Annotated in this window: 47 protein-coding genes (2 of these 47 running past the window's edge); 22 read left to right on the top strand and 25 right to left on the bottom strand. The window is 47.8% G+C overall.

Annotation, left to right across the window (positions count from 1 at the left end; genetic code table 11):
• The 6 genes from KTO58_RS01810 to KTO58_RS01785 form a co-directional block, all read right to left on the bottom strand.
• Window positions 1–1,432 carry the 5' portion of a L,D-transpeptidase family protein gene (locus KTO58_RS01810; protein ID WP_198315054.1) on the bottom strand. The gene continues 233 nt to the left of window position 1, outside the view, so the window shows 1,432 of its 1,665 coding nt (coding positions 1–1,432); the start codon lies at window positions 1,430–1,432; its stop codon lies beyond the left edge, outside the window.
• 293 nt (window positions 1,433–1,725) lie between these two features.
• The gene (locus tag KTO58_RS01805) at window positions 1,726–2,298 is read right to left on the bottom strand and encodes a helix-turn-helix domain-containing protein (RefSeq protein WP_095841019.1); all 573 of its coding nucleotides are present in this window, start codon (window positions 2,296–2,298) and stop codon (window positions 1,726–1,728) included.
• Window positions 2,299–2,303: 5 nt separating this feature from the next.
• The gene (locus KTO58_RS01800) at window positions 2,304–3,164 is read right to left on the bottom strand and encodes a hypothetical protein (RefSeq protein WP_095841020.1); all 861 of its coding nucleotides are present in this window, start codon (window positions 3,162–3,164) and stop codon (window positions 2,304–2,306) included.
• A 12-nt stretch (window positions 3,165–3,176) separates the two neighbouring features.
• The gene (locus tag KTO58_RS01795) at window positions 3,177–3,722 is read right to left on the bottom strand and encodes a heavy-metal-associated domain-containing protein (RefSeq protein WP_157753254.1); all 546 of its coding nucleotides are present in this window, start codon (window positions 3,720–3,722) and stop codon (window positions 3,177–3,179) included.
• 106 nt (window positions 3,723–3,828) lie between these two features.
• Window positions 3,829–4,218 carry an HYC_CC_PP family protein gene (locus KTO58_RS01790; RefSeq protein WP_095841022.1) on the bottom strand — a complete coding sequence of 130 codons (390 nt, stop codon included), beginning with the start codon at window positions 4,216–4,218 and terminating at the stop codon, window positions 3,829–3,831.
• A gap of 46 nt (window positions 4,219–4,264) precedes the next feature.
• Window positions 4,265–4,477: a hypothetical protein gene (locus KTO58_RS01785; protein ID WP_095841023.1), complete on the bottom strand. Its 213-nt coding sequence runs from the start codon at window positions 4,475–4,477 to the stop codon at window positions 4,265–4,267.
• Window positions 4,478–5,190: 713 nt separating this feature from the next.
• Here KTO58_RS01785 and KTO58_RS01780 point away from each other — a divergent pair.
• The 4 genes from KTO58_RS01780 to KTO58_RS01765 all read left to right on the top strand — a co-directional run bounded on the left by KTO58_RS01780 (window position 5,191) and on the right by KTO58_RS01765 (window position 12,160).
• Entirely contained in the window at window positions 5,191–8,499 is a 3,309-nt protein-coding gene (locus KTO58_RS01780) for a SusC/RagA family TonB-linked outer membrane protein (RefSeq protein ID WP_095841024.1), read from the top strand.
• 22 nt (window positions 8,500–8,521) lie between these two features.
• Entirely contained in the window at window positions 8,522–10,234 is a 1,713-nt protein-coding gene (locus KTO58_RS01775; RefSeq protein ID WP_095841025.1) for a SusD/RagB family nutrient-binding outer membrane lipoprotein, read from the top strand.
• 62 nt (window positions 10,235–10,296) lie between these two features.
• The gene (locus KTO58_RS01770; RefSeq protein WP_157753258.1) at window positions 10,297–10,860 is read left to right on the top strand and encodes a redoxin domain-containing protein; all 564 of its coding nucleotides are present in this window, start codon (window positions 10,297–10,299) and stop codon (window positions 10,858–10,860) included.
• Between the two features lies 1 nt (window position 10,861).
• Complete coding sequence (locus KTO58_RS01765) at window positions 10,862–12,160, top strand: calcium-binding protein (RefSeq protein WP_095841027.1); 1,299 nt, start codon at window positions 10,862–10,864, stop codon at window positions 12,158–12,160.
• Here KTO58_RS01765 and KTO58_RS01760 read toward each other — a convergent pair.
• Window positions 12,157–14,136 (bottom strand): putative porin, encoded by a 1,980-nt coding sequence (locus KTO58_RS01760; RefSeq protein ID WP_095841028.1) that lies wholly within the window; start codon window positions 14,134–14,136, stop codon window positions 12,157–12,159. The two genes, KTO58_RS01765 and KTO58_RS01760, sit on opposite strands and share 4 nt — an antisense overlap.
• A gap of 101 nt (window positions 14,137–14,237) precedes the next feature.
• On the bottom strand, window positions 14,238–15,059 hold the full coding sequence (locus KTO58_RS01755) for a purine-nucleoside phosphorylase (RefSeq protein WP_095841029.1): 822 nt from the start codon (window positions 15,057–15,059) through the stop codon (window positions 14,238–14,240).
• A gap of 195 nt (window positions 15,060–15,254) precedes the next feature.
• On the opposite strand from KTO58_RS01755, the gene sucC reads away from it, so the two are divergent.
• Complete coding sequence (gene sucC, locus KTO58_RS01750) at window positions 15,255–16,469, top strand: ADP-forming succinate--CoA ligase subunit beta (RefSeq protein WP_095841030.1); 1,215 nt, start codon at window positions 15,255–15,257, stop codon at window positions 16,467–16,469.
• A gap of 106 nt (window positions 16,470–16,575) precedes the next feature.
• Here the strand turns inward: sucC and KTO58_RS01745 are convergent, their stop codons facing one another.
• The 4 genes from KTO58_RS01745 to KTO58_RS01730 form a co-directional block, all read right to left on the bottom strand.
• On the bottom strand, window positions 16,576–16,773 hold the full coding sequence (locus tag KTO58_RS01745) for a hypothetical protein (RefSeq protein WP_157753260.1): 198 nt from the start codon (window positions 16,771–16,773) through the stop codon (window positions 16,576–16,578).
• A gap of 81 nt (window positions 16,774–16,854) precedes the next feature.
• A complete protein-coding gene (locus KTO58_RS01740; protein WP_095841031.1) occupies window positions 16,855–17,061 on the bottom strand; it encodes a hypothetical protein in 207 nt (68 codons plus the stop codon).
• A gap of 86 nt (window positions 17,062–17,147) precedes the next feature.
• Window positions 17,148–17,348: a hypothetical protein gene (locus KTO58_RS01735; protein ID WP_157753262.1), complete on the bottom strand. Its 201-nt coding sequence runs from the start codon at window positions 17,346–17,348 to the stop codon at window positions 17,148–17,150.
• Window positions 17,349–17,559: 211 nt separating this feature from the next.
• Complete coding sequence (locus KTO58_RS01730; RefSeq protein WP_198315055.1) at window positions 17,560–17,979, bottom strand: helix-turn-helix domain-containing protein; 420 nt, start codon at window positions 17,977–17,979, stop codon at window positions 17,560–17,562.
• Between the two features lie 629 nt (window positions 17,980–18,608).
• Here KTO58_RS01730 and KTO58_RS01725 point away from each other — a divergent pair.
• The 5 genes from KTO58_RS01725 to KTO58_RS01705 all read left to right on the top strand — a co-directional run bounded on the left by KTO58_RS01725 (window position 18,609) and on the right by KTO58_RS01705 (window position 22,843).
• Window positions 18,609–18,968, top strand: a complete 360-nt coding sequence (locus KTO58_RS01725) for a hypothetical protein (RefSeq protein WP_095841033.1) — start codon at window positions 18,609–18,611, stop codon at window positions 18,966–18,968.
• A 76-nt stretch (window positions 18,969–19,044) separates the two neighbouring features.
• The gene (locus KTO58_RS01720) at window positions 19,045–19,671 is read left to right on the top strand and encodes a hypothetical protein (protein ID WP_095841034.1); all 627 of its coding nucleotides are present in this window, start codon (window positions 19,045–19,047) and stop codon (window positions 19,669–19,671) included.
• Window positions 19,672–19,681: 10 nt separating this feature from the next.
• Complete coding sequence (locus KTO58_RS01715; RefSeq protein ID WP_157753264.1) at window positions 19,682–20,605, top strand: HTTM domain-containing protein; 924 nt, start codon at window positions 19,682–19,684, stop codon at window positions 20,603–20,605.
• Window positions 20,606–20,763: 158 nt separating this feature from the next.
• Window positions 20,764–21,612: a hypothetical protein gene (locus KTO58_RS01710; RefSeq protein WP_095841036.1), complete on the top strand. Its 849-nt coding sequence runs from the start codon at window positions 20,764–20,766 to the stop codon at window positions 21,610–21,612.
• Window positions 21,613–21,709: 97 nt separating this feature from the next.
• A complete protein-coding gene (locus KTO58_RS01705) occupies window positions 21,710–22,843 on the top strand; it encodes a DUF4407 domain-containing protein (protein WP_095841037.1) in 1,134 nt (377 codons plus the stop codon).
• A gap of 774 nt (window positions 22,844–23,617) precedes the next feature.
• Here KTO58_RS01705 and KTO58_RS01700 read toward each other — a convergent pair.
• Together KTO58_RS01700 and KTO58_RS01695 are read right to left on the bottom strand one after the other, a co-directional pair.
• The gene (locus KTO58_RS01700; protein WP_095841039.1) at window positions 23,618–24,139 is read right to left on the bottom strand and encodes a hypothetical protein; all 522 of its coding nucleotides are present in this window, start codon (window positions 24,137–24,139) and stop codon (window positions 23,618–23,620) included.
• Window positions 24,140–24,196: 57 nt separating this feature from the next.
• The gene (locus KTO58_RS01695; protein WP_225860013.1) at window positions 24,197–27,853 is read right to left on the bottom strand and encodes a hypothetical protein; all 3,657 of its coding nucleotides are present in this window, start codon (window positions 27,851–27,853) and stop codon (window positions 24,197–24,199) included.
• 303 nt (window positions 27,854–28,156) lie between these two features.
• On the opposite strand from KTO58_RS01695, the gene KTO58_RS01690 reads away from it, so the two are divergent.
• Window positions 28,157–28,588: an OsmC family protein gene (locus KTO58_RS01690; protein WP_095841041.1), complete on the top strand. Its 432-nt coding sequence runs from the start codon at window positions 28,157–28,159 to the stop codon at window positions 28,586–28,588.
• Here KTO58_RS01690 and KTO58_RS01685 read toward each other — a convergent pair.
• The 5 genes from KTO58_RS01685 to KTO58_RS01665 form a co-directional block, all read right to left on the bottom strand.
• Complete coding sequence (locus KTO58_RS01685) at window positions 28,585–29,202, bottom strand: SprT-like domain-containing protein (protein ID WP_095841042.1); 618 nt, start codon at window positions 29,200–29,202, stop codon at window positions 28,585–28,587. The genes KTO58_RS01690 and KTO58_RS01685 overlap by 4 nt on opposite strands.
• A gap of 7 nt (window positions 29,203–29,209) precedes the next feature.
• Entirely contained in the window at window positions 29,210–29,536 is a 327-nt protein-coding gene (locus KTO58_RS01680) for a hypothetical protein (RefSeq protein ID WP_157753266.1), read from the bottom strand.
• Window positions 29,537–29,588: 52 nt separating this feature from the next.
• Complete coding sequence (locus tag KTO58_RS28865) at window positions 29,589–29,828, bottom strand: AtpZ/AtpI family protein (RefSeq protein ID WP_095841044.1); 240 nt, start codon at window positions 29,826–29,828, stop codon at window positions 29,589–29,591.
• On the bottom strand, window positions 29,782–30,228 hold the full coding sequence (locus KTO58_RS01670; protein ID WP_095841045.1) for a bactofilin family protein: 447 nt from the start codon (window positions 30,226–30,228) through the stop codon (window positions 29,782–29,784). The genes KTO58_RS28865 and KTO58_RS01670 overlap by 47 nt, the downstream gene beginning before the upstream one ends.
• A 227-nt stretch (window positions 30,229–30,455) precedes the next feature.
• Window positions 30,456–30,857 carry a hypothetical protein gene (locus KTO58_RS01665; protein ID WP_225860012.1) on the bottom strand — a complete coding sequence of 134 codons (402 nt, stop codon included), beginning with the start codon at window positions 30,855–30,857 and terminating at the stop codon, window positions 30,456–30,458.
• Between the two features lie 302 nt (window positions 30,858–31,159).
• On the opposite strand from KTO58_RS01665, the gene porW reads away from it, so the two are divergent.
• From porW to KTO58_RS01635, 6 genes are all read left to right on the top strand, one after another.
• A complete protein-coding gene (gene porW, locus KTO58_RS01660; protein WP_225860011.1) occupies window positions 31,160–34,183 on the top strand; it encodes a type IX secretion system periplasmic lipoprotein PorW/SprE in 3,024 nt (1,007 codons plus the stop codon).
• A gap of 201 nt (window positions 34,184–34,384) precedes the next feature.
• Window positions 34,385–36,799, top strand: a complete 2,415-nt coding sequence (locus KTO58_RS01655) for a transglycosylase domain-containing protein (RefSeq protein WP_095841048.1) — start codon at window positions 34,385–34,387, stop codon at window positions 36,797–36,799.
• Window positions 36,800–37,225: 426 nt separating this feature from the next.
• Window positions 37,226–38,476, top strand: coding sequence for a TolC family protein (locus KTO58_RS01650; RefSeq protein WP_095841049.1), 1,251 nt, complete (start codon window positions 37,226–37,228; stop codon window positions 38,474–38,476).
• Window positions 38,476–39,546 carry an efflux RND transporter periplasmic adaptor subunit gene (locus KTO58_RS01645; protein WP_095841050.1) on the top strand — a complete coding sequence of 357 codons (1,071 nt, stop codon included), beginning with the start codon at window positions 38,476–38,478 and terminating at the stop codon, window positions 39,544–39,546. Before KTO58_RS01650 ends, KTO58_RS01645 begins: the two co-directional genes overlap by 1 nt.
• Before the next feature lie 14 nt (window positions 39,547–39,560).
• Window positions 39,561–39,866 (top strand): DUF190 domain-containing protein, encoded by a 306-nt coding sequence (locus KTO58_RS01640; RefSeq protein ID WP_095841051.1) that lies wholly within the window; start codon window positions 39,561–39,563, stop codon window positions 39,864–39,866.
• Window positions 39,863–43,012 carry an efflux RND transporter permease subunit gene (locus tag KTO58_RS01635; protein ID WP_095841052.1) on the top strand — a complete coding sequence of 1,050 codons (3,150 nt, stop codon included), beginning with the start codon at window positions 39,863–39,865 and terminating at the stop codon, window positions 43,010–43,012. The genes KTO58_RS01640 and KTO58_RS01635 overlap by 4 nt, the downstream gene beginning before the upstream one ends.
• Window positions 43,013–43,051: 39 nt before the next feature.
• Here KTO58_RS01635 and KTO58_RS01630 read toward each other — a convergent pair whose 3' ends face one another.
• Window positions 43,052–45,118 (bottom strand): S8 family serine peptidase, encoded by a 2,067-nt coding sequence (locus KTO58_RS01630; protein ID WP_095841053.1) that lies wholly within the window; start codon window positions 45,116–45,118, stop codon window positions 43,052–43,054.
• A gap of 441 nt (window positions 45,119–45,559) precedes the next feature.
• Between KTO58_RS01630 and KTO58_RS01625 the strand changes: the two genes are divergently transcribed.
• The gene (locus KTO58_RS01625) at window positions 45,560–46,261 is read left to right on the top strand and encodes a methyltransferase family protein (protein ID WP_095841054.1); all 702 of its coding nucleotides are present in this window, start codon (window positions 45,560–45,562) and stop codon (window positions 46,259–46,261) included.
• Between the two features lie 16 nt (window positions 46,262–46,277).
• On the opposite strand, the gene KTO58_RS01620 is transcribed toward KTO58_RS01625, so the two are convergent.
• Together KTO58_RS01620 and KTO58_RS01615 are read right to left on the bottom strand one after the other, a co-directional pair.
• On the bottom strand, window positions 46,278–47,210 hold the full coding sequence (locus KTO58_RS01620; protein ID WP_095841055.1) for a M20/M25/M40 family metallo-hydrolase: 933 nt from the start codon (window positions 47,208–47,210) through the stop codon (window positions 46,278–46,280).
• Between the two features lie 122 nt (window positions 47,211–47,332).
• Window positions 47,333–47,608 carry a hypothetical protein gene (locus tag KTO58_RS01615; RefSeq protein ID WP_095841056.1) on the bottom strand — a complete coding sequence of 92 codons (276 nt, stop codon included), beginning with the start codon at window positions 47,606–47,608 and terminating at the stop codon, window positions 47,333–47,335.
• 230 nt (window positions 47,609–47,838) lie between these two features.
• Between KTO58_RS01615 and KTO58_RS01610 the strand changes: the two genes are divergently transcribed.
• Complete coding sequence (locus tag KTO58_RS01610; protein WP_198315056.1) at window positions 47,839–49,359, top strand: glycoside hydrolase; 1,521 nt, start codon at window positions 47,839–47,841, stop codon at window positions 49,357–49,359.
• Between the two features lie 94 nt (window positions 49,360–49,453).
• On the opposite strand, the gene yidC is transcribed toward KTO58_RS01610, so the two are convergent.
• From yidC to pyrG, 3 genes are all read right to left on the bottom strand, one after another.
• Entirely contained in the window at window positions 49,454–51,298 is a 1,845-nt protein-coding gene (yidC, locus tag KTO58_RS01605; RefSeq protein WP_095841057.1) for a membrane protein insertase YidC, read from the bottom strand.
• Window positions 51,299–51,349: 51 nt separating this feature from the next.
• Window positions 51,350–52,429 (bottom strand): DUF3089 domain-containing protein, encoded by a 1,080-nt coding sequence (locus tag KTO58_RS01600; protein WP_095841058.1) that lies wholly within the window; start codon window positions 52,427–52,429, stop codon window positions 51,350–51,352.
• 246 nt (window positions 52,430–52,675) lie between these two features.
• Complete coding sequence (gene pyrG / locus KTO58_RS01595; RefSeq protein WP_095841059.1) at window positions 52,676–54,328, bottom strand: CTP synthase; 1,653 nt, start codon at window positions 54,326–54,328, stop codon at window positions 52,676–52,678.
• A gap of 291 nt (window positions 54,329–54,619) precedes the next feature.
• On the opposite strand from pyrG, the gene KTO58_RS01590 reads away from it, so the two are divergent.
• From KTO58_RS01590 to KTO58_RS01580, 3 genes are all read left to right on the top strand, one after another.
• On the top strand, window positions 54,620–55,147 hold the full coding sequence (locus KTO58_RS01590; RefSeq protein ID WP_225860010.1) for an acyl-CoA thioesterase: 528 nt from the start codon (window positions 54,620–54,622) through the stop codon (window positions 55,145–55,147).
• A 331-nt stretch (window positions 55,148–55,478) separates the two neighbouring features.
• The gene (locus KTO58_RS01585; RefSeq protein WP_095841060.1) at window positions 55,479–56,828 is read left to right on the top strand and encodes a glycosyltransferase; all 1,350 of its coding nucleotides are present in this window, start codon (window positions 55,479–55,481) and stop codon (window positions 56,826–56,828) included.
• 107 nt (window positions 56,829–56,935) lie between these two features.
• Window positions 56,936–57,671 carry the 5' portion of a glycosyltransferase gene (locus KTO58_RS01580; RefSeq protein ID WP_157753270.1) on the top strand. 608 nt of this gene lie beyond the right edge of the window, so 736 of the gene's 1,344 nt are visible here — the first part of the coding sequence; the start codon lies at window positions 56,936–56,938; its stop codon lies beyond the right edge, outside the window.

Here is a 57,671-nt window from a genome sequence, read left to right as displayed (position 1 = left end):
GCACACGCACACAACCATGGCTCAGCGCCCGGTATGCATTCTTAAATAATCCACGGCTGTTAGTATCATGCAGGTATACACTGTAGGCATTCATGAAGTTGAACTTCATCACCCCCAGCGAGTTCTCCACACCGTCCATCTGCCGCAACACATAAGGGAAGTGCCCCTTATCCAGCTTACTCCAGTCTATCGTATGAGGATCTACCGCATCACCGTGATGATCGATCACCTCCAGGTTCCTGCTCGCCAGGTAACCCACATTCCTTTTAATGGCCGGCAGCATCTCCTTGAATACAATACTGTAGGGTACTCGCCAGTAAGGGAAAAGTACGAAGTTGGTCATCACGGAATTCAGCAACGGTGTACGGTTACGCGGCGATCCTACAATCACCCGCGACTCCAGCACCACCGCGCCACTATCCGACACCATCAGCTTGAATGCTGGCACGTTCACCATTATATAACGGGATGGCAGACTGTCCGGCAGCTTACGCCACCTGTCAAAATTAACAGCGACCTGTGCTTCCCAATCGGCAACAGACCGGTTCATCATCGCGATCGTTTTCTTACCGGCCTTCCCATCCGCGTACATGTTAAAGGCTTCCTGGAACGCTTTCACTCCCTGCTTTAATATCGATGTATCTGCCGCACGCCCCGCCGTATCCAGGTACCCTCCTTGCACCAGCCGGTTGCGCAACAGGTATTTGAACGCCAGCGTATCTGTATACTGCTGTGGCAACGTATCCCAGCTACGACCGGCATATGCCCGCTTAAAGGCTGCCAGCCCCTCTTTGAGCGCCGTATAACCGGCATACTTCGGCTCCAGATCGTGCAATACCGCCGTTACATTATGCTGCTGTAACGCCTGATCCAGCATCTGCGTCAATGCCGTATCAGAAAACAAAGAATCTTTCCGCAACGTCACACTATCCCTCGGCCCCATCCCATAATGCAGGTGCGTCGCCATCTTCATAAAAGCATCCGTCATCATCACATCTATCTTGGCCCACAATGCCGCATTCTTGCGCGCAGAAGTATCCGCCGATACCTGCTCCATCGCCTTGCTCAATCCCCGCAAATGATATTGCCCGGGCAACAACCCTGCTTCATCCGCCCGCTCTATACAAGACAGCATCTGCGTAGCTGCATCACTGGCCCTCCCGTCGGCAGACCATTGCGCCGTATTATCATGCTGCCGGTAATAATATTCCAGCGCCGACATACGCAATACCCCCACAGTATCTTCCATCCGCTGCTTGTTGTCTGCAATAAATTGTAAACGGTCCGCAATATTCTCCGGTATCACTTCCGGTAGCTCTTCTACCCGTTGTACGATCTCCTCTTCTTTTGGCGCTGATTGCCGGTGTCCGCAGGAAGTGATAATAACGGCGAACAGGCTTAGTGTAACAATGCTTAATTTTTTTGTCCCCATTTGTAATGAATCATGGCAGTAAAGGTATCCATTTGCAAATACTGTGCTGGGTTTTGGAGTACTACAAAACATCTACAGACACAAATTTACGGACAACTCCGTAACTACAGATCCGCGTATTTCTACGTCCTTGCCGGGCAACAAAAAAGCCGGCGTAACTGCTACCCGGCTTCTTTATCGTTCAGTGCCACTGGCACCCCTGCTATTTACAGCAGTTCTTTTTTACAAACAGTGATTGCAAAACTTTCAATATTCCTGTTAATACCTTCTTCATCTGTCTTGTTTTTAGATCATCATATTTTGTCCAGCGGCCGGCGTTTATGCTCCTGCAACTGTTTGAACTGGCTCGGCGTCATCCCCGTCACCTTTTTGAACTGCCCCGACAAATGTGCTACACTACTATAACCCAGCTTATAAGAGATCTGGCTCAGCGTCAGCTCGTCGTATTCCAGCAACTCCTTTACCCGCTCTATCTTCTGCTGGATAATATACTGCTCTATGGTCGTGCCTTCCTGTTCGGAAAACAGGTTACTCAGGTAATGATAATCTTTATTCAGCCGTTGGGCCAACAGGCTGGAGAAATTCTCCTTCATCTCCTCCAGGTCACCATAATGCACCGTCTCTACAATGATATTTTTAATGGCCTCCGCGACCTGTTGCTTACGGTCGTCCATCAGCTCAAACCCTTCCGCCTGTAGCTTCACATCCAGCTGCCGGCGTTGCTCTTCACTGATGCTGCCCGTAACATGCACTTTCCCTAACTGAGCATCCTGCACCGTAAGCCCCGCCTCTTCTATCACAGATCGCACCGCCTTGATACAACGGGGACATACCATATTTTTAACGTGTAAAACGGTTGTCTGCATGCAAATCACTTTTTTAAGTTGAAGATATTGTGCTCCAGGCGCACCAGGAAGGTGTTGAATATATTCCGCTGCATATCGCCGGCCAACTGGGTACGGTACGACACGTCCAACCGGGTGGTGCTATTAAAGATAAACTGGATCGCCGGTGCGATATCCACATAATGCCCTCTTCCTATGCGGTCGGTATTAGCCTTGCCCAGGAACTCCACATAAAGGTTGAGGTTCGTTTGGTCATAGCTTTTGTATTTGAACGGCAGCAGCAGGTAACCGGCAGACAAGCTGTAATTTACAGCATTCCTGGATAGCTCATCCGGCAGGTTATGACGGGTATTGTTGAGGAAACGGTTATATCCTACCGTACCAGACAACGCCAGTTTATGTATCAGCTGCGTAGCGATCACACCGCCGGCTACACCGGAACTCATCCCCTCCAGGTCGATGTCCTCATTTTTATACCCTGCCGGGCTATGCCCGTTGATAGCCGCCGGCACATAAGGATTGTCTATCACCGCTCCCTTTACATAGGCTGCCATACGGAAATGACTGTGCAGCTCATCCTGCGAAAGAAACCGGTACTTGGCATACACCGATGCCCCTTCCGGACGTATAGAAGCTTGCATCTGGTTGGATGCATAACCCGTCACACGGAGCATCAGCTTTTTATTGAGCCCCCACATCAGCTCGGGGGCAAACCGCATACCAGTCACCCGCTCCTGCTCCATCCGGAAAAACTTGTTGGTCAGTCTAATACTGAGAGAGTGGGCAGCAATGTTGCTGGCAGGATCGCTGGATACATATAATTCCTGCGCATTGACTTGCATACCGGCCAGCAACAGCCCTGAGAATAACAGATATCTATATTTCATGTGCCTCCCTCCTTAAATAGTTACATGCAGTATACGTTTGGCCGCCTGCTTGCCTCCTGGCTTACAGCAGTCTTCCATTACACCGGTCTGATAACAGCTCATCTTGGTCTGGGCACTATATTTTTTAAACTGCCGCGCGGTAACGAAGTTCTTATCGATAACCGTGAGGGCAGTCTCTCCTTTTAACTCCTGGTCTTTCACGTTTACGAAATGCAGGGTATTACCCGCATAGGGCACATGACTGTCCTTCTCCACTTTCAGGCCGTCAAAATCAGCAGTAAGTACCAGTTTAGCTACGGAGAAACCAGCATCGTCCACTTTCTGCTGTATCTGGTCTACATTGACAGCCGCACCAGGCTTGAAGTACAACAGGAAGGTGGTATTGTCCAGGTCCGTATCTACCTTAGAAATAAAGGGAAGGGTCTGTAATGACTTGAGCGTAGCGTTGGAACACATGGCACAGGTGAGACCTGCGGCCTGCAAAGAGGCTTTCTTAATTTGGGCTTGTGCGCCTATAGTAAGGCCAAGGGCCAGGCATACTATTGTTAATACTTTCATGATCTGATAAATTGTAGTATAAAAAATAACCGCTAAATAGTCCATATAGCCAGTCCCGGCGGCATACAGCACCGGCAACGGACAGTTGCAAAGACTATCGCAGTTATCAGATCAGGAAAGTACAGTGATGAAGATAGAGGGGAATACCCGGTCCTTTTATCGGAGGGGCGTGATAGTTATTGGTCTGGTGGACGACCACCGGCAACAAAGCAGGTGTATAACTGAGCAGTTGTGGCAGTATCAGCGCTTTTTCTGCAGGCGGCACCTGTTGCAATAACACCGGAGACTGGTGGTCTTCTTGTACCTTGCAGAATTTTATTTCGTCCTGGCAGCAGCCATGTTTTTTGGTCATCCCACATACACTACAAGCTTCGTCCGCTGGTGTATGCCACTTCACGGAAGCGATCTGCCCCATGCAGTAATGCACATTTACTGTAAACCCGCTTGTAAGCACGGTATACAATAACGCAAGACATATGACGGCAAATTTCTTCATATAATATAGACAAAGATAGGACTTTTATACCGATCCTTCTCTATGCCTATATCGTCACCGTCCGTTGGATCATTTCAGCGATACCTAAAAGCAAGGCCATATTCACACCATGTTTGGCTTCCGCACGGATAAATCCATCCAGGTCCGGCTCAAAGAACACGTCCTGTCCGTTGATATTCACCTTAAAACGTTGAAAATGTCCCATGATGGGTTTTACAATATACCGGATGGCGTGGTACTTTATAGTGAACGTTTTCATCAGCTATTTTTAACAGTAAGTTGGCAAAACTTATGCCGGTGCCTAGCAGTTAGGAAGGGGTAAAAAATTAGTTGATTGAAAATAAATACATTAGCACTCAGCGAACATGGCATCGCCGATTCGGGGTATTGTAGACAAGTTGCAACAGTACAGGGAACCCTGCAATAAAGTCACCCACAGCTGACAAGTATTCGCTTCACTGCCTGCCCGTCAGAAAATGCAATCGTTTTACAGGTAGATATTATTTTAACTAATATTAAGACATTTTTAACATTTTAAGAATACCAAATACAGGTCGCTTGGAAAATTCTTGTTTTCGTCGTAAACTAGCTGCATCGGGGGCACTCTTATAATTTGGTAAACCACTATCGTTCATCCACGTCGGGTTAATCTACAACAACAATATCAACCTAATAACATTTTCAATCTTAGTCACATTACGTATCAACTAAAAAATCAACTAGGATAGCGAACAAGCAGTAAGTATTCTTTAGAGTTTTAGGAACAATGATCACTAACAGGCATTAGCGTGTTCGTATAACTGTGCAGTCATAGCACCTGCATAGTCGTATACATTTCTGTCGACTTTCAGCACTACCTGTACCTATATGTACGGCACGGCTTTGCTATGCCTTTAAACGTCTGAAGATACTCGCCAGCCAACTGAAGCAGGTCAATATCCCTCTTATTTCATATCAACTAAACATCACACTATGAAACGATGTCTATGCATCATTCTTTCCATGTTAAGCATGCTCTATGCCGTATCTTCCCGGGCACAGGAAATACCGCATATCTCAGGAACCGTAAAAGATACGAAAGGCACGCCGCTGCCGGGTATCAGTGTCCGCATTAAAGGCAGCAATACAGGCTCCATTACGGACCCGGATGGTAGCTACCTGCTGCGAAAAGTACCTACCGATGCGGTATTGCTCTTCCAGGGCATCGGGTATATTACCCGTGAGATCCCGGCGGCGGGCAAAAAAGAGATCAATGTCGCACTCTCCACCGACGAAAAACAATTAGGTGAGATCGTAGTTACCGGTTTCGGCGAAAAAAGAGAAAAGAAGCAACTCGGATATGCCGTAACGGAAGTAAAAGGCGATGACATCCGGAAGACGAACGCCATCAACCCGATCGCTGCACTCCAAGGTGTAGTACCGGGTTTGCAGGTATCTCCCGGCACCGGTGGGCCACAGGCTACTCCCCGCTTCTTGATCAGGGGTAGTGCCTCCCTGGACCCTTTCAAAAACCAACCACTGATCGTGGTGGACGGTATCGTAATGGATGACCAGGTCGTGTTGCCAAACAGAGGGGGCGAACAGGATTTCGGTAACATCCTCAAAAACATCAACAATGACGATATCGCTTCTATATCTGTACTGAAGGGAGGCGCCGTTACTGCATTATATGGCAACCGTGCTGCCAACGGGGTGATCATGATCACCACCAAAAAAGGATTTTCGCAGAAAGGACTGGGTGTATCGCTTAGCCATACACAGTCCTGGGATCAGGCTTACAAACTGATGGCCTTCCAGAATCAATTCGGCTCCGGGCAGACTACCGAAGACTTTGTAGCAGCGGGACCTGATGGGATACCAGGCATCAACCCTGCTACTTATGGTTATGGCTTCGGCCCCCGTCTCGATGGCAGGCAGGTACGCGACATCAACGGCCGCATCGTCGCCAACACTCCCAAATCCGATGTGTTGGGCATTTACCAGACCGGCCGTTATATCAACACGAATGTCGGTGTAGAAGGCGGTAATGAAAGAACCACTTTCCGTTTCTCTTTCTCCAATACGGACAGTAAAGGGGTAACACCCCGCAACGAGTTCAAACGTAACAGTTTCAGTCTCCGCGCCACCCATAAGATGGGTAACGCCGTACTGCTGGACGGTAACGTCGCTTACGTACGCAGCAACACACTCAACCCCAACCGGGCTTCCGGTGGTAATAATATCATCTACAACTTCTCCTTCGGTGCGCCCGCTAACTACGACACCGACTACTGGATGAAGAATTATATCGATCCTACAAAAGGTGGGCGTAATACTACTGACCCGGTAAGTGGCATTTGGTACACCCTGCTGGAAGACAGACAGGAGCAGATAGAAGATAACTTCCGGGGTAATATAACGGCCAGGGTTACACTCACTCCCTGGCTGACCTTTGAGGCCAATCCTTCCGTGAACCTGTTCAGCACGTCCTTCAGCAGCAAAACACTGGGCCGTGATGCCGGATTCGGCGGTGGTGCTTATACTGCTGAAACCAGGAGAGTGATCCAGTCCAGGCTGAAAGGTAACTTCAACCTGTCCCGCCAGATCAACGACTTCGAACTGTTCGGTCAGTTTGGTGCGGAGATGAACAATTCCAACCGTACCGGTGTAAGATCGTATACGCGTAGTGGTTTGAAGATCCCCCGTGTATACCGTATATCCAACTCTGTAGATCTGCCAGGTGCAGAAGAGCTGACACCTAACGAATACCGCATCGTGTCTGGCTTCTTCCAGGCCAGCGCTACCTGGAAAGGGATGCTGACACTGAACGTATACGGTCGTAACGACTGGAACTCCACCTTGCTGTATCCCGGCGGTGCAGGTACCTACTCCTATTTCTATCCCGGCGCCGACGTTGCCTGGGTATTCACAGAAGCATTCAAGCTGCCTCAGTTCATCAACTATGGTAAGCTGCGCACCTCTTATGTATATGCAGGTAATGGTACGGATATCTACCGTACCAACACTGGTATCTTCCGTGCTACCGATGGTTACCGCGATCGTGACGGTAACACTATCCAGCGTTATGAATATGAATCCCGGAACCTGGGTAACCTGAATCTGATTCCCGAAAGAAGTGAAAAACTCGAAACCGGTCTGGAAATGAAGTTCTTCTCCAACAGGCTGGGATTTGATTTCACTTACTATAAGCAGAACACCAAAAATCAGATCATTCCCTTACAGGTACCCCGTGAATCAGGTGTAGAAAATGCACTGATCAACGCTGGTAATGTACAGAACCAGGGTATTGAGCTGGCTGTATACGGTACGCCGGTGAAAGCGAAAAAGTTCAGCTGGGATGTATACCTGAACTATACCCGTAACCGTAACAAGATACTCAGCCTTGCTCCCGGCGTTACAGTGGTAGGCCTGGAAAGTGAAGACGGCGTACGCTCTGTGGCTTATGTTGGTGGCGACTACGGTACCATGATCGCTGCTTATGGCTTTGCCCGTTACCAGGCACGCGATGCCCAGGGTAAGGCGATCGAAAGCCCGCTGAATGGCAAACGCGTACTTTCATCTACCGGCGGATTCCTGCGTGCTGCCAACTATGCAGCCGGCCTGGAAAGAGAAGTAACACTCGGTAGCACCTTACCTAAATTCCTCGGTAGCATCCGCAATACTTTCAACTACGGTTCTCTTAGCCTTAGCTTCATGCTGGATGCCCGTTTTGGTGGTCTGGTATACTCTCCCAGTTATAACTATGGCTCTCAGCTGGGTCAAACTGTCAATACTTTACCCGGCCGTACCAAAGATCTCGGCGGTCTGGAATACGTAAATGCTGCCGGCGCCAAACGTGATGACGGTATCATTCCTGATGGCGTATATGCGGACGGTACAACGATCACCGGCCTGGATGGCAACCGTTACAATGTAAGCGGTATGACCTATCGGGAAGCCTATGATAAAGGATATGTACGTCCGATCCGTGCGTTGGCTTACTACAACAACTCTTTCAACTGGTTTGGTGGTATCCGCGAGCAATCTGTATTTGAGAACTCCTGGGTAAGTGTGCGTGATGTATCTGTAGGTTATGACCTGCCTACTTCTATTACGTCCCGAGCCAAGCTGAATGCTTTAAGGCTGACATTAGGCGCCCGTAACCTGGGATTCCTGTACAAATCACTGCCGATCGACCTCAACCCGGATGACCTGACCAGCAGTGGTTCCGGTGCTGCCTTTATGGGTGGTGGTACGCCTTACATCCGCAGCTTCTTCGTTACCGTAAACGCCAACTTCTAAACCCTCGAAAAAAGTCAACGACATGCAATTACATCATAGATATAAAACCTGGTCCGTTTCACTCGCTATGCTGGCCGCTATCGCCATCGCACCGGCGTGTAATAAGGACAAACTCGCCCAATTCAATACTAACCCGGATAACATCCTGAATCCTCCGCTGAAATCGCTGCTGCCTACTGCTATCACCAAGATGCATGGCAATAACTTCGAAGCGTTCTACGATAACATCCGGACTATCTCTGTATGGGCACAAGCGACCGTACGTAAAAACGGCAACGGCGCTACCTTCACGGTACAGACCAACAATGTGAATCAACGTTATAATATCTTCTATACGGACATTGCGCCGCATCTTGTTAAGATAGAAAATATGATAGATGCCCTGCCCGCCGATCAGAAGCCCCGCTATGTATATATGCGGGCTATTCCTGGTGTGATACGCGCCTATTATGCCTGGTATATCAGCGACGTGGTGGGCAGCATCCCTTACAAGGAAGCGTTCCAGGCTCGTCAGGGTGGTACTATTACGCCGGCCTACGATTCCCAGTCATCGCTGTTTGCCACCCTGGAAGCAGAGTTAAAAGCGATCGTAAATACCCTGAAGACCAAACAGCCGGTAGAACAGGAGATGTTTGGCACCAGTGATCTTTACTATGGAAAAGATAATGCAACTGCCATCGGCAAGTGGGTGAAGGCGGCCAACTCCCTGCGTTTGCGCATGGCCATGCGCCTGCTCAAAGTAGCGCCGGAGCGTGCCAAGGGCATCATCACCGAGGTACTGGCAGACAATGGCGGTTTGATCAGCTCTGTAGCCGAAGAATGGGTATTCAATGCCGGCGCTTCCTTTACTTCAGATGGTAACTGGAATCCCTACCCGGACCAGGGCTTCTCCGGAGAAAAGAACCTGGTCGATTTCATGTGGAATAGTGCCGATCCGCGTCTGCGCCTGTTCTTCCGTAAGAACAGCTGGACGCAGGAGAACTTCAATGCTGCGAAGGCTCAGGGTAAGATCGCAGCCAGTGCGGTATGGGATGCCCGCCAGTATTATGGCCAGTACAGCAGTCCCGATGCGAGCACCGACCCTACCAAAGCCCGTTTCTTTGCCAGCATCACGATCAAAAACGGTAGCTCAGATGTAGTACTGGATACCATCTCTCCTATACAGCAACGCCTGTTCCAGGCAGAATGGAACAATGGTACCGGCTTTACGACCTTCCACCTGATCACTTATGCAGAAGTATGTTTTATGCGCGCGGAAATAGCTGCACTGGGGCTTTCCGGGGAGAGTGCTTCTGATTGGTATTACAAAGGGATAGACGCTTCTATTGAGTCGTATGATAAGATCGCCAAAGCGGCGGCTATCCATGACTACGTAGCGGTAGATCCCGCAGAAGTGGCTGCCTACAAAACCAAACCGGATATCGTATTCAATGCAGCCAAAGCACTGGAACAGATCGCGGCACAGTCTTTCATCAATCATTACAAGAATCCTAGTGAAGCCTGGGCGCAGATCAAACGTACTGGCATGCCTAACGCCAACACGATCCTTCCGCTGGAAGTATTCAAAAATGAAGGTACCGTGCTGACAATGCCACGCCGGTTCCCGGTAAACTATCCGCTGACGGGCGACCTCAATTTCGCCAACAAGCAGAAAGCGATAGAAGATATGATCAAAGATCCCGGATTCGGGCTGCCGACAGAGATCAGCGGCCGTGTATGGTGGGATAAACCATAATTTTGTATCCTGGCTATTCCCCTCCGTTGTATGCGGAGGGGAATAGTTTCAACCGGTCTGTTATGCGACTATTACTCACGATTGCGTTGCTTTGTCCTACCTGGCTGTGTAGTGCACAGACCTTCCGGGAAGCTGCTGTCCGCCGTTTTGCCCTGCGGGATACCAGCGGGCGTATACAGCCGCTCCGGCCTCCTGCCGGCAAGCTGCTGGCGGTGCTCTTTCTGTCTCCGGAATGCCCATTGTGTAAATCTTATGCCCCTGTGCTGCGCAAGCTACAGGAGCAGTTTGCGGAGCAGGTATACTTCGTCGGTATCATCCCCGGTGAAGGCTATTCCCTGGACCTTATCCGGCAGTACCAGGCCGATTACCACTTACCGTTTCCGCTATTGCAGGACAAAGGCAAACAGTTGTCCGGTTACCTGCAAGCCCGTGTTACACCGGAAGCCATGCTGTTCGACCCGCAAGGCCACCTGTTATACCGCGGGTTGATCGATAATGGTGTGGTATCTCTCGGTGCCCGGCGTACGGTGATCACTGCCCGCTACCTGGAAGCGGCCATCCTGCAAAAAGAACATACGGCTACTACCCACACCAAGGCGATCGGCTGCCTTATCAACATTGACTGACATGCGCCTGCGTCATTTATTTTTCCTGCTGGTTTTCCTGTATCAGCCACTGGCCGCACAGGTTCCCACTTATTACCAGCATATTGCGCCGCTGATCATGCAGCATTGCGCCAGCTGTCACCGTCCGGGGGAAGCTGCTCCCTTCTCCCTACTCACTTATGAAGAGGTGAGCAAACGGGCTTCGTTTATCAGCGAGGTCACGGAAAGCGGATATATGCCGCCCTGGAAGGCAGACCGGCACTATGCTACCTATAGCGGGCAACGGGGATTGTCTGCTGAAGAGATCAAACTGATCAAAGACTGGGTAGCGGCCAAGATGCCGAAAGGTAAACCCACCCCTGTTACAAAGAAATTTGTTGCCGGTACGCAGTATCACCGGCCGGCAGATCAGACGCTGAAAGTCATCGCTCCCTATACTATTGCCGGCGACAACACCGAAAGGTTCGTGGTATTTCGCATCCCCTTTTCACAGGAAGCTCCTATGAATGTAGAGGCGGTGGAGTTCCTGACTAATAACAAACAGGCTGTACATCACGCCAACTATGCTATTTACGAAGCGGACGACGATACCGACATCCGTATGGGTCCTGATTTTGTTACGGTCAATGAAGGATCGGGCAACCGGTATGAAGAATATGCCCCTTTGCAAAAGAAACTGGTCTATTACGGCGGATGGGTGCCGGGGGCAGGGTTTGAGTCCTACCCGGAGCATATCGGCTGGAAAATGCCTAAAAGAGGGGTAATTCTCCTGACTATACACTATGCACCATCCGGCAAAACGACCACGGAGCAGAGCGGGGTGAACCTATTTTTCCGGAAAGAAGCTGTCAGACGTACGGTGAATGTGGTCAGTATTGGTTCTGGCGGCGTAGGTCAGCGGGATATTGAACCTTTCTTTTTCATACAGCCGGATACCATAAAAAAGTTCACACTGAAAGTAACGACCCCCCAGGACCAAAGCCTGTTTTATGTATGGCCGCATATGCATTTGCTGGGCAAATCCTTTAAAGCATATGCGACGACGCCACGGGGAGATACGATTCCGTTGGTACACATCCCGCAATGGGATTTCAACTGGCAGGAGATCTACTGGTTCCCGCACCCGGTGAAGATACCTAAGGGAACGGTCGTTACGATAGAAGGTACTTATGACAACACGGCCAGCAATCCGGCGAATCCTTTCCATCCTCCCCGCCTTATCTATTCCGGCGGTACGATGAAAAGTGTCGATGAAATGCTGACCATGGTGATGTTGTTCCTTCCTTACGAAGCTGGGGATGAGCAGCTACGGGTGCGTTAGTTGATGAACCACCAGCGCAGACCTACCCGGATACCGAAGTTATTGTAAGGGTAGAGCGGCGCTGCGTAGTTATTGTTGGCCAGGAAGGTATTCAGGTTCTCTGCACGTGCGTAGGCAGAGAAGGATTTGATGCGGAAATGTACAAAAGCTGCCAGGTCTGGCAGGTTATATCTCACGGTGGTATTTTTCTGGTAGATAAATTGTCCGGTGAGCGGGGAATAGTCATCTGCATAATAGGAGGAAGTATACTTCGCTTCTATACCGGTCATCAGGTTGAGGTTGGTGAACAGGCGTCTTTCGAATGCCAGCCGGTGCCTGGTATATAGGGAGGGCACGTTGATAGGACCGTTACCCAGTACCTGCTGGTAGGCGAAGTCGGCATACCAGGTGAACTGCCGCCACCTGAATTGTTTGCTGAACACGACCTGGAAGAGGTTGAATACACCGGAGGCCTGTGCGCTCTGCATATAGTTCTGCCAGTAGGTGTAGTTGGTAAACACGAAGTAGTTGACAGCCAGGTTGTATTTGAGCCGTTTGTTATCCGCCAGGAAAGAGAACTGGAAGGTGTTTTCCTTTTTCATATTCTCGTTGTACCAGCTATCGCGGTTGTACGAGAAATAGCGATATATGTAGGACGGTTCTGTATTGACGTTACGGAAGAGGAGGGTGACGTTGCCTAGTTTTTCGTTCAGGTAGCGGCTCAGGCTTGCGCTGACATTATAATCGCCGACGTTGGTACCCAGTGCATATAGTTCCCCTCTGGCGGAGAAGTCCCATTTTTTATTGCGTGTTTTGTTGCGGTACTCTCCATGTACGGCGAGGTTGTTGAACTGTATGCCGGCATCTAGGAAGGTACCTGTGATATTTTCATACCGGGCTCCGGCGCTGATGAAGTGAGCCTGGTTGCCACGGATGGGGAACTGTACGAGGCTGATATCGTTGGAGAGGTGCTTCCAGCTGGTCTTTGCCTCTATGACACCCCCCTGGAAGGCAATATCGTAATGTTTGGTATAGTAGAAGGTATCCGGTGTGTTGTCGGTGAACTCGTAGGTATTGTTAGTGAACTTGAAGGTGTACTGTACCCGGAATACCGGATCGAATTTATAGTAGGCGGTGGTGTCGTTCACATGTACGGTATCGCCTTTGCCCCAGTCGTAGTGTTGCTGCAGGAGGATGCCTGTTTGTTTCCAGGAGGATTTTACGGCGATGGTGGAGTTAAAGAAACCGCTGCTATAGGGGGCGCTGTTGCCCAGGTTGACGTCGATGGTACTACGTTCGCTGTAGCGGGATTTGCCGATGAAGGTATCGCTGCGTATGCCACCGTTCTCGCCGCTGGCGAGTTTGTTCATATAGAAGCTGAAGTAGGTATGTGCTCTTTTATTTTTGCTATGGTACTGGGCGGTCACCCGGTACATATCGTCGTTGGTATTGAGGTTGCGGAAGTATCCTGGTGCGTTGACTTTGCGGTAGTCGAAGGAGAAGTTAAAACGTTCGCCCCGGTTTTGTGTGTGCGTGGCGTGGATGAGTTGTTCTTGTTTGGCCCCGATCAGGTATTGTAGTTCTGAGTAGGGTTTGGTGGTCATGTAGAACTTGGCATCTTCATGTTTGAAGGCGTAGATATCAAAGGCATGGAAGCCTTCATCGAAGCCTGCTTTGGCGCGGGGGGTGAAGATGAGGTTGCGGGCGGCGTTACCATTGTTACCGAGGTACATATAGCTGGCCGGTCGCCGCAGGAAGTTGGCGTCAAAATCGGCGATGGAGGAGTCGATAGTAAAGTCTGTCGGTTCTCCCAGGTATCGATAGGTCAGTGTCAGGGTGTCCGGTTCATGATCATGTTTGGTGGTATCGCGCTGCATTTTGGAGGTGCCGCCACCGCCGCCCCCCATATTATTAAACCGGCCACCGGTATTGAACTGCGCTATACCCTGCTTTCCTAGCAGGAACAGCAGGCTGGCGATTAAGAAAAGTTGCCTCATCCGAAATAGTTGCTATTTGCTGCTGCCAGCCTGTAGTTTGCATACCTGGTACCGGTTGGGGTGCCTGGTATGCAAACTGCCTACTGCAGGATATCTTATTATTATAACTGTTGGATCAATTCCCTGAATATTGTGGTGAGCAAGGGCTCTGCTGCCTTTGCTGCTTGCAGTACTTCGTCGTGAGTGATCACATTTTCTTCTTCACGGATACCGATGTCGGTGATCACGCTCATGGCGAATACCTGCAGTCCGGCGTGTACGGCTACGATCACTTCCGGCACGGTGCTCATGCCTACAGCGTCGCCGCCGATGATGTGCATGAATTTGTATTCTGCCCGGGTTTCGAAGGTTGGTCCTTGTACGCCTACATATACGCCGCTATGTACCAGTATATTGTTGTCCGCTGCAATTTTTTGTGCTTTGGCTATCAGGCTTTTGGCGTACGGTTCGCTCATATCCGGGAAGCGGGGGCCTAATGTGTCTTCATTACGACCGCGCAGGGGATGTTCCGGTTGCAGGTTGATATGGTCTCTGATGATCATCAGGTCGCCTACTTTGAAGGCGGCGTTCATACCACCGGCGGCATTGGAAACGAGCAGGGTTTGTATGCCCAGGTCTTTCATGACCCGGATGGGGAAGGTGACCTGTTGCATGGAGAACCCTTCATAATAATGGAACCGGCCTGCCATAGCAACTACGGGTTTGCCCTGCATATATCCCAGGATCAGCTTGCCGTGATGGCCTTCTACGGTGGATACCGGGAAGTGGGGGATCTCTTTATAGGGGATCTCCACTTTATCGGTGATCTCGCCGACGAGGTTGCCCAGGCCGCTGCCCAAAATAATACCTGCTACAGGGGTGTGCTGCCAGCGTTGCCTGATAAAGGCGCTGGCCGCCGCTATCTTGTCTAAAAGTTCGCTCATGTAAATTCTTTATATGTCTGGTGTAATGGTCCATAGGGACCAGGCTACCGGGCCTGGCTGGCTGTATGCGGCCGCCGGGCCGCAACAATTTAGCCATTCCCCATAAATCCGCGCAAAGTTATTTTTTAATTCACAAATGGGTGCGGTTTTATATTTAAAACATAATGACCTATTTTAGCGCCAAATTTTTATCCGATGAACTTACACGAGTACCAGGCTAAAGAACTGTTGAAAAAATATAACGTACCGGTGCAGGAAGGTATTCCGGTAGATACTCCGGAAGCTGCCGCTGAAGCGTATAAACAACTGAAAGTACACTATGGCAACGAGTTTGCTGTTGTTAAAGCGCAGATCCATGCAGGCGGTCGTGGTAAAGGTAAGGTGCGTGGTACCGAGCAGAGAGGCGTAGCTGTTGGCAAAAATGCAGAGGATGTAAAGACGATAGCCGGCAATATCCTCGGAGGCACCCTGGTGACCATCCAGACCGGAGAAGCAGGTAAACTGGTCAATAAAGTGCTGGTAGCCCAGGATGTTTACTATCCTGGTCCTAACCCGATTAAGGAATTTTACCTGTCTATATTACTGGACCGTGCCAAAGGCCAGAATGTGATCATGTACTCTACTGAAGGTGGTATGGATATCGAAGAGGTAGCCCACAACACACCTGACAAAATATTCAAAGAGTGGGTATTCCCTGGTAGCCCTCTCCAACCTTTCCAGGCGCGTAAGATCGCTTTCAACTTCGGTCTGAGCGGCGAGGCATTTAAAAACATGGTGAAGTTCGTGACCAACCTGTACAATGCTTACGTAGGACTGGATTGTTCTATGCTGGAGATCAACCCGCTGTTCAAAACCAGCGACGAGAAGATCATCGCGGTAGACTGTAAAATGAACCTGGACGACAACGCGCTGATGCGTCATGCCGACCTGGAAGCCCTGCGTGATATTACCGAGGAAGATCCGACAGAAGTAGAAGCAGGTAAATACAACCTCAACTTCGTGAAACTGGACGGTAACGTAGGTTGTATGGTGAACGGTGCTGGTCTGGCTATGGCAACTATGGACATGATCAAACTGAGTGGTGGTGAGCCGGCTAACTTCCTGGACGTAGGTGGTACTGCCAATGCGCAGACGGTAGAAGCAGGTTTCCGTATTATCCTGAAAGATCCTAAAGTAAAGGCGATCCTGATCAATATCTTTGGTGGTATCGTACGTTGCGACAGGGTAGCACAGGGTGTAATCGATGCTTACCAGTCTATCGGTAACATCACTGTACCTATCATTGTGCGTCTGCAGGGTACTAACGCAGAAGAAGCTAAGAAGCTCATCGAAGAAAGCGGTCTGAAAGTACAATCCGCTATCCTGCTGAGCGAAGCAGCTGCACTGGTCAACAAAGCAGTAAGCGCTTAATCGCGTTCACATATAACTTATCACAGAAAGGGCTGACCAGTTGGTCAGCCCTTTTCTTTTTGCCAGGCCATTGCCGGCTAAAAGGATACATTCATAACGGTACAGATTACCGGCCGCCTACGTTATGCCACACGCAATAACGCTCTATGGGGTGGCAGAAACAACCATAGCCTTTACAACCAATGATACACATGCTGCCAGCCTCGCATAGGCGAGCGCCAAGGCCGGTGCCGCCACCTTTAATGTGACTGAGGGTCGTACGGGCAAAACCGGAAAACGAGGAGATCTTACGTTGACTTTTCATACATGATCGATTTAAGGGTGATGAATAATTGCGGTTTGTGATTATTACATCCGATCATCAGGACTTACAGGTAGTAGGTGTTTAGCCGTTAGGAAGGCTGTGTTTGATACAGAACCGTTCTATCGGGTGACAGAAACAGCCGATCTCGATACTGCCGCAGGCGTCTACAAAGCGGCAGCCCTGTAGATTACAGGTTTGGGTGGCCAGGTCGATCCCTCCACCTTTCAGTTGCCGGAGCTCATGACGGGGCAGTGCCGTCAGGCCGGTAAGCATTTTTTTGCTTTTCATGTGTGTAGCGTGTTTTTTAGATAAAAAATAGACGGATACTTGCTTTGGTGCAGTGCGAAATAGGGTAAATGGAGGAAGGGGAGGCATCAGGACCGGCTCATACAATAGCCTTCTACATGGTGGCAGAAACAGCCGGCGCCGAAACTGGGACAAGGGTCGGAAGAGACGAAGCGGCAATAGGTATACCAGCATCCTGCGGCAGCCACATTCTTGCCACCTCCTTTGACAGCTTTCATTGCTAAGCGGGGCAGCCCCTGGTAGTGCTTAACAGATCTACTCGTTTGCATGGGCAATGGGAATTAAAGGTGATTGAGATATTAAGATCGCTGCTAAAGTATCCCGGCCATATGCAATGTAAAAGCAGTTGAATAGCTTATATTATAGGCTGTAAGCGTGAAATTATATGCTATGAGCGTGTAAAAAAAATAAAAGCGGGGACTTACCGTATAGAGTACATGTTATACGATAATAGAAAAAGAACCATTATTTATCTGGAATTTATAGCAGGAATAACAAGGGGAGGTCGGCATCGCAGATACCTAATAAGAGCAGGCACCGGGTGATGGAGGAGCAGGCTTGTTCCTGTAGTTTATGGATCACTTGCAGCAGGCCATCGATATGCTGTTGTTTGGCGGCCAGTTCGTCTTTGAGGAGCGCGATGGTTTCTTTTAACTCGGTGTAGAGCAGGTCTTGTGATGACGTTGCTGGTTTGAGGGGTTCTTCGTGTGTGACAGCGAACAATTCGCTCACCGGTACTTTTAAGATATCGGCTACTCTTCCGAGCCGGTCTACGGTCATATTCACCTGACCATTTTCGATCTTGGAATAAGCATTCTGCGATATACCCAGTTCGAGTGCGATATATTCCTGGGTGAAGTTACGGGCGAGGCGGATCTGTCTTATCTTATTAACTACCACGTGCTTACAAATTATAGGGTTACCAATGTATCACGATATCTGTCATCCAACATATGGAGTATCATAAAAATAAGCATAAAGTTGTTATTTTTTTCAGCTCTTTCGTTTGGGAAAAATAGCGGGATGCCACCTCATCATCACTGAACATACTCATTTCTACTGCGGAGAGTTTTCCTCGGCTTCCCATTTACAGGAATAACTTAAACTTTATCGCTATTGCCTATACGCTCAATAAAATTCAACTTTACATCATCGGGGACTTGTCCTGATCGTTTTTAACCATTCTATCAAAAAAGAGGTCACCAGTTTGCTACCTGGTGTATCTGTAGGGATACAAGTCTTCTGCCAGCTGAAAGCAATATTGTTATCCCCAGAAAGCCAGCATATGAAACGCCTGCTCCCGGATTACTACAACTGTTATTGATCCAATCATATAGCCAAAGACTATTGCGTCGTTATTTACAACTTGTCTGCCGGAGCGGGAAAACATCATTCATTACTATATCATCAATCTGCCTTCATGGTGGACTATCTCCGCATGTCCACGAAAGATACTATCCGGATCAGTAAGGGGAATTGCTCGAAAACCCTGCCCAAAAGAGTAGAGCATTATACATAAACCCAAGTCAATGAAAAAGTTTTTTAACGCCAAAGTAGCCGCTGCTTTTGTGATAGCCGCCGCCGCTACCAGCCTGATCAGCTTTAAAGCAGACAGCGAGCATGCACTTATCGGGAGTAGCCATGTAGCCCCTACTTCTTCTATCAGCCAGATCAGCGGAGATTTCAAACAGATCATAACGCCTGCAGTGGTTGTTACAGCAAGGGCTACCCTGCAACTCACGCCAGCTGCATTACAGGTAACACGTGCGGCCTCTACTCCACAGGTGGTTACTACTATCTTCGGCGGTCGTAATGCTGGTGGTGTACAGGTAGTACTGAAAGACGCCACCCAACAGAAAGCACAGCAGAAAATGAAGATGCTGGGGTAATCCATTCGCCGTGTTACGCCGGTAGCTTTGCAGCGCCGTAGTAACACGGTCTTCTTCCATTCAACAATCAGCTATTATGGCCATTATACGCATACTGGTGCTGGGAGTGTTCGTCTGTTACTGGGCGATGACCTTTTTGTTCACCATGCCGGACAACTATATCAATCTTCAATTTCACCAGGAGCAGCAGCATTTCCAGTTCTGGTTGTACCAGCGATGGGGATTCTTTGCACCACCGCCTAACTTCGATGAGCGGTTATATTATGAGTTCAGGGATAAACATACCCAGCAGGTAAGCCTACACGAAGTGTTGCAACCGATCAATGAACAGAAGCAAGCCAAAGCGCCATTCAACTGGCGGGAAGACCTGCTGGACTACCTGCTTTCCGGCAGTGTGATCAGCATAGGCGAAGAGTTGATCAACTTCAAAAACGATCTGCGTTATCAGCATGAACAGCAGGGAGACACGGACTACGACTCTTCCGACCTGGCCGCCACAAAACAATATATACAGCGTTGTATCGCCTTCAATACCCTGCGTAACTATACCCGCTTTGTGGCCCGTAAGAATGGTATAGACCTCTCCCGGCAGGAGGTGCGAATGATCTTCACCCGTGTGTATCTGCCCCGGTTCTCAGAGCGTTTCAGCCAAGCTACGCGCAAGGAGGAGTATATGTTCGTCAGCGATGTTTTCACCTTTTAATACCTGTGCCATGCCCCTGATAAAAATGATCACTCCCATGGAGGAGAAGAACAGCTACAGCCTTTACCTGGCGGTATTCCGTGTGTTCATCTGCATTCACCTGGCAAAGGATATTTTCCTGTCCTGGCCTTACCTGGGCATACTATACGGCCCTGAATCATTTGTGGCGCCGATACCGACCTTTGTATCAGAACTACTACGTATAGACTCCAACGTGATAAGAGCGCATTACCAGTTATTCATTGCCTCCTATCTGGTGGTGATCGTGCTTTACCTGTTTGGTATCGGAAAAAATCTTACCGTACTGGTATTATTCCTCCTGCATCAGACCCTGCAACGCCTGTGCCCCCTGATACTGAATGGCGGCGACAACCTGCTGACCTTCATCATCCTCTACATGATATTTGCCAACAGCTACGAGTACTTCAGTATCCGCAGCCTGCAATGGCGCCATGTGCTGTTGCGGCGCACCAGCAACCTGCTGAGTAACCTGGCGGTGCTGGCCATCGTATTGCACCTTTGTATGGCTTACTTCTGGTCGGCCGTGCATAAGATACATGCCGATGTATGGTTCAATGGGGTAGCGACCTATTATACGTTCAACCTGGAGCGGTTCCGGGGTACGCCTATCAATCACTGGCTGGCACAGAACGGTTATTTTGTGACCATCAGCACTTACGCGACGGTGGGCTACGAGCTCTTTTTCCCCGTGTTGATATGGTTCCGGCAAACGCGCCTGTTCATGATATTCGGCGGGATACTGTTACACCTGGGTATTTATGTATTTATGATGATCTATGACTTCGAGATCGTATTTATCATGACCTATGGTTTCTTCTTTACCGACGAGGCCTGGTTGAAGGTGATCAACAAAGTGATCGGCTGGGTGAATGGGCGGTTCCGGCGGAATATTCCCCTGTTACAGCCCGCTTAAACGATTTCTTTATAACTATATGGCTATCAATACATAATCCCACTTTCACTTTCTGCACATCTGCACATTTTTTCTGCATATATGCAAGTTCTTTGTCGAAAAAAGGCAGCAGCTTTGTTTGGCAGGCGATATTGCCTGTGGGATCAACAATTGGTTATATGCCTGAAATAGAAAAGAATGTGTTCACCTGGGGGCTTAGTGGCAAGCTAGGGCCTTATATCATCCGGCAGTTCCGGAAAAGCGGTAAGATATTTCTAAGCCGGCGGGCGCTGCATTACCAGATCAGTAACAGTCGGGCAGCGGTAGAGGGGCGTACCCGGTTCGCGGCGGCGGTGCAATATGGTAAGCAAGCGCTGGCCGACCCTTCCCTACGGGCTATCTACCAGGCCAAGGCCAGGCGACGCTACCGCATTCCATTCAACGTAGCCATTGCCGATGCGATGAGCGCTCCTACCATCCCTCATATCAATACCCGGTATTACACGGCAGCAGCTGGCAGTGAGATCAGCATCATCGCCCGGGACGACATGCGGGTGGAGCAGGTGACGGTAAGCCTGTATGACCCTCAGCAACGGTTGCTGGAAACGGGGCCGGCCCGCAAAGACAGCTTTAAGGACAGCTGGGGTTACCGGTTGCAGGGCGACTACGCCCGCCTGTCTGCAGTGATACTGGTGGTGGCAGCCAGCGATCTGCCCGGCAATACCACTGTACGTGAAGACGTATTACTACCGGCAGGTGGGAATATCTATCGGAACAGGACCACCCAAAGACCATCGGGCTTATACACCACCTACAGAAGAGGCGTAGGTACCCGGTGCGGTGTATATCCGGGGCGGGTGGTAGCCAGGGGCTGGCACGCGGTAAAAGTGGTCCCGATGCGGGTAGGTGAGCAGCCGCCGTTGCCGGGGTCTAACTCCCCTTGCGGCCTCTACTACCCGCTGGTGGCGACAAATTCACCATCTATACCATTGACTGGCCGGCATCCCCCTGATCTGTCAGCCGCTTGAGAATAAACCTTATCTTTGCAGCATTCCATCCTTTTATATACCCTGCATTCCCGCAGGGGTGCTGACTTTATATGTACATCTAAAAGTCTGAGTGATAATGCAACGCATTCGCCAATTTTTTCTATTCTGCTCAGGAGCACATGTGGCCTTATTAAAGAGGGCGCCAGCAGAGACCAACAAATACGCCGGTATCGGCGCTACCATTTTTTTCACTGGTCTGCTAGCGGCGATCTCCGCGGGGTATGCCTTGTGGACGGTATTCGGAGAAGTATGGGCTGCCTTGCTCTTCGGCGCCGTCTGGGGGTTGATGATCTTCAACCTGGACCGCTATATCGTGAGTAGCCTGAAAAAGCGGGATCGTTTCTGGGACGAGTTTAAACTGGCGATCCCCCGGCTAGCACTGGCGCTGGTGATCGCTATCGTGATCTCCCGTCCGCTGGAGTTACGCATATTTGACAAAGAGATACAAGCGGAGCTGGTCACCATGGAACAGCAGGTATTCAAAAAGCAGGAAGACAAAGTAAAAGAGCGTTACCAGGTGCGTATGGACGAACTCCATAAAGAGATCGCACAGCTCAACGCCGCCACCCTGCAACAGGCTGCCCGCCGCGATACGCTCCTGTTGCTCGCACAGCAGGAAGCCGATGGTACCGGCGGCTCGCGCATCCGTAACCTGGGTCCTATCTATAAAGCGAAAAAAGCCGACGCTGACCAGGCCGCCGCTTCCGTAGAACAACTGGCTGCTATCAACAACAGCCTGATCAACGGCAAACGCGCCGCCTTACAGTCCATCGACTCCACTATGAAAGCGGAAATCCGCGCCATGAACCGCAGCCGCCTCGACGGACTCGCCTCCCGCCTTGACGCCCTCGGTCACCTGACGGCCAGCAGCGAACCTATCCGCTGGGCCAGCTGGTTCATCATGCTGCTGTTCATCGCCATAGAAACAGCGCCCGTATTCGTCAAACTCATCTCCCCCCGTGGCCCCTACGATGACCTGCTCGAACAACACGAACATATCTTCCGCTCAGCCCGCCAAGAAAAAATTACCCTACGTGACCAGGCTCGCGAAGAAAAACTAACCGTAGAAAAAGCCGTCAGTGAACACCGGCAAGAAGCAGAAATCAACAAAGGACAACAACTCACCAACGCCAGGGTCGCCGCAGAAACAGACGTGGAAAAAGCCCGGCTACATCAGTGGAAAAAAGAGAAGACAGGAGATTATTATTAATCGTGCATATACACGGGTACCACTTGTTGTTTATCAGTCTGAACTTACGTATAAAAATAAAGTCGGCGTCAGGGATGTAGATCGTCTAGAATATGCTTGTGGTGATGTCGGAATCGCCGAGTTTTTAATATCGTCAAATTGTGTTTGACTATAAGAATTCACTACAGTTGCAAAAAGCAAACAGATCCAGGTGATAATACTTCGCATAATTTCGGAGATTTTTTTATACTTATACTTCATAGGTATAAGACGTCTAACCTTCAAACAAGTTATTTAAGATTCATCCCAACGTCTTTATTCCAGTTCGCTTTTAGGCAATATAGCTTTTCGTATTAGGTTAATAGTAGTCCTTATGTTAATAATTATGAAGATGATGAGCACTATAAGGGAGAATTCTTGAATTCTTAGACCACCTGCGGAATTATTGATGCTAAAGCCTATTGAATAAGAAATTATTTCTGGTGTAAATGCAATTATGTTTGTAGTCCCTAATACTAATGTTATTAAAGTTAATATCTTACCTATTTTGGGCTTACGCATTGAGAATATAATGCATAAAATTAAGAGGAAAGCACCAACATAATGTTTATCAAGCAAAATTATGTTTGTAGTATTTGTGACATATACGCTATATAACATAGCGATAAGTAATATAAAAAGGGGAAGGTAGCTTATAAATTTTCTGAATTTCATTTTATTTTCAACCAAAGGGATTATAGTCGTTGATTTGAATGGACCAGCTTGCATGCCAACTTGGGTCCTGGTCGCGTTCTTTCAGGCGTTGATAATCATTGCTGTAGAAGTTGCTGGTAAAAGGACTGTTGCCCCCTGCTGCGCATTGCCATGTATGGATGACTCCTGCGTGCTGGTGCTGAAGGCAGCGGCCAGGTCGGCCACCATATCTTCTACCGGGGTGGCTACTTTGTTATTGGAAGGTGCTTGTGATTTATAGAACGCCTGCGCGCTGAGCTGGATGGTGTCGCTGGCCATTACTTTCAGTACCAGGGAGGGACCGATCTTTTTGCCACCACTTTTGGCGTTCAGTTTGGCCGTGAATTCGTTTTGATCCTGTCCGGATGGATAACCCACCGGTTTAGGACTACGCGTCTCTTCGATGTTGCTGAATAGCGCATTCTCTTTCGCTGCGTTGGATGATTCCATCGTGGCCGCGTACATAGAGAAGTCCGTCTGTTCGGTCAGCACCATGCGGGTGTTGCCCAGGTGATCTTTTAAGAAATAGTCGAATACCGGCCCGCCAGCTGCGCCCACAAAGAAGAAAAACCGACAGTACTGCATAAAAAGACCAAGAGAGGTATAGGTAACTTCATATAGTAAGCTGAAAACATAAACTAATTATTGTTGAACAGGAACACGATACTGATAACTCATCTGTTTAAGAATCTTCCCGTTTTGATCCCGGATCAATTTCAGTCGATGATAAGGATCATACTCATAACTGGTGAGCAAACCGTTAGGCGCTACTTTGCTGCTGATGCCTATCAATGGACGATAGGTATAGGTCGTAACAGTGACCGCATTACTTGTCGTTGCATTCCTGATTTTATTGATTTCATTCCTCAGCTGCTGATCACCTGACGGTGCCTTCAGTACAGATAAATTGACCATATTAGCGACAGTACTATAATTTGCACCAACGACTTCAGCCACCGGATAGTTATCATCATATCCCCACAAAAACGAATGAGTAACATTATTTTTTAATTGTTGTTCCAATATATTACCCCGAATATCATAGGTTAAGTTAATAATATCCGTTTCATACCTGTTGTCAGGCGAAAAGACTGTTCTGTTAGGTGTACTTATGGGAAAACTTCCCTGTGTAGTGTTAGAGAATTTAAACCCTGATAGTGCCAGAGGTTGTGATAAACTGAGTATCTTTACCTCATCTGCCAGGTTCTTACCATCAGGTTTAAAAGTGGTAATCTTTCCTCCGGTAATGATACTATTACCAGATGCGTCCGTTTGATATTGGACCTGTTCAATAGGTATACCTGTAATATAGTTATTCACCATGGCATCGATGAATGGCGTACCAGCAGCATAGTCATAAGCGTAACTATTCGTTTGTACGATACTGCTACCCTTACTATCTCTTTGCACAATACGGGAAGGATTAAGTAATAGTGGATTATCGTAAAAATAGTTCGTAGTATGTACAATAGGATTGTTTCCATCGGTATAAACTGTTTCTTTAACAGTTTGCTGTTCTACCCATCCGGTTATGATATGGTAAAAAGCGTAGGCAAAATCTGCTGAAAAAGAATATTTACCCCCTGTAGGCGAAGGAATGGTATAGCCATTAAGCGGTGTACCACAAGGATAATTAACGTTACGTAAGGTCTTTACACGCAGATTACGCAAACGGTTATAGTGTCTGGACGTATTGTAGTCATTAAAGCTATAGTTATGCTCTGTAGACCGCAATTTAGTGTAAGTACCATTTGTATTTCGCCTATATTCAGTTTTTGACAGCAGTAGTCCTCGTTTGTAGTCAAATCCGGTAACTGGTACACTAGCATTATAAATGGACATCCCACTCCAATATCCCATATCGAAATTCAACATATTCAAGGAGTCCTTGGAAAAAGAGAAAGTATAGTCGGTATAGCCATTATCAACATCTCCACTATTGATGCTACGTTCTGTTACATGCTCATATCCCACCGGCGAGCCTTGTGTAAAACCAAGAATATACTGGCTATTACTACTTACTTCTTTAAAGTTTGCCATCAGGTAATTGCAAAAGTTTCCGGGAGCAGCCATATCTGCCACGTCGTTCTCGTAGTGACTGAAATATGAGGGGTATATTAATAATTTACCGGGATCATAGCTGTAGGTCTTTCCACTCAATAGCTGCCCATTCTGCTCATAGTTGAGTATCTTTTTTATTCTCAGGCCTCCCGCTATTGGTAATGCAGGTAGTTGCTGCGGAGCGCCATCATATTTCAGATAGCTGATGCCAATATACGCAGATGGCATAGTTGGAAGTATATCAAAACATCCGGGTCCCAGGCAGGAATCGCTGGCTGTAATACGATAGTTGCCGGGACTTAACAGTTTGCTGAGGTTAAATTGAAAATCATACAACCCCGCAGGATTTGCCGGTGGATTCCCAGGGGTTGGATTTTCCGGATATTCGTATAAGCGGTAAGAAGGATCCCAGTAGTAAACCTTTACCGGATCTACGGTTCCGTTGGCTAGCACCCGCTCTATCTTAACATAGGGAAACCATGCCATCGTAAGCTTGTTAGCGTTAGGAGGGAAAGCATAATTATTTACAGATACATTTATTAAACTGGCCTGCTGATTAAAAGGGATAGTAAAATCCACCGAGTTTGCATACACCGGTGTTACATTCCCTCTCACTCCAATATTAGCCTGTACAATAGGGACAGAGGGGCCTCCATCTACCGTGCCTTCTGCAATATATCTATGTGCTTCAAATTCAAAAACAGAGTAGCCACCAGTAGGGTAAATGATCTGCTGCAATGTACCATATTGCATACGGGTAGTATCAGGTTCCCGGTTCGCTTTTAAATAAAATCCTGCTTCAGAAGGCATATCCTTTTGATAAGGTAAAAGACTGGTATTGTCATCTCTCCCATTATAAAATCCCCAATGATCCTGTGCATTTGAAGTTTTCCCTTCTAAAAAACCAGCAGGTGTATTTCGCTTAGGCAAATTACCAGGACTCAAATAACTGAAAGTATGTGTCCGCTTTTCTGCATTATCAGCGCCAAATTCATCCAATGCATTCAGATAATATCGTTCCCCTATATAAGAATAGTTAAGTGCAAAAGCCTGCAACCGGTTCGACGCTTTATCCTTTACAAGTACACTGTCCAATAAATAACCGATCTGCATATCGCTTCTGCTTGTCTGAGCTACTATGTCTATCTGCCCCTGGCGCCACCTTATTTTTTTTAGAGACGAAAACCCTATCGTATTAAATCGTTGAACTGTTTGCTGTGAAACAGGATCACCATTGTACAGGGTTTGTCTTGTACGCAATGCATCATCCCAGCTAGTATATACCGGGTCTTTAATTACATGGGATGATAGCTCCCCCGGATTCGTCAATATCTTCAACGACTGGGTTGCAGGTAGTATATATACCTCTGACTTTTTAGCATAATCGAAATAAATCGTGTCCGCCTTATTCGTTGAGATGATTTTTGTAAGATACCAGGCAGTAATGGCCTGCGGTAACTGTGGAGAAGAAGATGCAGCAGACCAAGTAGCTTCCAGTCCATTTGCGTCGGTAAATATCCAGTCATCTGCCGGCGAACCAAAACAATACAAAGTTCCATCTTCATCTGCTATCCTCCACTCTGCCGAAGGATTCAGGCTTTGTATAGGAGAAGATACCAACTTAAGACTGCTAGCCGGAATAGACCGGAAATTCCCAGCCTGGTCAAAATAGAACTTGCCGGATTTGTTACCAAAATTAAAATAGAAAAGATCCGGTTCAACATCTACCTGTTGTCCGGAAATCCGTTTTAACAATACATAGTCATCAGGGCTGGTAGAAAGATTATAAGACGGTTTGATATACTGACCATTTTTATTCCTGGACAAAAACCCTTCCGTACTCTCATCCGGAAGCCCTACAACTGTTCTTGTAATAGCTCCTCCTGCACTTAGACTCCAACCTACACCTGTCCAGGATGAAATGTCATCCACTTTTACCCCTCCGCTATGATAATTCAAACCTATCGGCAAATCAACTCCCTGTATTTTAATACTATAAAGCGGTATGTTAATATTAGGCACGCCGGTATACATAGAAACCGGCCATTCCGCATATTTACCCAATGCTCCTGCCTCCGGAGAAGATGGAATAACTTTGGGCAAAGTACCGAAGGTATTTTTAGTCAATTGTTGCTGCGCAAATATTTTGCAATAACTGAGCAAAAAAAATGTCAGTAAAATAACCCAGGAGACTTGACGGCCCTGGAATAAATGACGTTGTGTATAGTCTGCTCTCATAAAGTATAGTGGTTGTGACGGTATATTTATATTAGTATTACTAAGGCATATTGACTATCCTGGCCTAATTACCAGAAAATCAGGTTATTGGCAGCTATTGTCACCAGGATATCAGCATTTCATTTACACAATTCAAGGATTTGTCAACGGCATGTTGTTCTGAATATAGGCACTATTTGTTCGAGTACAGCGCTAGCATTTTGGTACCATCTATTGGCACACAAAATAAACGCAATTTGCCGATATCCACAACACTTCTCCGTCCCCCTTTTCCACACCCCTATTTTTTATTATCTTCCGTCCATGCAGGTACATATCAAAACTATCCACGACAGCAGCGCAGCCGTAGGCTGGACTGGTCCGCGCACTGTAGTCATTGACCGCACTTCCCGGGAAGGCGGTCAAGGCATTGGTTTCAGCGGCGGCGAACTACTACTGATGGCCATCGGTGCCAGCATTTGCAATGACCTGTTCAAACATGCCGATACCTTTGAAATTGTACTGGATGAAGTAGAAGTGATCGTTAATGGAGATTGGTCAGGAGATCCTTTATGTGCCCGCAATGTGCGCTATGATGTAAAACTGCGCTCCGATGCACCTCGCGAAAGGCTGGAGTCGCTTGTCAAATATACACATCAGCAGGCCGATGTACCGCACACGTTACGTACAGGCACTAATGTTAGATTGAATGATTATGATTTCGTAAAACTGGACCCTACGGGTAAGAAAGATTAGCTGGCCAGCTCCACTTCATAGACAGGGCTGAAGAGGTAAACCCTTTTGGTTGCTATTTCCTCGCAACGGTAACGCTTCCTTATTTTTTCCCCACGACGGAATACACGGCCGTCTTTGGTCTTGAATAACTGGTTGGGGGCCAGCTGTTCCACGAAGAAATGATTTTCCTTACCGGCATCATAGCGGCGCAGTACGCGCATCAGGTCTTCATCCGCACAGCTGCTGGCAGCAGGATTACGGATGCTTTGCCGCAATGCCTGCTCTACATCTTCGGGCAGATATGCTTTGCCAACGAACTGCTTGAGGATATGGGCAAATGCCTGCTTCCATTCCTTGCCATGAGAGGCCACCTCGTTGCGGTAATGCATATAGGTGATCAGGTGCGCGATCTCGTGTAATAAAGTGATCAGGAAAGAATACTTATTCAGGTTACCGTTGACGCTGATACGATGCCCACCGCGGCTATCAGGATGCCGATAGTCGCCCAGGAGACTTTGCCGCTCCCGGGTGATGGTCAGATGTACTTTATATTCCCGCAGGTAGTCCATTACCTGGCCGAAGGTGCCTTCGGGTAGATACCTGGATAAAGCTTGCATGGGCGCTTCCTGCTTCACGGGAACATTATATTTTTTTTCTTCTGGTGAGTTTATGCAGCGAGAGGGTTTCAAACACAGTATAAACCAGGTAGAGGAACATGAGTATAAAGATGGTTTCCTTGCTCACCTGCGGACGGGTGGCGAGCACATAACTCAAGATACCGATCATACATAAAAATAGCTTGCTGACAGTAGCAGCATATACCATACGTACAAACCCTTGGCCGGTGTCCGCCCCCAAACCTTTACGGCTCAGGTAATAGGACAGGCCGGTAATACCCGCAAGCGCCACATTGCCACCTATCAGCACCCAAAAATGTGCATCCAGGCCCAGCAACCAGCTCTTCAGCATTAGCAGCCCGCCATTTAATATTGCAAATACAGTAAATAGTCTGAAAAAGAATTTATCGGTCATTCCTACGGGTGTCTTTAATAATTTGCCACAAAAGTAGGACTAAAGCCAGTAAAGAAAAAATGATCAGAAATACTGGAAAAGCCCAACCGGTCCACTGGTCTAGTTTATAACCAGCAAACACGGCCAATCCTAATGTGACCATCATCTGAAAAGCCAAACCCGTATAACGAAGCCAGCTACTGTTACTGGGCTTGTTCTGTGGTGGCTTCTTTTTGAACTGATTTTCCATTTTTTCCTTTAGAGGGTTCCACTACCGGTGTCACACCTTCATCCATATAACAACGGCCGTTAAATTTGGCAGTAGGCTCCATTTCAAAATGTACGGTATAAACATCTCCCTTCACCAAAGCATTCCCTTTCAGGAACAACAGATCATCCACTTTGATGATACCCGTCACCTTGCCGAGAATATCCGCACTCTGGCATACCAGGTCACCGGTGATCTCACCTTCCGGACCTACCACGATCTTCGCCTTCGTAGATACCAGCCCATTCACCTGCCCGTCTATCCGGATGTCGCCTTCACATACAATGTCGCCCTGGATAGACGTACCGCTACCTATAATGTTTACATTAGAGGTAGGCATCATTATTTTACTTTCACTTTTTGTATTTCCTTTATTAAACATAGGTCTTCAGGTTTTTCAAAGTTTAGAAATCTAAGATAGTAATTATTTTCATAATATATTTTATGTAATTGTAATTCAATGGCTGTCCTGTACCGGACATCCACATAGTGACAAAAACAACTGCCCCATTGCCTGGATAAAACAATGTCACATTAAATAAATACTTTCTGGGATAAAAAACGGTAAACCGGTACTGATTCGGTTATTTTGATCGCTCGCCTATTGCATCAATAGGTACTGTTGTCTACTTTAGGAACCTTCAACATAGTGGTGTCTACCTTGCCGGTAAAATCTCCATTGATCACCTGCTTCATATTATTCAGGAACTGATCTCTGGCGATAATCGTTCTTTCTAATGAATCTGTGCGCATCTTCAACTTAATAAACTCTCGTCTTTGCTTTAAATCACCATACCCTGGTATATAATACCGTAAGGGGGTGAATACTACCGTTGCCACTGTAATCGTTACCAATAAAACAAATAAGGTACTCAGTGCAATATAAACACTCATCCTGGACAGCTTGAATGAGGTCACCTCTTCATATGTGTCATCGTTCATGATCACCAGCCGGTACTTGTTCCCCAACCGGCTTACATTCCGACCTTTTATTTCACCCTTTTTGGACATATATCCTGCTTAGTAGAATAGTTCGCTTAATCGCCTTCAGACGGCTAAAGTTAATCAAATATCGTACATACCTATCAAATTTATAATGTAATTCCATCGCAGTTCTCCTAAAATACCTGATATCAGTACTTTAGATATCCGGTAAAAGATTTCCACAACAAAACCACTCATAGCACCGTTTATCAGGAGCAGCGTCGCGGCAAGCGCGCGTCTGGCGTACTAAACTTTAAAATTTATCCTATCTTTAAAAATAAAATGTACCGCCGGTAGTTATATATACGGCCTATACACCCTCGCATCCAATGAATCGCTATAGATCAATTTATCAACTTTGCGTACTTAGTTTGTTATTTAGCATTGGTCTTCAGGCGGTTTTTGCCCAAACAAAGCCCGTCAAAGTCAAAGCCCCTAAAGTAGAAGACAGGCGTCCACCGTCCGAAAAGCTGGCGGAAAAACCGTTCACGATCAAAAGGAAACTGGTACAAAACCTGGTAACACGTTATAACTACTACTACCATGCTAAACTACGCCTGGACGCTGTCACCCGTAACATCAACCGGCAAGGCCAGGACAACTTCAATGTACTGCTCCCTTTCTACCCATACAGCCCGCAAAACATGGGCCTGAGCACCAATGACCTCGACTCCGTGATCTACAAAGCGTCTGTCGCCATCCAGATCCACGACCCAAGAGGCAAATGGATCGACGACTGCTACCTTCTCATCGGCCGGGCCTACTTCTATATGAGCGACTGGGACAACGCCAACAAAACCTTCCAGTTTGTCAATACCACCTTTGCCCCACGCAAAAAAGACGACTATAAGGTCGTGATCGGTTCCCAGGAAAATGACCAGATCACCGTTGCCTCTAAAGAAAAAAGAAAAGGATTTTTCGGCCGCTTCAAACACATCTATGCCCGTAACGATGCCTTCCTTTGGCGAGCAAGGACCCTCATCGAACAAAAAGACTACGATGAAGTACAATCCTTGCTCAACGTACTGGAGACTGATCCGAACCTCCCCAAACGCCTCGAAGGACAACTGGCCGAAGTACAGGCCTATAGCCACTACAGCCAGGGAAGATATGCCGAATCCGTAGCGCCTCTTCAGGAAGCCGTCAAAAAAAGCAGCAATAAAGACGAAAAGACCCGTATGGCCTACATACTGGCACAGCTATATGTAAAATACCAACGGCCCGACTCCGCCATGAACATGTTCCGTAAAGTGATCAAACTTAAACCGGACCCCGTAATGGACTTCCAGGCCCGTATGGAAATCGCCCGTATCAATGCTACTACCAACGGTGGTGGGGTGGAAGAAAGCATCGCCGCCTTACAGAAAATGGCTCGCAAAGAAAAATATATCCGCTTCCGCGATGCTATCTATTATACCATGGCCGTCATTATCGTTGACAAAGACCCCGGTGCTGCCGTCGCTTTCCTCAAAAAAGGCCTGACCATGGAGAGCACCAACCCCATCCAGAAAGTACTCTCCTACAAAGCCCTGGCAGACATATATTATTACCAGCGGGCTTATATGGATTCCCGTAACTACTACGATAGCACGGCCAGCACCATGCCCCCGGGGTTCCCCGACAGCACCCTCATCGTTACCCGCAAGAACGTATTGTCTGACGTAGCCGCCAAGATAGCTACGATACACCGGGAAGACAGTCTCCTCTACCTGGCCACCCTTCCCGATGCCGCCCGCAATACGGCCCTGGAAGAAATGGCTGCCGGTATCCGCAAACAGGCAGAGGAAAGAAAAAAAGCAGAAAGCAAAAAACGTCGCCGCGACCGGGATAATGCCGACGCCTTCGTTAATAACAATAATATACTGACGGGTAACAATCCTACTTCCGGTCCTCCCGTCGATGACAAAGGCGACTGGTACTTCTATAATACAGCCAGCAAAGCCGCTGGTTTCTCTGAATTCAAACGCCGCTGGGGCAACCGTGCACTATCAGATAACTGGCGCCGCAGTAACAATGGTACAATAGCCGCCAATAATAACAATGACCCTCAGTCCGGTAACGTCACCACCGGCGATGAACGGACACCGGGTGCCACAGAAGGCAGCGCACCTGCCGCCGACAGCGTAACCGCGCAATCACTGGCCGCCGGCCTGCCGCTCACGCCGGAAAAACAGACCGCCTCCCGCAATGCTGTTATGGATGCCCGCTTCGACCTGGGTAAACTATACTACGATAAACTCGACAACGGCCTCCTGGCCATCGAAACATATGATACCCTCCTGGTTAAACATCCGGACCATCCTAAAAAACCGGAAGTAGTCTACTCCCTTTACGTATGGCATAACGCATTGAATCATACCGCAGCAGCCAAAATGTATAAAGACAGGGTACTGAGCCAGCATGGTAACACCAATTTTGCACAGATCATCCAGTTCGGCGCTCTCAAAGATATCGATGCAGATAAAAAGAAAAAGATATCCACCGCCTACGACTCCGCCTATGTAGCCTACCTCGCAGGCAATTACACCGGCGCACTCGATCGCAAACACGAAGCAGACTCCTCCTTCGGCTATAACTTCCTGCAACCCAAATTCGACCTGCTGGAAGCAATGGCTATCATTAAAACCGATACCACCAATACCCGGGGCATTGCCGCCGTCAAAGCAGTGATCGACAAATACCCGGCAGAAGAAGGTATCCGTAACCAGGCCCAACATATATTGGATGCGCTCAACAACAAAGATTCCATCGTCACCTACCTTACCGGCCTGACCACCCGCCGGAGAGATACCACCACCAACTACATCGATGAGGATGTAAGTATCCGGTATCCCTGGCAGCATCTACAGCCTAAATTTGACGACTCTGTTAAGATCAAAACTGCCGGCGTAAAAGATCCGGCAGGCATCGACAATAAAGCGGCCATCCCTAATGTGGTCATCAAAACCGCTCCGCCGCCCAAACCCGTTACTCCTTATAAAATAAATGCCAACAACCCGCACTTCGTGGTACTCCTGTTCAAACGGGTATCCAAAACCATGATGGATCAGGGCTTGGAACAATTTGCACGCTATAATGCGGCCAAACATGCAGCAGATAAAATAGAGGTAGGCAGCTTCGTCCTCACACCCACCGAGACCATGCTCATCTTCCGGCTGTTCGCCAATGAAGAAAAAGCATTGCAGTACTACGACGAAATCCGTGATGAAGCCCAGGCAAATATCATCCCGCGTATACCCGTTACTGACTATACGCTGTTCGTGATCTCCCGGGATAACTTCATCCTTATGAATAATACAAAAGACCTGCCGGGGTACCAGCAGTTCTTCAAAGAGACCTACATCACCGAATAACGATAATAGTATTAATACACCCGGTCCGCAGTACATCACTGCGGACCTTTTTTTTACAAGGTTTATTCGTTTTTTAACATATTTCCCCGCCTAAATTCCCGGGCTGCCGGACAGCTAAATCTTAAAATCTGTATATCTTTGTCCTGCTGGCACGCAAGTCAACTGTGATGCAATAGCTTACAAAAAACAAATTCTGTCAACATGAAAAGATCGGTGAAAATATTGTGGCGGGTGGTATTGGGTTGTCTGGCCCTGTTTATTATACTACTGCTACTGGTCAACTTCAGGGTGATTGGCAATATGCCTTCTATGGAAGAACTGGAAAACCCACGTGCCGCATTGGCCGCTGAAGTGATCGCCGACGACGGTACCATCCTGGGTAAATATTACCAGGTGGACCGTTCCAGCTCCGAATACAACGAGATCTCCAAAAACGTGATCAATGCCCTTATCGCTACGGAAGATGAGCGCTTTTTTGATCACTCCGGTATAGATGCCAGAAGTACCATGGCTATCCCCTTTTACCTGCTGGTAGGTAAAAAAAGGGGATCCAGTACGATCACACAACAGCTGGCCCTTAACCTGCAGGCAGATAATACCGGCCGTCAACGTGCCAGTAACCCCATACTCCGCGGCTTTCAGAAATTACAGGAATGGATCATCGCCGTTAAACTGGAACGCAATTTTACCAAAGAAGAGATCATCACCCTTTACCTGAATACAGTAGCCTTCGGCGATAACGTATATGGTATAGAGAACGGCGCCCGTACCTTCTTCAGCAAAGATGCAGGGCATCTATCTGTAGAAGAAGCTGCCATCCTCGTAGGCATGCTGAAAGGAAATACCCTCTATAACCCCCGCCGTAATCCACAGCTTGCGCTGGCACGTCGTAATACGGTGATCGACCAGATGGAGAAAAATGGCTACATCACGGCCGCTGACGCAGCCGCTGCTAAAAGTAAACCCATCGTACTCCGCTATAACAAGATAGACCACAACAAAGGACTGGCTCCCTACTTCCGGGAAGTGCTGCGCGATGAACTGAAAGCCTGGTGTAAAGAACATAAAAAAGCAGATGGCTCGGAGTATAATCTCTACCGTGATGGGTTGAAAATTTATACCACTATTAATCCACGCATGCAGCTGTATGCCGAAGAAGCAGTAGCTAAACACCTCAAAGACCTGCAGAAAGTATTCGCCCAACAAGGCAACGTTAAAAGCGGCAGTGTATGGAAAGACTGGCAGAAATACCTGGACCGGTATATGAAAGAATCTGACCGCTATAAATCCATGAAAGCTGATGATGCCTCTGACGAAGAGATCAAAAAAGCTTTCAACACCCCTACCAAAATGAAGGTATTCTCCTGGAGAAGTACTACAGAGCCGGATCTCAATGAGATCGATACGGTAATGACGCCGATGGATTCCATCCGGTACATGCGTGCTATCTTACAGGCCGGCTTTATGGCCATGGATCCCGAAAGCGGTGAGGTAAAAGCATGGGTAGGCGGTCCGGACTTCCGTTATTTCAAAAACGACCACGTTGCCAAAACCCGCCGTCAGGTAGGTTCTACTTTCAAACCATTCCTGTATTGTTTTGCCCTGATGAATGGCATGTCACCCAATACGGTATTACCCAATGAACCGGTATCTTTCCCTAAGTTCAACTACACCCTCTCCCGTAACTCGGAAGGTAGTGTAGGGGGTAGCATCACCATGGCAGGTGCATTGGCCAAATCACTCAACCTGGTATCCGCCTACCTGATCAAACAACTGGGTCCACAGGCTTTTGCAGATTTTGCTAAGAATAAGATCGGCTTCAGCAGCGATATTCCTCCTTACCCATCCATTGCGCTGGGTACACCGGAGATCTCCCTGTTCGAAATGCTACAGGCCTATACCATGTTCCCAGGCCGGGGTATCAATACCAAACCTATCTACATCACCCGCATAGAAGATCGTAATGGCAATATCCTCGACACCTATGCTCCTGTAAAAAGGGAAGTGATCAGCGAAAACGAAGCCTATACAATGGTCAAAATGATGGAAGGTGTGGTAGCACCGGGTGGTACCGGCGCCAGGATGCGTTTCCGCTACAACATGAAAGGAGAAATGGCAGGCAAGACAGGTACTACCAACGATAATACGGATGGATGGTTCCTGGGTTACACCCCCCAGCTGCTGGCAGGTGCCTGGGTAGGATGTGAAAATCAATTCCTCCGCTTCAGCACTACCGCTGTAGGACAGGGTGCCAATACCGGTCTTCCCATCTGGGCATATTTCATGCAAAAAGTATACGGCGACAAAACCCTCAAAGTAGACGACAAATCCAAATTCACCGTACCGGCTAACATGCAGAGCGATATCTATCTCAATTATGAGAACAACGTAGCGCCGGGCGCAGAAGCGGAAGACGTAGGTAGCGGCAGCGCCAGCGATTATGAATATATCGATGTGGAAAAATATGGCGAAGATGCCAATGGCAAACAGGAAGAAAAATCTAAAGAGAAAGAACCTGCCCGCGAAAAAGACGCTGGCAAAAACGCCACGCCCAATCAGCAGCCATCCCACAACACACCCAAAGCCGTGTATCCCGGTGGCAAAAAAGAAAACTGATAACCAATTGGTTTAACCTATAAAAAGGCTGTCCCTGTCAGGAGGACGGCCTTTTTCATGCCATTCACCCGCTGCCGTATATGCATACGGTTTGGCATTTTTAATAAAGTTTTAAGGCGCTCCATTTCCTCATCACCTGAAATAATACCTACCTTGCCCCGGTATTTATGATGCATTAGTATGAGGCACTCCGGCATTGGCCTGGATCTGTGACGATTCTTCCGTGCGCGTAGTGAACAATAATTTCCTGAAATGACTATCACCTGAACAGATTTTTTGCCGGTCATCGACCAGCTGGCACCGTTATGCCCGTAGCAATCGGCCGCTTTAAGAACTTTCCTGCAACAATACTGTTTGTATATATAAGAGTAGCAACATTCCCGACTATAAATACTAACAATAAAAACATCAACGGAATCGAAAGGTATGATCCAAAAAATCTTTCTCAGCCTGCTCTGTACCATTATCCTTACACGGATAGCCCAGGCACAGTCAGGGCTTACTATGCAACAGGCAATGCGAACGGCACAAAAGAATAACCCCTTCCTCAAACCGGAAAGTCTTAACACTGCTATTGCGCAGGGGGATGTGATCACGGCCGGACTAAGGCCCAATCCCAAACTGAACAATCAGACCCTCCAGCTGATGGAAAGTAAACGTTTCGCCGAAGGCACGAAATTTTACAATAACCAGAACCGCCAGGTATGGTGGCAGCTCACAAAAGAGTTTCAGCTGGCAGGACAACGTAAATACAAAATAGAGGTCGCCGAAAAAACAGTGAACCTCGCCGCCAAAAACTACAGCGGTACTGAAATGGGTGTAGTCTCCGCTACCGGTAATAAATGGCTGGACGTCTGGTACAGTAAAATGAACCTCGACCTTGTTACACAGGCCAAAACCAACATCGATAGCCTCGTCAGCACACAAACGATCCGGCTGAAAAACCAGGTGATCAGCGAAAGTGAACTGGCCAGAACGCAACTGCTCTCCGATCAATACCTGCTGCAATTACATTCCGCTACAGAAAGCTATCGCAATGAAGTACGCAATCTTCAATTACTGATGGGAAGCATCGACACCTTGCAGATCGATGCCAATGATCCGGTAATTACCCTGGCAGTCATCGAGCAGGTGGATAGCCTCATCAGTCTTTCTTACCGCCAACGACCAGACCTCCAGGTAGCCCAGGGCAATATCGATATCGCACATAGTAACATCAAACTACAACGATCCCTGTCCCATCCTGTACCGGAAATGGGCTTCATTTGGAACCCGCAGAATACCGTCCCCTACTTTGGTTTCTTCGGTACCATCGATCTTCCTTTCTTCAGTCGTAACCAGGGAGAGATCAAAAAGTCCAAACTGCAACTACAACAGACCGAACAGGCACTGGCTGCTATCAAACAACAGGCACAGACGGAAGTACAGACCGCCTTCAACTCTTTTCAGCTGAATAAAGAAGCCGTGGCAAAATACAGCAACATACTCGCCCGGTCCGAGCAAGTATTGCAATCCGTGAGATACGCATATACCCGCGGGGGTACTACCATCATCGACTTTCTCGATGCACAACGTACCTGGTTCGATACCCAGAAGATGTATTATGCAGCCTTATACGACTATCGCAAAAGCTATCTCCAATTATTATACGTAACAGGATTAATTAATCAACTCTAATGTTTCAGATGAAAAGTATAGTAGCACCTCTACTCATAGCTGCACTGCCGGCCATCCTGCTATCCTGTGGTTCCCACAGTCCGGAAAAAAAAGCAGCACCCGTATCAAATAAGCCTGTCGTAAAAGACAGCGGACGCATCGTACAGTTCCCGGCCGATAGCCTTACTTTAAGTTATTTCAAAGTAGCCGGAGTAACCAAAAGCGATCTTAACACCGCCTTGTCAGCTCCGGCCAGAGTAGTCGCCACCGTAGTTCACAGCTCCGAAAACGCAGCACAGAATATCGTACTATTCGACAATCCCGATATCACCGGTGCCTACACTGAGATGCTGCAACACATCATCAATATCCGGGAAAAAACAAGCATCATACAACAGAAAAAAGCAATCGTCAGCCAGAAACAGATCGAACTCGACCGCTTCCAGGACCTCGCCGAACATGGCGCCGGTACCGGTAAAGACGTATCTAATGCCAAAACCGATCTTATCAGCGCTCAAACCGATCTGGCCGTTGCTCAGACAGAACTGGCCAACGAAAAGACCGCTATTATTCAACATGAGTCTACCTTAAAACTGGCAGGTTTCGATCCCAAAGGCCTTCTGAATGCTCCTCCCAAAAAGATATGGATCATCTGCGACATGCCGGAAAACCAGGTAGCCAAAGTAAAAGAAGGCAGCACCTGTCATCTTAAATTTACCTCCTACCCGGATCAAAGCTTCAGCGGTACCATCGAAAATATCGGCGAAGTGGTAGATAATATCACCCGCATGGTGAAGTTACGCATTGGGCTAAACGATAGTAAAGGACAATTAAAAGCCGGTATGTTCGCCAACGTCACTTTTGACGTCAGCGAAGGCAACACCCTTTCTATACCCAGGTCCGCCCTTATTACCGTACAAGGTAAAAACTACGTGTTCCTGAAAGGCAACGATAACACGTTCGAGCGCCGCGAAGTCCTTATCGGTACACAAGTGACCGACCGTATCGTTATCTATAACGGGCTGGCAGAAGGCGACAAGATCGTTACCGATGGCGCAATGGAACTGAAAGGTATTTCATTTGGATACTAAACCCCTACTTGCACATGCTACAAGCGCAGATCTTCCTCGACAAAAATGATCTTTACGGTGCACAACCGTTGTATGAATTCATCATGCAACTCCTGCTGATCAATAACATCAAAGGAGCTACCGCCTATCAGGGCATCATGGGCTTTGGCACCAATCAACAGATCAAACGCCCCAACCAGATATTCTCCTTCGACGATCCCCCCATCATGATCACCTTTATCGATGAGGAAAATAAAGTACGCGAAGTACTTCATCGTCTCAGAACAGAATATAAAGGAGGATTTATTATTACACATCAAGTAGACCAGTTCGGATTATGATTCGCAATATCCTTATATTCTCTTTACGCAACCGCTGGGCCGTTATCATTGCAGCAGTAGTACTGTCTGTACTTGGATACTGGTGCTTTACACAACTGAAAATAGAAGCATACCCGGACATTGCCGATACCAATGTTATCATTGTGGCCCCCTATGAAGGGAGGGCTGCAGAAGAAGTAGAACAACAGGTGACCGTTCCTATTGAAAGGGCGCTCAACAACGTACCACGGGTACTTGATCGCAGAAGCCGTACTATCTTCGGTCTTTCTGTCGTGCAGCTCACCTTCCAGGACGGTACCGACGACTACTTCGCCCGTCAGCAAGTAATAGAAAGACTTTCTTCCGTACAGCTGCCCGACGGCGTAACTCCGGAGCTGGCTCCTCTTACCACTGCTGTGGGTGAAATATACCGTTATGTAGTAGAAGCGCCGCCGAACTATACTCCCATGCAGCTCCGCGATCTGCAGGACTGGGTGATAAGACCCGCCATTCTCCAGGTACCAGGTATCGCGGATGTTACCAACTTCGGCGGACCACTGAAACAATTCCATATACTCACCGCCCCGGATAAACTGCGTAAATACAATCTGAAACTACAGGATGTTATCGACGCAGTACAAAAAAATAACCAGAACACCGGTGGTAACGTCATAGAAAGAGGAGGTCAAGGCTTTGCCGTACGTGGGCTGGGTACCGTAAAATCGGAAAAAGATATCCAGAATATCGTACTCACCTCCGTTAGCGGTACGCCCGTATACATTAAAGACGTAGCAACCGTAGAGACCACACCGCCGCCACCGGCAGGCGTATTGGGATATGCCGTACCCGATGAAGGTATTGACAAAATAGGCTCGCCGGAAGGTATCATTCTCCTGCGTAGAGGAGAGAATCCCAGCGAAGTATTGAAAGTGCTAAAGGCCAAAATAGCCGACCTTACCGATACCGAACTACCGGAAGGCGTGAAAATGAGAGTGCTCTATGACAGGAGCTTCCTGATCAACCACTCTCTCGAAACGGTATCGCATACCCTGCTGGAAGGCGTAAGTATTGTAATCATCATCCTCGTACTTTTCCTGGGTAGTATCAGATCTGCGCTGGTAGTGACCGCCACGATTCCTTTCGCGCTGCTGTTCGCATTCATCCTCATGCGACTCACTGGTATACCTGCCAACCTATTGTCCCTGGGGGCGATCGACTTCGGTATTATCGTTGACGGCGCCTGCGTAATGGCAGAACACCTCATCCGCCGGTACCGGCATGCTACCGAACAGGAAAAGAAAAGCGGTATCGTTGGCATCACCCTCTCCGCTGCCCAGGAAGTAGGCCGGGAGATCTTTTTCTCCGTTACCATCATCATCCTGGCTTATACCCCCATCCTGCTTATGACCCGTGTGGAAGGTAAACTGTTCTCTCCCATGGCCCTCACGCTGGCATTCGCGGTAATAGGCTCTATGATATGCGCCCTTTCATTAATACCGGTACTGATATCCTTCGCTTACAAAAAGGCACTGTCTTCTACCAAACCTATGAAAGCGCATAAGAACGTCGTACTCGACTTTCTTGAAGCCAGGTATAAAAGTTCGCTCAATTTCTTCTTGCGGTTTCACAAACAGACGGTGATCGTCGCTGGAGTGATCATCCTGTTATTCATTAGCGTAGGTGCTAAACTTGGTTCTGAATTCCTGCCCGAACTGGATGAAGGCTCTATCTTCATGCGTTCTTTCCTTCCGGCAGGTGTTACCATCCAGGAAAATGCCAAAATAGCTCCACGGATCAGGGAGATCGCTGCGAAATATCCGCCGGTTAAATACGTCATTACCCAGTCCGGTCGCAACGATGATGGTACCGATCCTTTCCCGGCCAACCGTACCGAAATACTGATCGGCCTCAAAGATTATAAACTCTGGAGCGATACCATCAGCAAAAAAGAACTGGTAAGACGTATGCAGCAAGATTTGGAAAGAAACATTCCCGGCGCTTCCTTTAATTCTGGTCAGCCTATCATCGACCAGGTAATGGAGATTGTAACCGGTAGTGCCGCTGATCTCGCGATCTCTGTGGTAGGCGACGACCTCTCCCTCATGCGCCGCAAAGCTGATAGTATAGCGACCATCGTAAAAGCGACGCCAGGTTCCGCCTCTGTCAACATCGAACAGGAAGGTACCCAGTCGCAGCTGGCAATCAAAATAAACAGGGAAAGCGCAGCCCGCTTTGGTATTAATGTAAGTGATATACAAGGCATGATAGAAGCAGCGATCGGTGGTAAACCCATCGGCGCCCTCTACGATGGCACCAAGAGATATGATATCATTATCCGCTACCTGCCCGAATACCGCAATACCGTAGAAGCCATCAAAAGTCTGCAGGTATCCTCCGCCACAGGAGCTCTCATTCCGATGGAACAACTGGCAGACATACAATTCATCGACGGCCAGACCAATATTTACCGCCTGGATGGCAAACGTATGATCACCGTGCGTACCAACGTCCGTGGACGTGACCAGGGCTCTTTCGTATCAGAACTACAGGAGAAAATCAGTGCACAGATCAAAGTGCCGAAAGGATATGACATCATCTACGGCGGTCAGTACGAAAACCTGGAACGGGCTGGTAAACAATTATCACTCACCATCCCGCTGACCGTAGTGATCGTATTCGTATTCCTGTTCATGCTGTTCAAGAGTATGAAACAGACCTTCGTTACCATGAGCTGTATACTGGTAGCGATGGCAGGTGGTATCATTGCCCTTTTTATACGGGGATATCACTTCAATGTATCCGGCGGTGTTGGTTTCGTATCCATATTCGGTATATCGGTCATGGCCGGCGTACTGCTGGTATCAGCCCTGAACCGGGAACTATACAAATCACCGCTTACCCTGAAAGCATCTGTACTCAAGGTATCCGTAGATCAGTTCAAGGCTATTATGATGATGCTGATAGTGGCTATCATCGGTCTTGTACCTGCAGCGATCAGCACAGGTATAGGCTCCGACGTACAACGCCCATTAGCTACTGTAATTATCGGTGGATTGACATTTACACTGCTGTTCACACCAGTGGTAATTCCACCGCTCTACTACTGGTTGCAGAAATCCAGCCAACCACCTGCACCTAAAGAAGATACCGAACCGGTAATCGACTGATAAAAAACAAAAGGGGCTTAATGCCCCTTTTGTTTTTTATTAATGCCGTATGATAATATGCCGGCCATTGGCATTACTCCAGCCATTGCCATTATCCACATAGATAATATAGTAGCCATCCTGCAATCCCCCCACATTGATAGTCGCCAGGCGCGTACCGGCGGTAAATGATTGTTGCAATACGATATGTCCCATCCGGTCGGCTATTTTCACCTGGCGTATATCCCTCCCGGTTACTACGCTGCGTGCTCTTTCGTCGGTAAGGCTTTTCACCGTCAGCATCGTTCCTGCCGGTACAGGAGATACTTGGAAAGTACTCCCCATGCGATCTTCAGGGTTCGTGATGCAGATCTGCGTGTATTTGATCTCTCTTCCACAATAAGTACCCAGGCTGGCTGTCAGCAAAAACGGGCCTTCGCCGTTTTTAGTCAGCCGCACCGACACACCACTGGGATATAGGTTCAACAGTCCATCCGGATAAACCGACCAGGTAATATGTTCCTGCAAAGGTCCTGACGGCACACCTGTTAATTCATAGATCTCTTCCGGACCATTCCAATTACAATCCCCTTTCAGCCCCAGTGCATTGATGATAGCAGCTACTACAGCACGGCAACCATTCACCAGCCCTGCACCGTAGGTAATATCATAACCAGGTGTGCCCAGGTCGGTGGCTGTCTCCATCAACATATCCCGTACCATCGCAGCAGGCAATTCTTTATTGACCAGCAGCATGTTAGCAATCACGCCGGATACCTGTGGAGCAGCGCCGGATGTATATCCGAAGGTGCTCCTGTAGTTACCGCTGCTGTAGCCATTAGCCCCCATACGATCAGTAGTCGGTTGTATCATAGGCGATACCGCTACCAGTTCCAGCGAAGGCCCGGTAGCGCTATAGCCCGGATGTGTGCCATTCTCCTCAATAGCGCCTACGGTAACCACGTTTTCTACATTAGCGGGGTATTGTATGTTGCCGCCATCATTGCCTGCCGAAAAAACGACCAAGGTACCCAGCCCATTCCGCCCCTGCTGTTCGGCGGATTGGATCGCATTTTTTATTGCGTCATAACCAGGCTGATTTTCAAAATGAAAGTTCCAGGAATTGTTGATCACATCTGCATGGTTGTATTGCCAGGCATAATTGATTGCATTCGCATAGTCATTGACCGTTTCGTTATTATCGTAGAAGATATTCACCCCCAGGATGGCACCGGCATTCTGGTATACACCCGCCACGCCTATGTGGTTATTGGCATCTGCCATGATAATGCCGGCTACCCCCATAGCATGTGATTTATCGGCAGAAGACGGTGCACCCCAGTTGCCTGGCGCGCCCGGTCGCCTCGGCGTCCAGCCGGTAGGATTTAAACGGGCGATATCTTCATGAGGCTCCAGGCCATCGTCTATTACAACCACATTGATATAACCCGGTGCCTGCGCGATCAGTGGCCACACCGGCTCGATATTCACATCCATACCGGGTATGTTACTGTTGTGGAACCAGCTCATATATATATAGTAAGGATCGTTCGTCTGTCCGGACGTAGGTACGTAGAAGTTAGGATGCGAGAATACCACTACTCCCGATTCATATATTTTATTGGCAATACGGAATAGTTGTTCATCCCTTCTTATCCGGAGTATCTCCGTACCGAAATGAAAAGTATCATAAGGTATTATATCCACACTGTCCGTAAGCCCTAAACGGCTGACAATATCACGTATCCGGTAGCCTTCCAGCGGCTTTACCAGTATCTCTCCGGTTGGTATTACCGGTACTTTTTCCAGGGTCAATGCCTCCCAGCTGTAAACAATATTGCTATCCTGCCGGATATCCTGCAATGCCATCCGGCGGTCCGCCACCGGTATGGGCACCTGACGTATGTTGCTGTACGGTAGTACACGGGCAGCATCGAGATAACGGCTGCGGGGTACAATGGGTGCATAAGGTATGCGGACCGGTTGTTCTTTCAGCTTGACATGAAGCATATCCGGCGTGACTTTCAGGTATACTTTCTGCCCTCCGCAATAATAGTAAGGTCTTTCCTGCGCAAAGACGATGAACGATAGCAATAAAGATAAGGTCGTTACTAAAGTTTTTTTCATAGCAACAAGTGGTTTTAAAATTGAAAAAGGAAACTGATAATGCCGTTGCAATTGTTGACTGCTTATGCTGATTAGTAGTTCCGGGTGTGTGAAGCTGTAATAAAAGCTGGGTAGTATAGCTGGTTGACAAACCACACTTTGGGTCGATTCATTAACGGCAGTTTCTGCTCACTGTCAGATTGCAGGTACAAGTATAAAGAAAGGAGGCTCCTATAGGCGTTAACCCATAGTTAAAGAAGAAAAAAGTCGTATCTCCCACAGAATCCATTGAATAGGCATAAGCAGTGTCTGAAATACGTATTACAACACCACTCAAACCTTTACTGGCAAAGGTTATAATAAAAGGGGAATGAATAAAATGAACAGCAGTCTATCAACAGAACCTGCCTATATTACGCAGCAATTGTAAAACCCGCCCCGCAGTAATAAAGCTATACCGCAATGCAACAGACAAAAACGAGACTGACTGCCTCACAACTAATAAAAGCTGTCGTATACATCATTTTCCTACCGGTACTCACGCTATTTCTCTCCGGCGACTGGACCTGGACCGAAGGCTGGTTGTATGGCGGATGGTTCATTCTGCTATATGGTACCATCGCCTTTTATCTTTATGCCAAAGATCCCGCACTACTGGCAGAGAGGTTCCAGAGAAAACAACATGAAAATCAGGCTGGCTGGGATAAATATCTGGTGAGTCTCATCGCGGTACTTTATATTACCTGGGCCGTATTAATCCCCCTGGACGCACAACGTTATCACTGGAGCCCTTCATTCCCCTTATGGATAAAGATCACTGGCTGCATTGCCCTGCTCCTCTCCTTTTTCTTCTATTTCCGTTCCTTTACAGATAATACGTTCCTATCCACTGTTGTACGGGTACAGACAGATCGTAAGCAACAGGTAGTGTCTACCGGGGTATATGGTTTTGTAAGACATCCGATGTACCTCGGCTCTATACTCAATTTCCTGGGAGTGCCACTGCTGACCGGATCGGTATACGGACTGGCCACCGGCATCGTCGTTTCCCTCCTGTACACCTACAGAATCATAGAAGAAGAAAAAGTACTGGCAAAAGACCTGGAAGGATATAAGGACTACCAGCAAAAGATCCGGTATCGCCTCATACCTAAGGTGTGGTAATAGTGATTACCAGATACTATTCTCCTTTATAGTGTAATGTGGGATATGCCATCGCACGTTCGATCAGCTGAATAGCCAGCTGCAGTATATTGGCTTCCTCTTTCGCCTTCAGCTTGGGGGCATCGTCAGTAGGTTTGTGATAATCATCGTGTCCACCGGTATGAAAAAACAATACCGGCACCTTATGCATATAAAAATTATGGTGATCGGAAGCCCCCTTACCAGCAGCATCCGTAAAGAAACGAATACCTTCCTGCTGCACACCTTCAAAGATAGCCGGCCACTCCTGCGCACTGCCATAACCTCCTATACCAATACCCCGCTCAGGATTATAACGACCTATCATATCCATGTTCAGCATAAAGTGAACACTATCCAGTAATAAAGTAGGATGTGCTGTAAAATATTTAGAGCCCTGCAATCCCAGCTCTTCTCCACCGAATGAAAGGAACAGGATATTAAATGGTTCACGTACACCGTTGCCTGTATAATACCGCGCCAGCTCCAGCAGACCGGCTACGCCGGATGCATTGTCGTCAGCACCGTTGTGTATCTGACCTACAGGATATTTACCATCAAACAATCCTGCAGTACCCAGATGATCATAATGTGCACCGATCACGATCGTATGTGCCGCACCGTTATCCAGCCATCCCAACACATTACGGCTGGCCACTCCGGTATGTTTGCCTTTATCAAAAGTAAAATTCTGGTAATAACTGCTACCGTTGCCAGGACGAAGACCTATTTTTTTAAACAGTCGACGTATATAGGCACTTGCCCGTTGTCCACCTTTTTCTCCGGTACCACGCCCTTTCAATTTATCTGAAGCCAGATAATTAACAGTGTGCTGTATACGGTCTGCAGATGGCTGATAAACCTGCCCCTTTGCTGATAAATAAGAGACGCCTGTCAACGCCCACACGAGTAATAGCTGGTATCCTTTCATATGTTCACCCCCAATTTATTAAGCGGCGAAGATAATACCTCCCGTTTTATAATACAAAGAAGCCGTTCCATTTACTGGAACGGCTTCAAAATATCCAATGGCTAAGGCATAGCCTGTATATGTTATTCCACAGCCAGCGATTCAGCCAGATTATTATCTGCCACGTATTTATCGCGTTTCTGTTGATAACTGCTCAATAAGTCATCTACCTTATCTGTAGCTCCTGTGATGCTGTCATAAATATCTGACAACGATTTTTCCAACTCATTATCTCCCAGGTTGATGTTATCCGTTTCAATCTGGCCGATCTTCTTTACCAGGGAAGATTGCGTATTCTTCAGATCTTCCAGTTCCCGAAGGATCTTATCCATCAACTGTGCCTTTTCTTTCTTATCCATAATTCGCTTGTTTTTAGGTTAAAAAATACTTCGTAGACAACCCTGAAAAAACAAATATGGTGCCGGGACTGCGATTTATTTATGTTAATTTATCTTAATTTTATTATGAACCCTGTAAAACAGGCTAAAAAATATAGACATTGTGCCCGCGAAAGCCCTTTCCTATTAAAATCGTAAGCCAGCAATACCTGTAGTGAACAATTTAGTGAACAATGAAAACCAATTATTTTATGCACACGCACGTCAAGCTCCTTGGCCTTGCCACCGCGATCATGGCCATCAGCACCAGCTGTTCAAAAAAAATGGCAGAAGATGCCATCAGCTCCTCTGAAAGATCTGTCAGCGCCGCCCTTGCTATGCCGACCAAGTCGACCTCCCTTACCCTGGACTGGGACAAAACCTACCAGCGTATTGACGGCTTTGGCACCTTCGGAGGACGTATCATTCCTTTTTTTGAGTCTGCACATCGCGACACCGTAATGGAAAGACTCTTCGGCAACAATGGTTTGCAACTGACTATCATCCGGAGTAAAATACTCCATACCTATCCCTTCGACACACAGACAGGAAAGGTCACCATCAAACCGGCAGGAACAGATATCAACGTTGATCCTGCCAGCAATACCTGGAAACAGCTGAACGAAGACCAGAAAGAACAACTGGGACAGTTGTGGATTCTTAAAAAAGTGAAAGAACGCTACCGCGTGCCGGTATCCATTGCCAGCGCCTGGACACCGCCACTCCACATGAAGACCCGGCCTGTCATCCATGCCCAATGGTTCAATGGTCTTAACTTCAACTGCTGCTCATCCAGCTTTGCCAAATACCTGGCTGGTTTCGTAAAAGCCTATCAACAGGAAGGGATCGACTTCTATGCCATTTCACCTACCAACGAACCGGAAAACGTAGTATCTGAATGGGATGCTTCCTATTGGGATGCCAAACACCTGGGGGAATTTATCACCAACAATCTCCGCCCGGCCTTACGTGACAATGGTCTTACCACTAAGATCATCGCATCCGAAAACGCCGCCTGGGGTACTGCTAACTCCTTTCTTGACGGTATCGATAAAAGCAATGTAGACATCTTCGCCGGACATGGTTACCCCGAGATCATCGATCTGCCCGGGTTGATATCTTCCAAAAAGCCTCGTTACAATCAACGCCCTGCACCCTGGAGTTTCGCCTCCGCCAATAAGCCCTGCTGGCTGACTGAGATCTCCGATGATAATGGCGTATATGATGCTTCTATGAACGAAGGCCTGGCTTTTGCGACGAGTATGCACAAATTCATGGCTGAATGTAATATCAATGCCTTCATCTACTGGCTCGGCGTACTCGCCATCCGTAATAACGAGTCGCTGATCTGCACCGCCGCCGATGGCTCTCTGGAATATCCGAAAACATACGACGTAATGGGACAATATTCCCGCTATGTTAAACCAGGGTACCTGCGGATAGACGCGACACAAGCCGCCAACAATGCCGGCATCCAGGTGTCCGCCTATAAAGATCCGCAGCAGGGCAATTTTGCCGTAGTAGCGACCAATCCTACCGAAGAAGATGTACGCTGCCAGATTCAGCTGAAAGGTTTTAAAGCAGGCTCGCTGACCTCTTATCTCACCGCTGCCAACAGCAGCAGATGGCAGGAAGCAATTGCGGCTACTCCGGCTGCCGATGGCTCTTTTGAAGTGATCGTACCTGCACGTAGCGTGATCACCTTCACCGGACAGCGTAATGCTGCCAAATAACAAACATGGCTATACGATATAAAACAAAAAGGGCATCATATAGATGCCCTTTTTGTTTTATATCGTGACGTATGCAGCTTAAACAGCTGATCACTTATTTTTTTCGTTGCTGTGTGTTTTTCTGTATCTCCTGCTGACGCTGTTGCATCTCAGAGAGTTTTTGCTGCCACTTGGACTGCGCTACCGGTTTTTTCTTGTTCTCCTGGATCTGTGCATGGATCTTCGCGTGGTTGATCACAAATGTCTGTAATACCCATTGCAACAGGATACTGATCACGTTAGACAGGAAATAGTAGAATGTCAACGCTGCTGCCAGCCTGTTAAAGATACCCAACAGCATGATCGGGAACACATAAGGCATGTATTTCATCACCGGGTTGCTCTGATCCGTCATCCCCCTGTTATAGAAGGCCAATATTAAGCTGGTGATCGTCATCAGGATCGTGAACAAGCTGATGTGATTACCATAGAAAGGTACATTGAATGGCAGATTCAGGATAGAATCATACGTACTGAGGTCTTTTGCCCACAGGAAACTCTCCTGCCGCAATTCAATCGAAGAGGGGAAGAAGCTATACATTGCTACCAGGATCGGTAATTGTAACAACGCCGGCAGACATCCTCCTAACGGATTTACCCCTGCGCTCTTAAACAACTTCATCTGGTCCATACCAAATGCCTGCTGATCATCGCCATGTTTGGCACGCAGCTCATCGATCTCAGGTTTCAGCACCTTCATTTTGGCAGAGGATACATAACTCTGGTAAGTGAAGGGAGCAATCAACAGACGAATGAAGATCGTCAACAAGATGATGATGACGCCATAGTTACCGATAAAGCCACTCAGGAAGCCGAATACGGGGATAATGATCCACTTATTCACATATTTTACGAAGGCGAAAATACCAGAACCCAGCGGGATGATATTTTCCAGGCCTATGTCAAAAGATTTGAGTGTTTTATAGTGGTTAGGGCCATAGTAGATCTCGATAGGGAATTTGAAATCCTGTGTACGGTCATAAGGGATCTCAATAGTAGAAAAGGTCTGGCCAACAATATTGCCACTCTGCGGTACTTTGGTATTGATATCCGCGCCGTTGAATCCTTCCTTGTTTTTAGCGATCAGCGTAGTGTTAAAGAATTGTTGTTTTACGCTCAGCCATTGGAGTGATTTGCTCAGCTTTTCATGACTGGTACGCTCCAGTGTGAAATAATCATGTTTACCATCCGTATAGCTATAGTGCACTTGGTTGTTCAACCGCTCATTCTGCATATCCTGTTCCTGGCGATCGTTTTGGCTGTTCCACTGGAGGGTCAGCGTTTTTTGATTGCCGGGCAATACATTTTGCAGGCCAACTGCATGTATATCAAAATCTACGGTGTAGCTTTCTTTTTTAAGAGTGTAGAGGAATTCCAGGTATTGTGCGGGATTGCTGGTAGCCAGACGATAGCTAATAGATTGATTACCATCAGGTGTCGTTTGCACGGTACCGGCCGTAAAGAACAGGTCGGATGTATTCAGCCAGTTATTCTTCACAGGTACTTGCAGGGAAAGACGGTTAAAAGCGCCTTCTGCGAGCATCAACGGACCTCCTTCGTTATTCTTGAATTGCAGCAGTTGTACACTTATCGGCTGACCGCCTTGGTTGCTGAATGTGATCTTTACCTTATCATTCTGGAGCACAGCTGTACCAGCAGTACCGGTAGCCGCATTTGCAAATGCCCCGTACTCTCCGGCCAGTTGCGCAGCATCCGGTGTAGTGCCATTTACTACCTGCTTGTTGGTCTCTGGGAATGTCTTAGGCTTGTTCAGATTAGCGATAGAGTCCTGACGGGCCTTTTCTTTTATCGCTGCCCCCTGTTGCTTCTGGTTAAAGAAAATGTAACCTACCAGCAGTACACCCAGCAGCAAAAAACCGATGACCGAATTTCTGTCCATGAAATGTGATTAAAAATTTAGGCAGCAAAGGTAAGCATGATTTGCGATATATCAGTCTTTACCTTTGGCGGAAGCCCCTTTGGGATGTGTACGGAAAAAAGCGGCTACCCGCTCTGCCGCATTTTCACGTATATTCATATAGAACAGATTATAATCACCTATGTGATAAGACTTTCCAACACTTAGCCGGTAGTTTTTCTTGTATCGCCGATCTCCCTTCACCCATAACAAACCCTCGCTGGTATTCTGGGCATCAAATGCAGCGGTATCTACCGAGCAAAAGCGACGCCCTACCGCTCCTTTATTCAGATGTGCCGGCGCATATACCGTATCCTGCCGCCAGGATAGTGGGTTCACCGACACCCACCCATCCGGATAGACCAGGAAATCCTTTTCGGCGCCCCGTTTCACCGAATTCCAACTTACCAGGCAACCGGTTTGTCCCGGTCCGGAGCAGGCAGGGATAGCCATTACACTGTCTTGTGGAATAGGTCGCCCTACCAGGTAAGCTGCGATCAGCCGCTCCCGCAGCGTATCATTACCCGTGATCACCTCTTTGAGCAGACGCAGCGCATGATCCGTACCCTGGCTATGAGCAGCGAGTATAAATGGACGTCCGTGGTTATAATGTTGCAGATAATAGCTAAACGCTGCTTTCACATCATCATAGGCAACATCAAAGGCTTTGGAAGCATTACGGTGTTTGCTGAAATAAGCTGCCAGCACCACCTGCCGGTAACGGGGAGCATACACCTTACAAACGCCGTTAAACACGCTGCTCTGCCCCCTGATGGGCTGACGGTCCGTACGACGATTCAGCTTCCGGTTATGCAGGCTTGCATTCCAACGCCCACCTGTGACATAAGTAGTAGGATGTACAAAAAATACATCCGCTGTCGCCTGTGCCTGCCCGTCACTGGTAACACCGGGAATTACCGCATCCGCGCTATCCTTGCGATCCGGTAACGCCGCCCAGTAGGTATCCTGGCTGTAATCCGGCCCTTGTGTAACACGGGATGCAGAAAATGGCCGTACCGGGAACACACAAGCCGACATACACATCACCAATATCCCTAGTATACCCCAACAGCTATAACTGGCCCGATTGACCATTTTAATCTGATTATCCATATATTATCTACGATGTAATGACTAAAAAATAGTTGCGGTCCACGAAATTATTATCAGCAAAATCATACCAGTTATAGCAGCAGCTGGAATATTTTCAGCACCAGCTATTATTACTATGACCATATAGGTAAAACACCAACTTGATCAACGAGGGCCTACGTGATCATGTAATACAGTAACCTTAGATATAACGACAACAGCCGGACTGAATCAGTCCGGCTGCTTTATTATACAATATCTTATTGCTTAGTCGTGATGTACTGCTTTCTCTTCAGAAGGCACTTTACCGTTCTTCTGTTCTGCATTCTGCTTGGCAGCAGCAATGAAAGAAACAAATAAAGGAGCAGGACTTTCTACTGTACTTTTCAGTTCGGGGTGGAACTGACAACCTACAAAGAAAGGATGGTTAGATAACTCCACCACTTCTACCAGGCCACTTTCCGGGTTTTTACCGGAAGCTACCAGACCGGCCGCTTCAAAGTCACTGAGGTACTCGTTGTTGAACTCATAACGGTGACGGTGACGTTCACTGATCGTTGTGCTACCATAGATTTCTGCCGCCTTGGAGCCAGCCTGCAGGTCACAGGCGTAAGCACCCAGACGCATGGTACCACCTTTGGCAGTGATCTTTTTCTGTTCTTCCATCAGGCCTATAACCGCATGCGCAGTTTCAGGGTTCATCTCTGTAGAGTGTGCATCCTTCCAACCCAGCACATTACGGGCATATTCTACCACACTCATCTGCATGCCCAGGCAGATACCGAAGAACGGCAGCTGGTTCTCCCGCGCATACTGGATAGCCGTGATCTTTCCTTCTATACCGCGATGTCCGAAACCAGGCGCTACCAGCAAGCCATCGAGGTTTTTAAGTTTCTCACATACATTTTCAGGTGTCAGGTGCTCAGAGTGGATATTTTGCACGATCACCTTGCACTCGTTTACCGCGCCGGCGTGTACAAAAGATTCCAGGATGGATTTATAAGCATCCTGTAATTCTACATATTTACCGATCAGACCAATAGTAACTTTGGTCTTGGGATATTTCAACTTGTCCAGGAATTCCCGCCATTTCCCCAGCTCTGGTTCTTTCTCGATCGGCAGGTTCAGTTTTTTCATACAGGTCACATCCAGTTTTTCGCGCATCATTTCCAGCGGTACTTCATAGATGGTACTTACGTCATTAGCTTCAATAACAGCGTCTACCTGTACATTACAGAACAGTGCGATCTTTTTCTTCAGATCACGGTACATCGGCTCCTCGGTACGGCACACGATGATATCCGGATGTACGCCATTCTCACTCAGCAATCTTACAGAGTGCTGGGTAGGTTTAGTTTTCAGTTCTTTCGCTGCGCGCAGATAAGGGATCAACGTCAGGTGTACTACCAGGCACTCCTCTTCTCCCAGCTCCCATTGCAACTGGCGAACTGCCTCTATATAAGGCAGTGATTCAATATCCCCCACGGTGCCACCCAGCTCCGTGATCACCACATCATATTTCCCATCTTTACCCAACAGTAATATTCTGCGTTTGATCTCGTCTGTAATATGCGGGATCACCTGTACGGTTTTACCGAGATAAGCCCCTTCCCTTTCTTTGTTAATAACGGTCTGATAGATACGGCCGGTGGTCACGTTGTTCGCCTGTGACGTGGGCCGGTTGAGAAAACGTTCATAGTGTCCCAAGTCCAGATCTGTTTCAGCGCCATCTTCGGTTACATAACATTCCCCGTGCTCGTATGGGTTCAATGTTCCCGGATCCACGTTGATATATGGATCAAATTTCTGAATAGTCACCCTTAAGCCGCGCGCCTGCAATAGTTTTGCCAGGGAGGCGGCGATTATTCCTTTACCCAATGAGGAAGTAACACCTCCCGTAACGAAGATATATTTTGCCATAAAAATAAATTCTGTAGAATACTTGACCTAAAGAGGAAGTGCCGGACTACGTTTGGTGTATCTGTCAAGTATTAACTTCCGAAGGTCATGCAAAGTTACATAAAATTACCGCCCAGCCAAGGCATTTTTTCAAAACTCCCGATCAAACACCCTTTAAACCCTTACTGGCAAAGGGTTTCAAAAATCATCCGCCCGCTATCTACTACCGACGCCTCCACTTATCCCCAACCAGCCGGCTGAACAGCGGTTTTCTCATTCCATTACTGTAATTTTGCGGCCGAAATGGATTATATGATGACTTTAACACCGAAGCGGGCACAAGACTCGCTGATTCAGATGACGGAGCTGGTACTGCCCAACGATACCAATACCTTTGGCAACCTTATGGGGGGCCGGTTGATGTACTGGATGGATATTGCAGCAGCCCTGGCCTGCATGAAACACTGCAGCGCCCCCGTAGTAACCGCCTCGGTAGATAACATCTCCTTCGAAAATCCTATCAAACTGGGTAATGTTGTACACATAGAAGCCAAGGTAAGCCGGGCTTTCAATACTTCTATGGAGGTGCATATGAAAGTATGGGGAGAAGATCCTGTACAACAATATCGCTATAAGTCCAATGAAGCATTTATGACTTTCGTGGCGTTGGACCCTAACGGTAATTCCCGTAAAGTTCCCGGTATCATCACCGACACAGAAGAAGAAAAAAAATTATATGAAGGTGCCCTGCGCAGACGGCAACTACGACTTATCCTTGGTGGCAAAATGAAACCGGAAGACGCGGAAGAACTAAAAGCCCTGTTCTTCGAAAAGATTTGATAAATATAAATAGCCTGATATAACGGACTGCTATATACCAACGGCTCCGGAGCGATCTGCTCCGGAGCCGTTTTTTTATGCTTCCCCGTTGATACCCCGTTATTTGCAGCGGTCCGGAGCATAGTACACGGCAGACCTGCAAATGTATCACAGTAAGGTTTCCTATTATTGACAAAGTTTTGCCGGGAGCATTCTTTATTAAAACCCTAAAATCTTCAACTATGCTACTTGCAGTGGCCGGTGATGCCAGGGCATCTTCCATACCGCTTGTGACATTATCCGGCCTGCCGTCACAAAACGAGTCTCACTATAAACCCAAAAAGAATTTCTTATGTCGCGAATCTTATTTGGCTCGGTTCCATTCTGGGCGCATATTAACCCTACCATTGCCATTGCCCAGCAACTCAAAGCCTTCGGCCATGACGTAGCCTACACCTGCCACCCGGAAATGAAGGATGCATTTGATAAGGCAAGTATCCCCTACCTGGACAATTTCAGCTGGGGTGATGCCCTCGTATATGTTAACAAAAACATGTATGCCAATCCGAAAACCTGGGTCAAGGATTGTAAGCGCGAAATGAAACTCGACAAAATGTATAAAATGTTCGTGCACCGGCTGGACGAAGCTACCGAGCAATACCGTAAAGTGCTCCTGGAGTGGAAACCAGATGTATGCGTGTTCGATATGCTATTCTTCCCGGGAGTCATTGCAGCCGAGAGTCTCAATATCCCCTACGTTACCAGCTGCCCCGCTGCCATGCCGGTACTTAGTAAAGATACCCTGCCCCCGGGGCATGGATTCCCCTCCTATCAAAAACGGCCGAACCTGCGGATGTATCTCATTCTCAAACTGATCAACCACTATGTTAAAAAGGTAGTGGCTTGTATCAATCATACCCGTGCCACGTATGGATTGTCTCCGCAAACTACCTACATGGACACCCCCTCTCCCTATCTCTATCTCTGTTATACCACAGAATCTTTCGAACATAAACGCTCTGACCTGCTACCGCAGCTTTATTATATAGGCCCTTCCATTAGTAAAGAACTGGTAGGCGCTAACAATGACTTCCCCTGGGAATGGCTGGAAGGTGATACCCCTGTGGTATACTTTACCATGGGTACTGTATTCCTGAGCAAAAAAGTGATCAAACAAGCTATAGAAGCCAGCAAAGGTGCACCGTGGAAGATGGTGATCACTATCACGCACCACCTGTCGATAGATGATTTTGCTGATGTGCCAGAGAATGTGCTGGTCAAAAACTTTGTGCCACAGGTAGCCCTGCTGGAAAAAGTAGACCTGGTGGTATCTGTAGGGGGGATGGGCACTGTCGGTCAGACATTACACGCCGGTATCCCCATGCTGGTGATTCCCCGTGCGTCCGATCAGTTTGATGTAGCCCAGATGGCGGTAGAAACCAAATCTGGCCTGCGGCTCAATCCCGGCCAGGTATCTACCAACAGTCTCCGTAAAGCCATCCGGGAACTGCTCAGTAACCCCGTTTATAAACAAAATGCACTCCGGCTGGCCGATGATTTCCGCAAGTGTGATGCGCCATTGACCGCCGCCCGTATGATAGAAAAATTAGCTGATAATCGTAAACCCCTGCTGCGGCCCAACACAGTAAGTCCCACTGTATACAGTGAAGACCTGGGCAAACTATTGGATATAGTGGCCTAAGCCCGCAGTATAACTGTTTGTTACTACCCTTGTTTAACCCTGGTGTCTTCCCGACCGGTCTGTAGTCAGCTACCGGATGGGAAGGCATTATCATCCCCGTTATGCGTATGTCTCGTATCCTTTTTGGCAGCATTCCTTTCTGGGCACATATCAACCCCACGATAGGAATTGCAGTCAAACTCATGGAAAGAGGAAACCAGGTAGCCTATACCTGCCACAGGTCCATGGAAACAGCTATTACCCAGGCAGGCCTTCCTTATCTGCCACATTGCCAGTGGAATGAAGCCTTGGTATTTGTCCACTCACATATCGCCACCCATCCCGACACCTGGGCCAAACTACTGAAAAAACAATTCGGGATCGGACAAGGCGATATCTACCTGGTATCATTGGAAAAAGCCGTGAAGGAATGTCTGGCCATTATGGATGAATGGCAGCCGGATAGTTGTGTATTTGATATGATGTTCTTTCCGGGTATTATGGCGGCCGAGATCCGGAAGATACCCTACGCCACCAGTTGCCCGACTCCCATGCCATTACCAAGTAAAGATACTTTACCCGTAGGTTTCGGCTTTCCGGCCAATCAAAAGAAGACTTTCATAGTCAAGCTGGCAATGTTTCTTGTCAACGCCCATATCAAAAAGGTCTTGAAAAAACTCAATGCTATTCGTGCCGGCTTTGGTCTGCCCCCGCGTCAACAATACATGAACGCCGCTTCTCCTTACCTGTATCTGTGCTATACTACCAGTGCCTTTGAACGTGACCGCTCTGATTTGCCCGCTCAGGTATATTACATAGGACCTTCTGTGAGTAAAAAACTGATAGGTACCAGCGAAGATTTCC

Source organism: Chitinophaga pendula, from assembly GCF_020386615.1.
Classification (GTDB): Bacteria; Bacteroidota; Bacteroidia; order Chitinophagales; family Chitinophagaceae; genus Chitinophaga; species Chitinophaga pendula.
Note: the sequence above shows the minus strand (reverse complement) of the source record. Positions and strands in the feature narration are given on the sequence as shown.

Bases quoted from the DNA above. Each gene is read 5' to 3' on its own strand.
- KTO58_RS01805 (WP_095841019.1), bottom strand. From the start codon at position 2,298: ATGCAGACAACCGTTTTACACGTTAAAAATATGGTATGTCCCCGTTGT.
- KTO58_RS01800 (WP_095841020.1), bottom strand. From the start codon at position 3,164: ATGAAATATAGATATCTGTTATTCTCAGGGCTGTTGCTGGCCGGTATG.
- KTO58_RS01795 (WP_157753254.1), bottom strand. From the start codon at position 3,722: ATGAAAGTATTAACAATAGTATGCCTGGCCCTTGGCCTTACTATAGGC.
- KTO58_RS01790 (WP_095841022.1), bottom strand. From the start codon at position 4,218: ATGAAGAAATTTGCCGTCATATGTCTTGCGTTATTGTATACCGTGCTT.
- KTO58_RS01785 (WP_095841023.1), bottom strand. From the start codon at position 4,477: ATGAAAACGTTCACTATAAAGTACCACGCCATCCGGTATATTGTAAAA.
- KTO58_RS01780 (WP_095841024.1), top strand. From the start codon at position 5,191: ATGAAACGATGTCTATGCATCATTCTTTCCATGTTAAGCATGCTCTAT.
- KTO58_RS01775 (WP_095841025.1), top strand. From the start codon at position 8,522: ATGCAATTACATCATAGATATAAAACCTGGTCCGTTTCACTCGCTATG.
- KTO58_RS01770 (WP_157753258.1), top strand. From the start codon at position 10,297: ATGCGACTATTACTCACGATTGCGTTGCTTTGTCCTACCTGGCTGTGT.
- KTO58_RS01765 (WP_095841027.1), top strand. From the start codon at position 10,862: ATGCGCCTGCGTCATTTATTTTTCCTGCTGGTTTTCCTGTATCAGCCA.
- KTO58_RS01760 (WP_095841028.1), bottom strand. From the start codon at position 14,136: ATGAGGCAACTTTTCTTAATCGCCAGCCTGCTGTTCCTGCTAGGAAAG.
- KTO58_RS01755 (WP_095841029.1), bottom strand. From the start codon at position 15,059: ATGAGCGAACTTTTAGACAAGATAGCGGCGGCCAGCGCCTTTATCAGG.
- sucC (WP_095841030.1), top strand. From the start codon at position 15,255: ATGAACTTACACGAGTACCAGGCTAAAGAACTGTTGAAAAAATATAAC.
- KTO58_RS01745 (WP_157753260.1), bottom strand. From the start codon at position 16,773: ATGAAAAGTCAACGTAAGATCTCCTCGTTTTCCGGTTTTGCCCGTACG.
- KTO58_RS01740 (WP_095841031.1), bottom strand. From the start codon at position 17,061: ATGAAAAGCAAAAAAATGCTTACCGGCCTGACGGCACTGCCCCGTCAT.
- KTO58_RS01735 (WP_157753262.1), bottom strand. From the start codon at position 17,348: ATGCAAACGAGTAGATCTGTTAAGCACTACCAGGGGCTGCCCCGCTTA.
- KTO58_RS01725 (WP_095841033.1), top strand. From the start codon at position 18,609: ATGAAAAAGTTTTTTAACGCCAAAGTAGCCGCTGCTTTTGTGATAGCC.
- KTO58_RS01720 (WP_095841034.1), top strand. From the start codon at position 19,045: ATGGCCATTATACGCATACTGGTGCTGGGAGTGTTCGTCTGTTACTGG.
- KTO58_RS01715 (WP_157753264.1), top strand. From the start codon at position 19,682: ATGCCCCTGATAAAAATGATCACTCCCATGGAGGAGAAGAACAGCTAC.
- KTO58_RS01710 (WP_095841036.1), top strand. From the start codon at position 20,764: ATGCCTGAAATAGAAAAGAATGTGTTCACCTGGGGGCTTAGTGGCAAG.
- KTO58_RS01705 (WP_095841037.1), top strand. From the start codon at position 21,710: ATGCAACGCATTCGCCAATTTTTTCTATTCTGCTCAGGAGCACATGTG.
- KTO58_RS01700 (WP_095841039.1), bottom strand. From the start codon at position 24,139: ATGCAGTACTGTCGGTTTTTCTTCTTTGTGGGCGCAGCTGGCGGGCCG.
- KTO58_RS01695 (WP_225860013.1), bottom strand. From the start codon at position 27,853: ATGAGAGCAGACTATACACAACGTCATTTATTCCAGGGCCGTCAAGTC.
- KTO58_RS01690 (WP_095841041.1), top strand. From the start codon at position 28,157: ATGCAGGTACATATCAAAACTATCCACGACAGCAGCGCAGCCGTAGGC.
- KTO58_RS01680 (WP_157753266.1), bottom strand. From the start codon at position 29,536: ATGCTGAAGAGCTGGTTGCTGGGCCTGGATGCACATTTTTGGGTGCTG.
- KTO58_RS28865 (WP_095841044.1), bottom strand. From the start codon at position 29,828: ATGGAAAATCAGTTCAAAAAGAAGCCACCACAGAACAAGCCCAGTAAC.
- KTO58_RS01670 (WP_095841045.1), bottom strand. From the start codon at position 30,228: ATGTTTAATAAAGGAAATACAAAAAGTGAAAGTAAAATAATGATGCCT.
- KTO58_RS01665 (WP_225860012.1), bottom strand. From the start codon at position 30,857: ATGTCCAAAAAGGGTGAAATAAAAGGTCGGAATGTAAGCCGGTTGGGG.
- porW (WP_225860011.1), top strand. From the start codon at position 31,160: ATGAATCGCTATAGATCAATTTATCAACTTTGCGTACTTAGTTTGTTA.
- KTO58_RS01655 (WP_095841048.1), top strand. From the start codon at position 34,385: ATGAAAAGATCGGTGAAAATATTGTGGCGGGTGGTATTGGGTTGTCTG.
- KTO58_RS01650 (WP_095841049.1), top strand. From the start codon at position 37,226: ATGATCCAAAAAATCTTTCTCAGCCTGCTCTGTACCATTATCCTTACA.
- KTO58_RS01645 (WP_095841050.1), top strand. From the start codon at position 38,476: ATGTTTCAGATGAAAAGTATAGTAGCACCTCTACTCATAGCTGCACTG.
- KTO58_RS01640 (WP_095841051.1), top strand. From the start codon at position 39,561: ATGCTACAAGCGCAGATCTTCCTCGACAAAAATGATCTTTACGGTGCA.
- KTO58_RS01635 (WP_095841052.1), top strand. From the start codon at position 39,863: ATGATTCGCAATATCCTTATATTCTCTTTACGCAACCGCTGGGCCGTT.
- KTO58_RS01630 (WP_095841053.1), bottom strand. From the start codon at position 45,118: ATGAAAAAAACTTTAGTAACGACCTTATCTTTATTGCTATCGTTCATC.
- KTO58_RS01625 (WP_095841054.1), top strand. From the start codon at position 45,560: ATGCAACAGACAAAAACGAGACTGACTGCCTCACAACTAATAAAAGCT.
- KTO58_RS01620 (WP_095841055.1), bottom strand. From the start codon at position 47,210: ATGAAAGGATACCAGCTATTACTCGTGTGGGCGTTGACAGGCGTCTCT.
- KTO58_RS01615 (WP_095841056.1), bottom strand. From the start codon at position 47,608: ATGGATAAGAAAGAAAAGGCACAGTTGATGGATAAGATCCTTCGGGAA.
- KTO58_RS01610 (WP_198315056.1), top strand. From the start codon at position 47,839: ATGCACACGCACGTCAAGCTCCTTGGCCTTGCCACCGCGATCATGGCC.
- yidC (WP_095841057.1), bottom strand. From the start codon at position 51,298: ATGGACAGAAATTCGGTCATCGGTTTTTTGCTGCTGGGTGTACTGCTG.
- KTO58_RS01600 (WP_095841058.1), bottom strand. From the start codon at position 52,429: ATGGATAATCAGATTAAAATGGTCAATCGGGCCAGTTATAGCTGTTGG.
- pyrG (WP_095841059.1), bottom strand. From the start codon at position 54,328: ATGGCAAAATATATCTTCGTTACGGGAGGTGTTACTTCCTCATTGGGT.
- KTO58_RS01590 (WP_225860010.1), top strand. From the start codon at position 54,620: ATGATGACTTTAACACCGAAGCGGGCACAAGACTCGCTGATTCAGATG.
- KTO58_RS01585 (WP_095841060.1), top strand. From the start codon at position 55,479: ATGTCGCGAATCTTATTTGGCTCGGTTCCATTCTGGGCGCATATTAAC.